The following is a 57246-nucleotide window of genomic DNA, read 5'->3' on the forward strand; positions in this document are numbered from 1 at the left end:
CCCTGCTCGACCCCGAGGCCCCCACCGGCATCCTGACCCGCCCGGACGCCTTCTACCTCACCGCCGTCACCGTCCACACCGCCCGCGCGACCGGCGCGCGGTAGTCGTGACACCGGCCCCGCTCCTTCGAACGAGGGAGCGGGGCCGGTCGGCATTTCGGCCCGTCGGCCGGTGGTCGGCCGGTGGCCGGCCGGTCAGTGGCCCGGCGGGGTCCAGTCGGCGGGCAGGCCGGACTGGGTCAGGACGTCGGCGAGGCTGTAGTGGTCCTGGTCGGAGGTGATCCGGCCGCGGCGGTCGACGTCGAGCAGGGTGGTCATCGGCACGGCGAAGGCCTTGGGCGCGCCCTTGAGACGGCCGGCGTAGACGGCCTCGACGGTGATGCGCCCGCCGTCGCGGTGGGCGGCGCGCACGGTGACGTGGACGTTGTCGATGAGGCTGTCCGCGCGGGCCTTCCACCCGGCGATCTCCCGGCGGCCGTGGAAGGCGACGCCCACGCCGAGGTCGGTGTAGACGCCGTCGGCGGTGAACAGGGCGCCGAGCGCCCGGGGGTCGGTGCCGTTCCAGGCACAGGCCCAGTCGGCGACGATCCTCGGCGGTCGCCGTCCGGCGTCGTGGGCGTCCTGGGCGGCGAAGGCGGTGGTGGCGGGCGCGGCGGACAGGGCCGCGGCGGCGATCAGGGTGGTCATGGCGCGGGGCAGACGGGACATCGTGGTGGGTCCTTCTTCGGAGGGGGCCGGGTGAGGTCTGGGTGAGGGGCCGGGCGAGGCCGGTTCACGGCGGTGCCCGGGGCGCGTGGGTCAGTCCCGGTCGGCGTCCGGGCCGCTGTCGGGGATCCAGGAACCGTGGAGTCCGGCGCTCACCCGGTGGGGCAGGTGGACGGTGGCGATGCGTTCGAGGCCGGCGGCGTCGAGGACCAGCAGCTGCGAGGCGTCCTGCTTGAGATCGGAGACGACGGTGAGCAGGTAGCCGTCGTCCTCACCGGTCGCCCCGGCGGCGGGGACGAAGACGGCTTCGCCGGGCATCCGGGCGTCGCCGACCTGCCGGATGCGGCGGGCACCGGTGACGCGGTCGTACTTGACCACCCCGTAGCCGCCGAAGCCCTTCTCGTCGGGGAAGGCGACGGCGTACTGGTAGCGGTTCTCGGCGCCCAGGTACGCCTCGTTGAGGGTCGGGAACTCCACGGGCAGGTCGTCGACGATGCGCTCGTCGACGCTGCCGGCCGCCAGGTCGATCACCCAACGGCGGGTGTAGGAACGGGAGACGGGCTCGCTGCCGCGTCCGGGAGCGCCGATCCACCAGTTCCAGGAGAGCCGGAATCCGTCCCGGTCCACGGTGGGGCCCTCCAGGACGATGCGGCCCTGGCCGTCCTCGTAGGCGTTGGCGACGTGCAGCATGTTGCCCGGTTCGACCGAGAACCAGCGGACCTGCCGGGCGCCGTCGTTTCCGCGCGGCATGACGCCGATCCGGGCGGGCTGCTGGTCGTCCCAGCCGTAGGGGATGCCGGAGTGGTCGGTGGGGTCGAAGGTGACGTTGCCCTCGACGAAGACCACGTGCCGGCGGGTGATGGCGAAGTCGTGCTTCAGCGCGCCGGTCGCGCCGGGGACCTCGGCGCTGTGGACGATCTCGCCCTTGGCGTCGGCGACGTAGTACGTCAGGAACGGCGGGAGGGGCGAGGACCCGAAGAAGTGGAGCTCGCCCGTCGCCGGGTCCTCCTTGGGGTGCGCGGTCATCGCGGTGCGCAGCTTGCCGCGGAAGTCGTAGGCGCCGACGGTGTCGAGCTCCCGGGTGAGTTCGAAGGGCAGGTTCGCCTCGCAGAGGGCGAGCAGCCGTCCGGCGTGCTCGATCACGTGGGTGCCGGCGGCGCTGGCGGTGAGGTCAGGCCCGCGTTCGGTCATGTAGGGCGCGCCGTCCAGGGCGGGGGTCCGGACCCAGCGGTTGCGGTACCACTCGGCGCGGCCCTCGCGCAGCCTGATGCCGTGGACCATGCCGCTGCCCTTGAACCAGTGGGTGGGGGTGACGCCGGGCTTGGGGTTGTGGCCGTTGCGCAGGAGCCGGCCGGTGAGCTCGGTGGGCAGGGTGCCCTCGACGGTGAGGCCGGTGACGGCGACCTCGTCGGTGACGGGGGTGAAGTGGCCGGTCAGGTACGGCTTCGCTGTGGTCATGGCAGGAGTCCTTCCGGTGAAGTGCGTTGCTTGTGAGGGGAGTTGTGAGAGGAGTTGGGTGGGAGAGAGGCTGAGCTGGGCGGGCGCGGGCCCCGGGGGAATCAGGCGGTTCGCGGGTCGGGCGCCGGGAGGGGAGCGGCGGTCACGGCCCTCCGGCCGACGGCCCGGGTGAGGAGCAGCGTGAGGAGTGCGGTGGCCGCCGCGACGGAGGCGGAGACGGCGAAGGCGGTCCGGTACCCGGCGGTGAGGGCCTCCAGGTGGGGCCGGTGGGTGGCCGCGTGGGCGGTCACGGATCCGGCCAGCGTGGTCAGGACGGCGAGGCCGATCGCGCCGCCGACCTGGCGGGTGGTGTTGACCAGTCCGCCGGCCAGTCCGGCGTCCCGGGGCGGGACGCCGTCCACGGCGAGAGCGGTGAGCTGGACGAAGGCGGTGCTCAGGCCCAGGCCGATCAGGATGCTCGGCCCGAGGACGTCGGTGAGGTAGCTGCCGTCGGCGTCGATCCGCGACAGCCACAGCAGGCCGGCGGCTTCGGTGAGCAGGGCGGCGATCACGGTGGTGGCCGCGCCGAGGCGCCGGGAGACGCGCGGCGCCAGGGCGGCGCCGAGCATGTTGGCTGCCGCGAGCGGTAGTTGGCCGGCTCCGGTGGCCAGCGGACCCGATCCGAGGACCTGTTGCTGGTAGAGCGGAAGGAAGAAGAACAGGGCGATCCACACGGAGCCCAGCAGCGCCATCAGCAGGTTGCCGGTGGCCACCCGGCCGGTGCCGAGCAGCCGGGGCGGTAGCAGTGCGTTCGGCCGGCGGAGCTCGATCACGGCGAAGACCGGGAGCAGGACGGCGGCGGCGCCCAGGGCGCCGACGACCCGGCCGTCGCTCCAGCCGGCGCCGCGTGCGGTGGTCAGGCCCCAGACCAGGCAGGTCAGGGCGAGGGTGACGGTGGCGGTGCCCAGCAGGTCGAACCGCGCCTCCTCCCGCCCGTCCTTCCGCCCCGACCCGCTCACCTGTCCGCTCACCTGCCCGCTCGCCTGCCGGGGCGCCGGCGGTACGAGGGCCGCCACGGCGGCCAGGACCAGCGCCGACCCGAGCGCGACCGCGTGGAAGATCCAGGGCCAGCCCCGTGCCTGGGTGAGCACACCCCCGAGCAGGACGCCGCTCGCTCCGCCTGCGCCGGAGACCGCGCCCCACACCCCCAGGACCCGGCCGCGCCCGGGGCCGGAGGGGAACTGCTCCATCGCCAGGGCGAGCGCGGCCGGGGCGATCGCCGCCGCGGCGAGGCCCTGGGCGGCGCGGGCGCCGATCAGCACGTCCGAGGTGGCGGCCAGTCCCGCCGCCAGCGAGGCCGCGGCGAACAGCGCGAGCCCGGCGAGCAGGACCCGGCGGCGGCCGAGCAGGTCGGCCGCCCGGCCGCCCGCCAGCAGCAGTGCCCCGAACGCCAGACCGTAGGCGTTGACCACCCAGGTGACCGCGCCGTCCGAGAGGCCGACCCCGGCGCGGATCTGCGGCAGCGCCACGTTCACGATCGAGGTGGCGAGCATGACGGTGAACTGGGCCGCGGCGAGCGCCGCGAGCGCCGCTCCCGGCCGGGGGGACCGGCCTGTCGCCGGCTCCGTCTGCGTGCGTGCAACGTTCATGACGCACAGACTCGGGCCGGTCGCCGTCCACCTTCCAGGCCCGGCGGGCGCGGGGACTGTCCACTCCTGTCCGCACCTGTCCACCGGATCCGGGCGGGGTGCGGGCGTCCTCAGCGGGGGCCGTGCAGCTCCTGCTGCCACAGGGCGTCGCAGAGCAGGTCCAGGCCCTGGCGCAGGTGGCGCCGGTAGGTGCCGTACGGGAGGCTCAGGCGCCGGGCGGCGGCCTCCTGGGTGGGGGCGCCGGAGAAGTACCCCGCCGTCAGGGCCTCGCGGGCGCGCACGCCGCGCGGGTCACGGGCGAGGTCGTCCACCGTCCGGCGCAGCAGGGCGCGCAGCTCCCCGACGGGGTCGGCGGAGTCGGCCGCCAGGCGGGCGCGCAGCAGGGCGCAGGCGGCGAAGGCGTCGGTGTCGCGCCAGTGCGCCAGGGCCTCGCGCACGTCCTGGTCGAACACGCCCCGCGAGACGCCCGACGGCCCGGCCCGGGTGGGCACGGCCGTGGCCGATATGAGGTGGCGGAGCCAGATCTCGACGGGCACCTGGCGCCAGTCGACGCCGAACAGGCCGTAGGTGTGCTCGCCGACCCGCGGCCGGGCGCCGGTGTCGGCGAGGCTGCCCTTGACGCGCGCGGCCCAGGTCTCGGCGTCCCGCCAGACGGCGAAGCCGTAGGCGCGGCCGCGGGCACGGGCCGACTCCGCCTGGGCGCGGGAGCTGCTCAGGTCGATGACGCGCGAGGGGACCTGGTACCGCTCCGGGTAGACCGAGAAGCGGCTGATGCCGATGTGCTCGCCGGGCCGCACCGGCGCGGTGGCGTCGGTGTACTCCCAGGCCGCCGCCACGACGGGGTCGGTGGCCAGGTCCTCGGGGTCGGCGGGGGCGGGCAGGGCGAGGCGGGCGGTGAACGCCACGACGCGGCCCGTGCTCACCAGGCGGTAGACGCTGAAGGACTGCGGCTGGCGTTCCGCCCAGTAGCGGACCAGCTCGGCGGAGGCCGGGCCCTCGGTCTGCTCGGCCATCCGCAGGACGACGTCGAGGTCGTCCGGGTGCAGGGGCCGGTCGTGCACCTCGTCCTCGCGGGACCAGGTGCGCAGCCGCGCCACGATCTCCCCCTCCCGGAAGAGGTGGAAGAGTTCGTCGGTGACGGTCCAGACCCGTTCCTCGGGCGCCTCGCGCAGCAGGCGCAGGTACTCCTCGGCCAGTCGCCGGCGCATCGCCACGAAGGCGTTGGGGGCGCGCCAGCGCAGGTCGGCGGCGAGGGTCTCGCGCGCGGCGTCGTGCGGGTGGAGCCCCCGGTGGGTGGACTCCATGAAGGGCAGGTCCCTGAGCCAGGTGAAGAGCGGGTGGGCGTCCTCGTCGGGCAGCACGGCGGCGAGCAGTTCCTCGGAGGTCGAGTAGGCCTGGGCCGCCACCTCCAGCGCGCGGCGGTGGGCCGCGGTCGGCACCTCGCCGATCAGGCCCGACAGCAGGGTGCGCAGGACGTCGGCCGACGGCGCCCAGACGTCCTCCCGGCTCCAGTCGGCGGCCCTCGCGGCAGCCGCGAGGGACAGGGCCAGTGGGTTGCCTCCGGCGAAGCGGAGGACCCGCTCCCGCAGTTGGGGCAGGACCTGCGCCGCGGTCAGCAGGCCGAGGGCCTGCTCCTCGGTGAACGGCTCCAGTTCGCAGACGTGCAGGAGTCCGGCCCAGGCGGGATCGGCGGTCCACTGGGGCTGCGGTGCGAGGCGGCCCGCCAGGACCACCAGGGTGTCGTCGGCGGCCCCGGGCAGGAACCGCTGCCAGAGCCAGCTCTCCAGCCACTGGCAGTGCTCGAAGGAGTCGACGACGAGGACCGTGCCGGGGACCTCCAGGAGGGGAGCGGCGGCGCGCCGGAAGTCGTCCGGGTCCCGGCTCGCGAAACGGCCGTCGAGTTCCAGCACCGGCCGCTCCGCCGCACGGGCGCGGTCGGCCATGCACCGCAGCAGTGTCGACTTGCCGATGCCGCCCGGCCCGGACACGTAGAACGCGAACGGCGCCGGCGGATCGCCGGCCAGGGCCTGGGCGAAGCGGCCGAGTTCCTCGTCCCGGCCGATGAAGGCCCGGACGCGCGCGTTGCTCAGTCGCTCTCCGACGGACGCCATGACGACTCCTCTCCGCGGGTGGTGGTCGTGGTTCGGGACGGCCTCGTGGTCCGGGATGGCCCCGACCGGTGGGGAGCCGGGAGCGGGAGGGGCGTTCGGCCGGGGACGGCGGCGCCTTCGTGCACGGGGGTGAAGTCCAGGGACAGGGCGGCGGGGCCGCGGGTGTACAGGCCGGTCTCCCGGTAGCGGGAACCGGGGCTGTGGCGGACCCGGTCGAGCAGCGGGAGCAGCAGCGCGGCCACGGTCTCGATCTCGGCGCGGGCGAAGGCCGCGCCGACGCACTGGTGGAGCCCGGTGCCGAAGGCCAGGTGCTGGGCGGCGGCGGTGAAGGAGCGGGCGGTGCCCAGGTCCGGGCGGTGGAGGTCGAAGGTGTCCGGGGCGTCGAACGCCTCGGGGTCGCGGTTGGCCGCGCCGATCAGGCAGAAGACGGTGGCGCCCGCCGGGACGACGGTGCCGGCGAACACGGCGTCCCGCTCCGCCTGGCGGGGGACGAGCTGGACGGGCGGGGTGTAGCGCAGGGTCTCGGCGATCGCGGCGGGCAGCAGGGCCGGGTCCCGGCGGACCTGCGCCATCTGCTCGGGGTGGTCGATCAGGTGCTTGAAGAGGTAGCCGAGGGTCTTGTCGGCGGGCTCGACGGCGGCCACCAGAACGTTGATGATCAACGCGGTGACGTCGCGGGTGCTCATGGTGATGCCGTCGAACTCGGCCGTGCAGAGCGTCGATATCAGGTCCTCGCCGGGGTGACGGCGGCGCTGCTCGATGACCGGGACGAGGTAGGCCTCCAGCTCCAGGGCGCGGTCCAGGCAGTGCCGGCGGCGTTCGTCGGTGAGGGTGACGGCGGTGACGAACTCCCCTATCCCGCCGAGCCAGGCGGCGACCTTTCGCCAGTCCTTCCGGTCCAGGCCGAGGATCTCCAGCGTCACCTGGACGGCGAAGGGCCTGCCGAAGTCGTTGACGAGGTCCATCCGCCCCCGGGGGAGGAAGGGTGCGACGAGCTCGGCGGCGTTGGCGCGGATGGTGCGCACCTGGTCCTGCAGGGCCTGTCCGGTGAAGCCCCGGACGACGATCTTTCGTTTGGCGGTGTGTTCCGCCCCGGTCATCTGGGCGAGCACCGGACCGCGCATCACCGGCTCGGCGCGGACCTGCAGCGTCTCGGTGGTGAACGCCTCATGGTCGGTCAGCACCCGCTTCACGTCCCGGTGGCGGGAGAGGAAGTAGCTGTCGACCGCCGGCTCGTAGTGCACCGGTGACCGGTCCCTCAGCCGTGCGAAGTGCCGGTGGGGCGCGGCGGCGAACTCCTCGGACAGGATGCTGAAGCGGGGATCGACCATGGCGGGGGCGGTCCTCTCGGGAAGCGGGTGCACGGGGAGCGCCGGGGCGGCAGGGCTCGAATGACGGGGGCCGGGTGACGTCGGCTCGGGTGACGGCGACGTGGGTGACGGTGACGTGGGTGACGGGGGCTCGAACGGCGGCGGCTCGGCGGTGGCTCGACAGCGGCTCGGCGGTGAGCATTCCGGCCGGGGCGGTCGGCGGCGTTCGGCCGGTGAGGATCCCGCCGGGGCTTTCAGGCGGGCGGGAGACCGCGCGTGGTTCTGCGGCGACCGGGGCCGGGGTCCGGGGGAGGAAGGGGAGCCCGGTCGGCAGGGGAGAGGCGTCGCGCCCGGCCCGCCGGTGCGTGCCGGGGGCGGTGTCCCGCGGCTCCGCGCACCGTGCCCGGACGACGGGGATCCAGTCCCTCGGTCGTGGCCGGGCGGGCAACTCGCGCTCTGGGCACCGTGGTCGGTTCCTACGTCGGGATCGGGGCGGCCGATGGGATCCACCGTCAGGATGGCTCGACGCCGACCCACCCTGAGATTGACGTGGGCACTATAACCCGAAGGCCGATCGGCCGGACGGCGCCCGATCCGGGGAGCGGACGGTTCGTCCTGGAAGGATGACGGGATCGTCGGTGTACGGTCGCGGGGCTCGTGGCGCCCGGCGTCGGTATCGCGGCGATGTGCCCGGTCCCCGGTCGTGCGCCGGGCCGGTGCGGCCCGGTGCGGCCCGGCGGGGCCCGGTCGGGCGGCGGCCCGGCGGGGCCCGGTCGTGCGGCGGGCCGGGCGCTACCGGTCCGGCTTCCGGTGGCGCCCGGTTCCCTTGCGCAGCAGTGGTACGGGGGTGTCCGCCTGGGGGAAGGCGGTGGCCGGCCCGGCCGCCTCGTCGGGCCGGACGATCAGCGGGTACGCCTCGGCGTAGCTCTCCGCCACCGCGACCGGCTGCCAGGCGAAGCCGTCCCACTCGACGACCAGTCTCGGCACGTCCCGGAACAGGTGCGCCCCGCGCCGCGGCCCGGGTGCCAGCGTGATCGCGTCGCGCGTCCCGGGGGCCCGTCGGCGGCGTGCCCGCCGCGCGTACCACTCGGCCAGCGGCTCGTCCTCGGCGTCCATCGCCGCCTCCCTCGGGGATCGGTCGGGGACGGCCAGTCTTCCCGATCCGGATCGGGCGGACGATTCCACGATCGGGTGAAATCGCCTGGGGGATCAGACTCCTGACGCCAGCTTCAGCGTGAGCACCCCCGCGATGATCGAGGCGAAGGAGAGCAGTTTGGGCAGTGTGATGCGCTCCTTGTAGATCAGCGCGCCGAGGACAACGGTGCCGATCGAACCCAGCCCCGTCCAGATCGTGTACCCGACGCCGACGTCGAGGGTGCGGAGGGCGAGGCTCAGCGTGTAGATCCCTCCCGCGGCGGCGGTCAGGGTGAGGACGGAGGGCCAGAACACGGTGAAGCCCTTGGTGGCGTTGGTGCCGAGGGCGAAGACGATCTCGAAGACGACGGCGATCGCGAGGAAGGCCCAGGCCATGACGGTGCAACTCTCTCTCGTGGGGCTGTGCGGGGTGTGGGGCGCGGAGCGCGGGGGCGGTGCGGGTGCCGGCGGGGCGGTCAGCCGGTGGCGACGGTGGCCGCCGGGGCCGGTGCGGCGGTCTGCTGCCCCGCCTGCCCGGCCTGCTTCTCCGCCGCTCCGGCGGCAGTGGCCGCCCGGCCCGGCCGGTCGGCCAGCTTGAGGCCCAGGACGCCGCCGATGATGAGCACGAAGGCGACGGCCTTTCCGGCGTTCATCTCCTCGTCGAAGATCAGGGTGCCGAGGAGGACGGTGCCGACCGAGCCGATTCCGGTCCACACGGTGTAGCCGACGCCGACGTCGAGGGTCTTGAGGGCCAGGCTGAGGAAGAAGATCCCGCCGGCCGCGGCGCCCGCGGTGAGCAGGGACGGGCCCAGCACGGTGAAGCCGTGGGTGGCGTTGGTGGCGAGGGCGAAGACCACCTCGAAGACCGAGGCGATGAGCAGGTAGATCCAGGCCATGGGAAGGACCTCTCAGGGCTTAGTTGTTGCATGTATGTGCAAGTACATCGACCTGGGCAAGAGCATGCATGTACAAGTAACATCGTGTCAACCCGTTTCGCCCCGCCCGCCAGACCCGCCCGCCAGACCCGCAAGGCCAGGGAGCGCCCGATGTCCACCCGACCCAGCCCAGCCGCCCCCGGTGCGGTCCCCGACGCCGCCGGGCCGACCGCCGACACCCGGATGTGGGGCCGCCTGACGGCCCTGCACGCTCAGGTCGAGGGCCGGCTCGCCACCGTCCTCCAGCGCCGGCACGGACTCGGCCTCTCGGAGTACCGCGCCCTCGGCCTGCTCGCCGAGGCGCCGAAGAGCGAACTGCGGATGCAGGACCTCGCGACCGGGCTCGGCCTCAACCAGAGCTCCGTCACCCGCCTGGTCGCCCGCCTCAACGCCGCCGACTTCACGTACCGGGACCTCTGTCCCGACGACAGGCGCGGCGTCTACACCGTCCTCACCGAGGCCGGCCGCGCCCGCCACGGCGAGGCGCGCACCACCTACGAGGAGAGCCTCACCGCCGCCCTCGACGAGGCCGCCACCGCCACCCCCGACCTCGTCCCGCTGCTCGCCGCCGCCCGCGCCTCCCTCGGCTGAGCGGGGCCGGGGCGGGGCCGGAGTCGGGGCCGGGGCCGCTACCGCACCGGGAGGCGGCGCGGCCGCCCGCCCCCGTCCGGGACGGAGTCGTGCGGCCGCGTCGTCCGGGTGCCCGCCACCCGGTGGCGCTCGGTCCGCGCCCCGCCCGCTTCCCGCCCGCTCCCCGCCTACTCGCCGCCGCCGAAGCGCTCGGCCCAGGCGGCCAGGTCCTCGTCCGTGATCTTCGCGAACAGTACCGGCGGCACCGTGAACGGCGTCCCGGCCGGCACCGCGTCCAGCGCCCGCGCCTCCTCCGCGCTCACCCAGCCGCGGGTCCGCGCGGGGGCGTCGGCCGGCAGCGCGAACGCCGCGCGCATGGCCTCCGCCGCCGTCGGGACGAACGGCTCCGAGACCACCGCGTACAGGTGGATCAGGTTCATCGCCGTCCGGAGCGTGAGGGCCGCCGCCTCCGGGTCGGTCTTCACCTGGAGCCAGGGGGCCTTCTCGTCGAGGTACGCGTTGCCGGCACTCCACAGCGCCCGCAGACTCTGCGTCGCCTTGCGGAAGTTGAGGGCCTCCAGCTGCGCCTCGTAGTCGGCCAGCAGCTCGGCGATCTGCGCCCCCAGCCGCTCCTCCGGCTCCGCCGCCGCGTGCCCGGCCGGCACGTCGTCGCCGAACCGCTTGCGGCTGAACGAGAGCACCCGGTTGACGAAGTTGCCGAGAGTGTCGGCGAGGTCCTTGTTGACGGTCGAGGCGAAGAGGTCCCAGGTGAAGCTGGAGTCGTCCGACTCGGGCGCGTGCGCCATCAGGAAGTAGCGCCAGTAGTCGGCCGGCAGCAGCTCCAGGGCGACGTCCGTGAAGATGCCGCGCTTCTGGCTGGTGGAGAACTTCCCGCCGTAGTACGTCAGCCAGTTGAAGGCCTTGACGTAGTCGACCTTCTTCCACGGCCGGCGCGAGCCGATGATCGTCGCCGGGAACATCACGGTGTGGAACGGCACGTTGTCCTTGGCCATGAACTCGGTGTACCGGACGGTGCCGTCCGCCTCGTACCACCAGGACCTCCAGTCCCGGGTCTCGCCGTCGGCGGCCGCGTCCGACCACTCCTTGGTGGCGCCGATGTACTCGATCGGCGCGTCGAACCAGACGTAGAAGACCTTGCCGGCGGCTGCCAGCTCCGGCCACACGTCGGCCGGCACCGGGACGCCCCACTCCAGGTCGCGGGTGATCGCCCGGTCCTGGAGGCCCTCGGCCAGCCACTTGCGGGCGATCGACGAGGCGAGCACCGGCCACTGGTCACCGTGCTCGTCGACCCACTGCTCCACCTGCTCGGTCAGCTTCGACTGGAGCAGGAACAGGTGCTTGGTCTCCCGCACCTCCAGGTCCGAGCTGCCGCTGATCGCCGACCGGGGCTCCAGCAGGTCCGTCGGGTCCAGGACGCGCGTGCAGTTCTCGCACTGGTCGCCGCGCGCCTTGTCGTAGCCGCAGTGCGGGCAGGTCCCGACGATGTACCGGTCCGGCAGGAAGCGCCCGTCGGTGACCGAGTACACCTGACGGATCGCCCGCTCCTCGACGAACCCGTTGGCGTGCAGCTCGCGGGCGATCTCCTGGGTGATCTCCCGGTTCTGCACCGAGGAACTGCGCCCGAAGTGGTCGAACGACAGCCGGAAGCCGTCGTACACCGCCTTCTGCCGGTCGTGCGCCCGTGCGCAGAACTCCGCCACCGGCAGCCCGGCTTCCTGGGCGGCCAGTTCGGCCGGCGTGCCGTGCTCGTCCGTCGCGCAGATGTACAGCACCTCGTGCCCGCGCTGCCGCAGGTACCGGGAGTAGACGTCCGCCGGCAGCATGGACCCGACCATGTTGCCCAGGTGCTTGATCCCGTTGATGTAGGGAAGGGCGCTGGTGATCAGGTGCCGAGCCATCCTCGGATGCTCCGATTTCTCCCGCACGGACCCCTACCCCGGAGTGCCGTGACAGGCGCAGGGTTCTGGGGCTGCGACGGGAGGCCGGCACGCACGCGGGCTCCCGGGCTGCCGCACAGAGCGAGTTCCACTGTGGGCGAGCCCAATCCTAGCGAAGCTCCTCGTCGTCCTTCGCTCGTATTTACCGCTGCCCCGCCCCCCGGACCTGGACCAGCGCGTGACGCCCGTCCGTCCGCCACGCCGTCCCGGAGCGGTCCAGCCGCGCGAGCGTTCCCGGGTCCACCCCCACCAGCACGTCCGACTTGAGCGTGCGCAGCGCCGCGACGGGCGAGGGGAAGTGGTCGACCGTGTCGGCGAACGGCGTCGTCGGCGGCCAGTGCCGGTCGCCCACCAGCCGGCGGTAGTTGAGGTCACCCTTGAGGACGGTGAGGGCCGCACCGCCGAACTCCGCCCGCAGGTCGGCGGGCATCGCGTCGTAGGGCAGCGGCGCGCAGAAGAACGGGTGCGTCCGGACGGCCAGCGTGCCGTCCTCCATCGCCCGCCGGATCCGCCGGCCCGCCGCCGTGCCGTGCAGGCGGCCGACCGCCGCGAGGACGTCGGCCATCGTCGCGTCCGACACGAAGTACGGCCGGGGCTTCACGTACAGGGCGACCCCGGCCGCGAGTCCGCTCGTCAGCAGGTGGTCGATCAGCGCGAGGTCGGGCAGCAGTTCGGGTCCGGCGTTGTCCGCCACCACGGCGACCCGCCCGCCCCGGCCCTTCTCCAGCCCGGTCCAGAACGCCGCCGAGTCGTCCACCACCAGCGCGTCCCGTACCGCGTCCCGGCCTTCGCCGGCGGTGATCCGGAACCCCAGGTCCGCCCGGTTCCCCCACAGGGAGGACACCAGCAGCTCCTGCGGTCCGTCGCCGAACCCGTCCACCGCCGCGTCCGCCAACTCGGGTGCCTTGAACGGTCCGAAGGGGTCGATCCCCTGCCAGACGCCGTCCCCGAAGTAGCCGGTGGCCTCCAGCAGCCGCCGGTAGAAGTAGCTCTCCGCCCACAGGAACGGTGCCTCGCCCCACGGCCGCCCCCAGAGCCCCTCGCCCCAGGCCAGCCACTCGGCGCGGTCGTGCGCGTCCGCCGGCGGCGGCTCCAGTACCCCGGTGGTGCTCTCCACCAGCAGCCGCTCCACTGCCGCCCGTTCCCGAGCCCCGTACGGCAGGGCCGCCAGCACCTGGCTCACCAGCCGCGGATGCCGTTCGTGGAACACCGCCCATGCGAACGACCCGGGTACGTCGCTACGAATCACCGCCACCTCAGCCACGCCGCGACCCTAACCGGCCCCGGCCCCTCCGGCGTCGGCGCCACCCGGTGCGGGGCCCGATCCGGGTGGCGGTCGACCGCTGCCCCGGCGGTCCGGGGTGTCGATCAGACGGTGAACTCGCCCTGCTTGACGGCGGCGACGAGGTCCTTCCACTCCTGGTGGGTGAGGACGGCGTGGGGCGCGTCGGGGGAGCGGCCGCTGCGGACGAGGACGGCGTCCGGGGTGATGGTGACCCGGGGGCGATCGCCCGGAGCCTGCGGGTCGTGGTCGTCCATGAGTACTCCCGGGAGGATCGGTGGTGAGGGGCGGCGTGGTTCCGGAGAGCGGAGTGGTCGAACTCGCCGTGCTCGACGCCTCGGCAGTGTGGCGCGCGAGGCGGGTTCGGCGCCACTCGTGGAGGGCGGCAGGCGGGATCCCCTGACGGGGCCGTCGGGGTGCCGAGGCGGTTGCTCCGGGATCTTCGTCGGGATCTGCCGGGATCTGCCGGGGCCGTGCGGGACCGGCACCGACGGGCCGGTCCGACCTCTCCGAGCCGGTGACCGGTGCCCTGGTCGGCGGCGGCGGCGCAACCGCCGCCGGGCTCGAACTGCGGTGCGGGCGGCCTCACATGGCCGTGAAGCGCGACGCTCCCCGCCGCCGGTCCGACCGGGACCGGAGGTGGCTCGAACGGGTGGGCGGGGGCTTGACCTCGTCGCCGCTTTGGCCGATGACTGGGGTGTGGAACTCATCGGGCTTTGTGGCAGGGCGGTTCGGGCCGTGGCGGCGGTCGATCGCTGATGGCTGTCGTGCTGCTGACGGGACTGCTGGTGTCGGTGCTCTTCGTCGGCGTGGTGGCGCAGATCATCGCGAGCCGTCAGCAGCGGGAGAGGCGCTCCGGCGGAGGGGACTCGGCCTCCGGCCGCTCCTCCACCGGCCGACAGGAGGAGGCGCTGTCGCGCCGACTTCCGTCGGGGCGGGGGCGTTCGCACCGGTAGCTCTCGGTGGAACGCCGCAGCGGGTCGTGAAACGGCCCACCATCGGCCGGTGTTGAGACCTTCTCGCCCCTTCGCCCCGCTCGCCCGCTCGCCCGGCGGGCCCCGGGCCTTGCGCGGTCAGCCCGCGGCCAGCCGCTCCTCCAGGCGCACACGGGCCGCGGGCCACTCCTCCCTCAGCATCGAGAAGTACGCGGTGTCGCGCCAGACCCCGGTGTCGCGCCGCTTGTCGCGGCGGTGGATGCCCTCGAACGTGGCGCCGAGGCGCAGGATCGCGTTGCGGGAGCGGTCGTTGAGCGCGTCCGTCTTCCAGAACACCCGGCCCATGCCGAGTTCCTCGAACGCGTACGTGAGCAGCAGCAGCTTGGACTCGGTGTTGAGGCCGGTCCGCCACGCCGACCGGGCGTTCCAGGTGCCGCCGATCTCGACCAGTTCGTTCTCCGTGCTGAAGTCGTAGAACCCGGTGATGCCGACGGCCCGCCCCGAGGCGAGGTCGACGGCGGCGAACTTCACGGCCGTCCCGGCGGCGACCTCCGCGAGCCGGAGGTCGAGGATCGCGCCGAGCTCCTCCTCGGTGGTCGGCGCGGCGAACGGGATCCAGCGCCAGACGTCCTGGTCCCGGCCGACGGACGACCACAGCTCGGTGAGGTGGCCGCGGCCGAGCGGCTCCAGGCGCACGTGGCGGCCGGTGAGCGTGACGGGGGCGGGAAGCTTCGCAGTCATGATCGAAAAATAGCGGGCGAATGCACTAGATGCAATGCCGCATTGCCCTAGTGCAAACTTGCAAGGGCAAAGGGGAGCCCTGCGGACACGAGGTCCGCAGGGCTCCCCCCAGCCGGTGGCGGGTGCTCAGACGAACGAGTTGATCTGGATCGTCTCGTACCGGCCCGGGCCGACGCCGATGGCGGAGATGGGGGCGCCCGACATCTCCTCCAGCGCCTTCACGTACGCCTGGGCGTTCTTCGGCAGGTCGCCGAAGGTCTTCGCCCCGCTGATGTCCTCGTTCCAGCCCGGCAGCGACTCGTAGATCGGCTTGGCGTGGTGGAAGTCCGACTGGTTGTACGGCAGCTCCTCGACCCGCTGCCCGTCGATCTCGTACGCGACGCAGACCGGGATCTGCTCCCAGCCGGTCAGCACGTCGAGCTTGGTGAGGAAGAAGTCGGTGAGGCCGTTGACCCGGGTCGCGTAGCGCGCGATGACCGCGTCGAACCAGCCGCAGCGGCGGTCACGGCCGGTGGTGACACCGCGCTCGCCGCCGATCCGCCGCAGGGCCTCGCCGTCCGCGTCGAGCAGCTCGGTCGGGAACGGGCCCGAGCCGACGCGGGTGGTGTACGCCTTCAGGATGCCGATGACCCGGTCGATCTTGGTGGGGCCGATGCCGGCGCCGGTGCAGGCGCCGCCCGCGGTCGGGTTCGACGAGGTCACGAAGGGGTACGTGCCGTGGTCGACGTCGAGCAGGGTGCCCTGGCCGCCCTCCAGCAGGACGACCTTGTTCGCCTTGAGCGCCTCGTCCAGCACCAGCGTGGTGTCGGCGAGGAACGGCTTGATCTTGTCCGCGTAGCCGAGGTACTCCTCCAGCACCAGCTCGGCCGGGATGGCGCGGCGGTTGTAGAGCTTGACCAGCAGCTGGTTCTTGTCGTGCAGCGCGGCTTCGATCTTCTGCTGCAGGATCGACTCGTCGAAGAGGTCCTGGACCCGGATGCCGACGCGGTTGATCTTGTCCGCGTAGGTCGGGCCGATGCCGCGGCCGGTGGTGCCGATCCGGCGCTTGCCGAGGAAGCGCTCGGTGACCTTGTCCAGGGTCCGGTGGTACGGCGTGATCAGGTGGGCGTTGCCCGAGATCAGCAGCTTGGAGGTGTCGATGCCGCGCTCGTTCAGGCCGCTGAGCTCGGAGAGCAGCACGCCCGGGTCGATGACGACACCGTTGCCGATCACCGGCGTCACGTTCGGGCTGAGGATGCCGGAAGGGAGCAGGTGCAGGGCATACTTCTGGTCGCCGATGACCACCGTGTGACCGGCGTTGTTGCCGCCCTGGTAGCGGACGACGTAGTCGACGGAGCCGCCGAGGAGGTCCGTCGCCTTCCCCTTGCCCTCGTCTCCCCACTGAGCGCCAACGAGCACGAGTGCCGGCACAGGCGTACACCCCTTCCGGTTGGGGCATCCTGCGTAGGCCGCAGTCTGCCCCGAGATAGACGAAGCCCCTGGCGCAATAGCGCAAGGGGCTCTTGCACCGAGAGATTACCTGAGGAAGGACCGGTTGTGTCGTCCCTGTCCACGCCCGCAACCGGCGGCCCCGAGCCGCTCCTGCTCCTCCTCGACCCGGCGGCCCGGCAGACCGACGGCGAGTCGGTGCGGATCGCGAAGGACGTTCTCTCCGGTGGGGCGGACGTCAAGGTGGCGTGCCCGGAGAGCCCGTCCGAGCTCGACCGGGTGCTTTCGCACCGCGGCCGGAGGCGACCGGTGGTGATCGGTTCCGACCTCGCGTTGCAGCGTGTGCTCCAGGCCCTGCACCGCCAGCGTGAGCTGGGGGCCGACGCGGTGGGCATGGTCCCGGTGGGCCGGGCGGACGGACTGGCGGCGGCGCGGGCGCTGGGTGTGCCGGGGGCTCCGGTGGCGGCGGCGCGGGCGGTGCTCGCGGGGGCGCCGCGCAAGCTCGACCTGCTGGTGGACGACGGCGGCGGGGTGGCGCTCGGCGGGGTGCGGATCCCGGGGGGCGGAACCCGTCGCCCGGTCGGCCGTTCGAGCGGCTGGCGTTCGCTATGGGCGAAACTGGCTGCGGCCGAGCAGGGGACCGTACTCACGCCCGAGGCCGGGGCCGAGAGCAGGGGCGAGCAGGGCGCCCGGGTGCGGGTCGAGGCGGACGGCCGGCTGCTCGCCGACGTCCACCACCCGGTCCGGGCGGTCCAGGTGACGCTGCCGTCCGGCGAGGCGCTCGGCGAGGGCGTCATGGAGATCGTGGTCCGCACGCCCGGCGCCCTGGTGCGGGTGCGGGCGGCCAGTGTCTCGGTGGTCGGACGCGGCTTCGGGTACGAGGCGGACGGCCATCCGGTCGGCCCCGTCCGGGCGCGCACCTGGACGGTCCACCCCGGCTGCTGGGGCCTGCTGCTGCCGGCTGCGTAGTCGCCGCGGAGCGCAGCGCTACCCGGAGGACACCCGGCGTCATCGAACGGCCCGGGTGAGCAGGCTCACGTTGGGCGAACGGCGGCCGAACGCGCGGCGAAGGGTCGTCCGTGCACGGAATGCGCCAACGGGCGCGAACCGCAAGGCCAACCGGGTGCGCGGGGAATGCGGGGCCGCCGAAATCCACCGCGGGTAAGGGGTTTTGTCTACGCGCGTTACCAGCCGACCGCCCGACAATCCCGTCCTCCCGGGTTCCGGAAGCCTGTGCCAACTGCCCTAGACTCGAAGGCGTGCCACGTGGTGACGGAAGACTCAACCACGATCTTCTTCCCGGCGAGAAAGGCCCCCAGGACGCTTGCGGCGTCTTCGGTGTCTGGGCTCCCGGCGAGGAGGTCGCCAAGCTCACGTTCTTCGGCCTTTACGCCCTGCAGCACCGCGGTCAGGAATCCGCGGGCATCGCAGTGAGCAATGGCTCCCAGATTCTCGTCTTCAAGGACATGGGACTCGTCTCCCAGGTCTTCGACGAGGCCTCGCTGGGGTCGTTGCACGGGCATATCGCCGTCGGACACGCCCGCTACTCGACCACCGGTTCCTCGGTCTGGGAGAACGCCCAGCCGACCTTCCGGGCGACCGTCCACGGTTCGCTGGCCCTCGGGCACAACGGAAACCTGGTGAACACCGCCGAACTGGCGGCCATGGTCGCCGAACTCCCCGGTGAGGAGCACGTCTCCCGCTCCGGACGCTCGGCGGCGACCAACGACACCGACCTGGTGACCGCGCTGCTCGCCGGTCACCCGGACCTCTCCATCGAGGAGACGGCCAAGCTCGTCCTGCCCAAGGTCAAGGGCGCCTTCTCGCTCGTCTTCATGGACGAGCACACGCTCTACGCCGCCCGCGACCCGCAGGGCATCCGCCCGCTGGTGCTGGGCCGGCTGGAGCGCGGATGGGTGGTCGCCTCCGAAACGGCGGCACTGGACATCTGCGGCGCCTCCTTCATCCGCGAGGTCGAGCCGGGCGAGCTCATCGCCATCGACGAGAACGGCATGCGCACCTCGCGGTTCGCCGAGGCCCGGCCCAAGGGCTGCGTCTTCGAGTACGTCTACCTGGCCCGCCCGGACACCTCCATCGCCGGCCGCAACGTGCACCTCTCCCGCGTGGAGATGGGGCGCAAGCTGGCCGCCGAGGCTCCGGCCGACGCCGACCTGGTGATAGCGACGCCCGAGTCCGGCACCCCCGCCGCGATCGGCTACGCCGAGGCCAGCGGCATCCCGTACGGCTCCGGCCTGGTGAAGAACGCCTACGTCGGCCGCACCTTCATCCAGCCCAGCCAGACCATCCGCCAGCTCGGCATCCGGCTCAAGCTGAACCCGCTGCGCGAGGTCATCCAGGGCAAGCGCCTCGTCGTGGTCGACGACTCGATCGTCCGCGGCAACACCCAGCGCGCCCTGGTGAAGATGCTCCGCGAAGCGGGCGCCGCCGAGGTCCACATCCGGATCTCGTCGCCGCCGGTGAAGTGGCCCTGCTTCTTCGGCATCGACTTCGCCACCCGTGCGGAGCTGATCGCCAACGGCATGACGATCGAGGAGATCGGCCGCACGCTCGGCGCGGACTCGCTCTCCTACATCTCGATCGACGGCATGATCGAGGCCACCAAGCAGCCGAAGGACCGGCTCTGCCGGGCCTGTTTCGACGGCGAGTACCCGATGGAGCTGCCGGATCCGGCGCTGCTCGGCAAGCTCCTGCTGGAGGCCGAGATCAAGGGCGGCCAGCAGCAGCCGGCGGTCCGCGGCAAGCCGACCAGCGGCAGCGACCTGGACGGCGTCCAGTCGCTGCTCGGCGGGGCGGGCGCGGCCGACGCGCTGCGCCGCCCGTAACGACCCGACGGTGGGGTCCCGGAACCCCGGGGCCCCACCGCTGTTCCGACCCCCACTGACCCGAGAGGGCCGCACCGCAGTGACCACGAACCAGAACGGCGCCACCTACGCCGCCGCCGGCGTCGACATCGAGGCGGGCGACCGCGCCGTCGAGCTCATGAAGCAGTGGGTGAAGAAGGCGAGCCGGCCCGAGGTGGTCGGCGGCATCGGCGGCTTCGCCGGGCTCTTCGACGCGTCCGCCTTCAAGCGCTACGAGCGGCCGCTGCTGGCCTCGGCCACCGACGGCGTGGGCACCAAGGTGGCGATCGCCGCCGCCATGGACAAGCACGACACGATCGGCCACGACCTGGTCGGCATGGTCGTCGACGACCTGGTGGTCTGCGGTGCCGAGCCGCTCTTCATGACCGACTACATCTGCGTCGGCAAGGTCGTCCCGGAGCGGGTCGCGGCGATCGTCAAGGGCATCGCGGAGGGCTGCGCCCTGGCCGGCTGCGCCCTGGTCGGCGGCGAGACCGCCGAGCACCCGGGCCTGCTCGGGCCGGACGAGTACGACGTCGCGGGCGCCGGCACCGGCGTGGTCGAGGCGGACGCGCTGCTGGGCGCCGAGCGCGTCCGGGCCGGCGACGTGGTGATCGCGATGGCCGCCTCGGGCCTGCACTCCAACGGCTACTCGCTGGTCCGTCACGTGCTGCTGAACGAGGCCGGCTGGAAGCTGGACCGCAAGGTCGAGGAGTTCGGCCGGACCCTCGGCGAGGAGCTGCTGGAGCCGACCCGGATCTACTCGCTGGACTGCCTGGCGCTGACCCGGGCCACCGAGGTCCACGCCTTCTCGCACGTCACCGGCGGCGGTCTCGCGGCCAACCTGGCCCGGGTCGTCCCGGACGGCCTGCACGCCCGCCTGGACCGCGGCACCTGGACCCCGCTGCCGGTGTTCCAGACCGTCGCCCGGGTCGGCGGGGTGGCCACCCTGGAGATCGAGAAGACGCTCAACATGGGCATCGGCATGGTGGCGGTCGTCCCGCCGCACTCGGTGGACGTGGTGCTGTCGATCCTGGAGGACCGCGGCGTCGAGTCCTGGCTGCTGGGCGACATCGTCGAGCGGACCGACGAGCACGACGGCGGCGCGGCGCTCTACAACGCCTACGAGGGCTTCACCGCGGGCTGAGCACGGAACCGGGCGAAGGGCCCCGCCGGGCGGCACGCCGGCGGGGCCCCTTCGCGTACCGGTGCCCGTGCGCCGGGGTGCGCGAAGGCCCGGGCGGGTGCCCCACGAGCCCCGGGGTGCGCCGGGAGCACGCGGGAACGCCGAAAACCGGCCCGGTGCACTGGGCACCGAGGCCGGTCTGGTCAGACTGGGAGACTACGCGCGCCGACGGGCCTGGGAAGGCCCGGTACCCGACTCGGTGTCGTCGTCCTCGCCGTCATCGGCGTAACGAGCCGCGTACTCCGCGTAGGGGTCGTCGTCCTCGTCCTCTTCGATCGGCTCCGGCTCGATCGGGGAGGTGGAGGGCGATACGCCCAGCTCGCTGGAGAGACGATTGGCGTCGAACCCGCCGCTGTTGTACTTCAGCTCGCGGGCGACCTTCGTCTGCTTGGCCTTGGCCCGGCCGCGCCCCATGGGTCGACCCCCTCAACGATGGGGCTCACGGCCCCGAGTCTGACACGTGTTCATGATCAAGAGCGGCCTGCCCGAATGGGGAGAACCGTCCCTTGGAGCATTAACGGTACCTGTTTCTGCCGCTGGACGGTACGTCGTCGGTGTGACGTGGCGCGCACCGGCCGCACCCGCGACCGGGTCGTCCCAGGTCAGGGGAGGTTTTGCGGCTTTCTGCACGCTGTCCGGAGGTGTCTCGGGTCCGTTGTTCCCGGATCGATTATCCCCCCAAGGGGGACGTTGGATCACCCGATCGGGCGCAGAAGTGAGAATCCGGTTCCACATTGTGATGCGCGGGGGACGGAAGTGGACGCCCCCCGCGCACCGCGGGTCGACCCGGTCCGGCCGGGGGCCCGGGATCAGCCCCGGCGGGCGGCCGGCAGCAGCACCGAGCGCAGCGCGCTGATCTCGCGCATCCGCTTCTCGGCCAGGCGGTCGGCGGCGACGGCCGGCGGCACGCCGTCGGAGGCGGCCCGGGTGAAGATCTCCAGGGTGGTGTCGAAGATCTTCGTCGCCTTGTTCTTGGCGCGGTCGAAGTTGAAGCCCTCGATCTCGTCGGCGACCTGGATGACGCCGCCGGAGTTCACGAGGTAGTCCGGGGCGTAGAGGATGCCGCGGTCGGCGAGGTCCTTCTCGACGCCCGGGTGGGCCAGCTGGTTGTTCGCGGCGCCGCAGACGACGACGGTGCCGAACTCGCCCAGCGCCGCCACCGAGTCGTCGGTGAGCGCGCCGCCGAGGGCGCAGGGGGCGTAGACGTCCAGCTTGGCCTGGAGGAGCGCGGCGGTGTCGGCGACGACCTCCACCTCCGGGTGGGCCGCCCGCACGCGGTTGACGGCGGTCTCCGAGACGTCGGTGACGACGACGGTGGCGCCGTCCGCGACCAGGTGGCCGACCAGGTAGTGGCCGACCTTGCCGACGCCCGCGACGCCGACGCGCTTGCCGCGCAGGGTCGGCTGGCCCCAGCGGGCCTGGGCCGAGGCGCGCATGCCCTGGAAGACGCCGAACGCGGTGAGGATGGACGAGTCGCCCGCGCCGCCGTTCTCGGGCGAGCGGCCGGTCACGAAGCCGGTCTCGCGCGCGACGACGTCCATGTCCTGGACGTAGGTGCCGACGTCGCAGGCGGTGATGTAGCGGCCGCGCAGCGACTCGACGAACCGGCCGTAGGCGCGGAGCATCGCCTCGTTCTTGTCCTTGTTCGGGTCGCCGATGATGACGGCCTTGCCGCCGCCGAGGTCGAGCCCGGCCAGCGCGTTCTTGTAGGACATGCCGCGCGAGAGGTTGAGGGCGTCCTCCAGCGCCGCCTCCTCGGAGGCGTACGGGAAGAAGCGGGTGCCGCCGAGGGCGGGGCCCAGCGCGGTGGAGTGGACGGCGATGATCGCCTTGAGTCCGGAGGAGCGGTCGTGGCAGAGCACGACCTGCTCGTGGCCGTCGCCGTTGGCGCCGTCCTGGGAGGTGCCGAAGATCCTGCTGAGCACGCCGGGTGCGGGGTGCGTGGCGGATGCGGTCTGTACGTCGGTCACTGTGGTGACTCCAGTAATTCCGAGGCCCGCTGCTGTGGTGCGGGCGCGTAGGGCGAAGCGTAGCCGCGGGAAAGCCGCCGATCCGCCCCCTTGGCGAAGCTCGGGCCGGTTGTCCGATGGGTGAGACGGGCCGGGTGGGAGGGGCTCCGCCGGTCCGACCGGCGGGCGGTCCGGACCAGGCCCGCCCGTGGCCCGCCCGCGGCCCGGACCAGGCCCGGAGCCGTTCCGGAGCCGCTCCCGGGGGCCGTCCGCGAACGGTTCGGGGACGGTTCGGCGGCGACGCGGGAGTGCGTCCGCGAACCGCACCCTCCCGGCCGGCGGGGCCGCGTGGGACCATGCAGGACGTGACCGTCGTACGCACCTCCGTGCTGCCGCCCTACGCCGCGCACCTGCGGGTCTACGAACCGCTGGCCGCGTACCCGGAACCCGAGCGGGCACGCTGGCAGGCCTACGCGGCGGAGCACGGGCCGGACGCGGCGGAGGCCGGCCGGTCGGTCGCGGCGGCGGTCCTGGACGAGCAGCGCTCGGCGCTGGCCGAGGTGGTCGGCCGGACGCCGCGGGCGCTGCCGGAGCGGGAGAGCGAGCGGGCGTTCGTCCGCGCCGTGGACGGGGTGCTGTACGTCTGCCCGTGGGCGACCAGGCTGCGGAGCTGGCAGGCGCTGGAGGAGCTGCGGGCGGGGGCCCCGGTGGCGCTGGTGGACACCGCGCTGCCGCAGGCGACCCGGGAGGCGGCGGAGGCGGACCGGGAGCGCTGGCGGGCCGAGCACCCGGACGCCCGGCCGTGGATCCTCACCAGCCGGTGGGAGGTGCCGGTGCGGTGGTTCCTGCCGTTCGGGGAGGAGGACCGGTGCTTCGTCCCCGCAGGAGTGGGAGAGGGGGAAACGGGGGAACGTGACGGGGAGGGGATCCGGGGGGACACGGCGGCGCTCTTCTACCTGACGCCGATGGCGCAGGCGCGCCGGCGGGTGGCCCGGGCGTACCGGGCGCTGCGCGAGGCGGTGCCGGAGGGGGAACTGGTGCGGGGGGCGGAACAGGTGGGGCGGTGGCTGGAGGAGTTCCATCCGCGGTCGTTGGTGGAACTGGACTACGGGGGGCTGGTGCACCTGCTGGGGCCGGAGCGGCTGTCGGCGGACCGTTCGGCGGGGGAGCTGGAGGACGGGCTGCGGGCGCTGCGGGCCGGGGAGGCCGCGGAGGCCATGAGGGCGTACGAGGAGCTCACGGTGCGCTGGCGGCGGGTGCTGGCGCTGCGGTACGCGAACTAGGCGGGCCCGTCCGGCTGAGGGGCCGTCACGGCAGGGCCCTCGGGGTGTCGGTGGTACTTGTAAGACTGTAAGAGTCCTACGGCCCGTCCTGCATGACCAAGGTCCTGGTTCGGGTCAATACCTGTCGAACGTGACACTACTCACCGTTGACGCGAACTAACCCCTATGTGCAAAAATGGGACAACCAGCCCAACTTCACGTGAGCGTGCCCACTTTTGGGTGGTTCTGGAGTCGATGCGCGCTTTGCGGGAAAACGGGGGGTCTGGTCCCCTCGTAACCGAATGTCACTATTACGTGACTGCCCGTTATGGGGTGGTCCATCGCCATCCGTCGGCCTTGAACCCGTGAGGGGTCAATTTTGGCGGTTTGGTCGATAGGGCTGGACGGATGGTGTAGTTGTAGACACCAGGACAAGCCGTTCGTCCTATTACCGACTCGGCCCGTCTATGCCATTTCGGGCATCGCGGGCCAAGGTGCAGAATTTGAAGGATAGAACCGCCCTGGTTCGGTTCTCCCGAGGAGGCCGCTCATGACCGCTCGTACCCCTGATGCCGAACCTCTGCTGACGCCGGCAGAGGTCGCCACCATGTTCCGCGTGGACCCGAAGACCGTGACGCGCTGGGCCAAGGCCGGCAAGCTCACGTCCATTCGCACGCTCGGCGGTCACCGCCGCTATCGCGAGGCGGAGGTGCGCGCCCTGCTGGCCGGTATTCCGGCTCAGCGCACCGAGGCCTGACGGGCCGAAGACGCAAGGCTCTTCGAAAGGGGCCGCTTACCGGACTCCGCCGGGTCCGGTAAGCGGTCCCTTTCTTTGTTTCTACACGTCTGTCGTGGTGGCGCCACCGCCCGGAATGTTGAACTCCGGATAACGATTTGAGGTGGATGGGGTGGGGGGGATTTACTGTTAATGGCAGTACAATTTTACATATTAAATTAGCGCCCTCCCGGAGAGGCGTTCGAACGGCCGGTTCCCGGAGGGGGTGGGTGACGACCATCACACACACGGTCACTTGTGGTCTAGACCTGGACCGGGTAATGGGGCGTCAGACAAAAACGAGAGGCCCGGAACCAAACGGTTCCGGGCCTCTCGACTACGGCGATCCCGACGGGACTTGAACCCGCGACCTCCACCTTGACAGGGTGGCGAGCTAACCAACTGCTCCACGGGACCAGAGTGTTCTGATCTCGTTCACTCGCTTGCTGCGCTGCGAACAAGACAGACTGTAGCCCATGGTGGGCCCCCAGGTCGAACTGGCTCCTGGGGACCCCGGCCCGCTGAGCTGGGGCGGGCTCAGAGCGACGCCCGGGCGGCCTCCATCGCCTTCATGATCCGCTTCTCGGAGACCGGTGACGGCGTGCCCAGCGACTGGGCGAAGAAACTGACCCGCAGCTCCTCGATCATCCAGCGGATCGCCCGCACCTCCTCGGAGGGCTGCTGCCCGGCCGGTACGGCCGCCAGCAGCTCCCCGTACGCCTGCTGCACCTGCTGGACCTTCAGCAGCTGCTGGGAGTCCCGCTGGGGGTGGTTGGGCAGCGCCTCCAGCCGGCGGTCCACCGCCAGCAGGTACCGCTTGAGGTCGGGCAGCCGCTGCCAGCCGGTCGCGGTCACGAAGCCCGGGTGCACCAGCGAGGCCAGGTGCAGCCGGATGTCGTTCACCGCGCCCAGCAGCACCGGACTGCTCACCGACTTCAGCCGGTTCGACGCCTTGTGGAAGGCGATCAGCGCGGTGGCCGACTTCAGGGTGGTGTCCGCCGACAGGTCGTACAGGTCGGCCCGGACCTTGTCGTGCAGCGAGCCGAACGCCGCCTCGTCCCAGGCCGGTCCGCCGGCCCGGGCCATCAGCCGGTCGGTCGCGCAGGCCACCACGTCCTCGAAGAGGGCCGGGATCGAGCCGTGCGGGTTGTAGGACAGCGCGAGCTTGGCCTGGTTGCCCAGCCGGCCCTGGATCGACTTGGCCGGCGAGGTGGTGGTCAGCGCCAGGAGCCGCCGGGTGCCCGCCCACATCGCCTGCGCCTGCGCCTGCGGGGTGTCGAACAGCTTGATGCCGACCGTGTCGCCCTCGTCCACCAGCGCCGGGTAGGCGCGCAGCGAATGGCCCCGGGAGCGCTGCTCGAAGGTGCGCTGGAGCACCGGCAGGGCGGACGGCCAGGCGGTCAGCCCGGACTGCTCGATGCCCTGCCCGGAGGCCGCCGAGGAGAGGGTCTCCTTCAGCTTCGGCTTGAGGCTCAGCCGCAGCTCCTCCAGGTCCTTGGACTCGGCGAGCTTCTTGCGGCCGTCCACCACCCGGAAGGTCACCTTGAGGTGCTCCGGGACGCGCTCCTCGTCCCAGGCCTCCGGCGGGACCGTGATCGCCGTCATCCGCTTGAGCACGTGCTCCAGGGTCGGCAGCAGGGGCTCCTGCCGTTCCCTCAGCTCGCGCAGCGCCGCCTTGGCGAAGTCCGGGGCGGGCACGAAGTTGCGGCGGACCGCCTTGGGCAGGGACTTGATCCAGGCGGTGACCAGCTCCTCGCGCAGGCCCGGGATCTGCCAGTCGAAGCCCTCGGCGGTGACCTGGTTCAGCACCGGCAGCGGGATGTGGACGGTCACGCCGTCCGCGTCGCTGCCCGGTTCGAACTGGTAGGTCAGCTTGAAGCGGAGCTTGCCCTGCTGCCAGTAGTCCGGGTAGTCGTCCTCGGTGACGCCGTCCGCGGCGTCGTTGATCAGCATCGACTTCTCGAAGTTGAGCAGGTCCGGCTGCTCGTGCCGGGTCTGCTTCCACCAGGAGTCGAAGTGCCGGGTGGAGACGATCCCGTCCGGCAGCCGGCTGTCGTAGAAGTCGAACAGGGTCTGGTCGTCGACCATGATGTCCCGGCGACGGGCCCGGTTCTCCAGCTCCTCGACCTCGCTGAGCAGCTTCCGGTTCTCCGCGAAGAACCGGTGGTGGGTCTCCCAGTCGCCCTCGACGAGCGCGTTGCGGATGAACAGCTCGCGGCAGAGCTCCGGGTCGATCCGGCCGTAGTTGACCTTCCGCTGGGCGACCACCGGGACCCCGTAGAGGGTGACCCGCTCGTACGCCAGCACCGCGCCGGACTTCTTCTCCCAGTGCGGCTCGCTGTAGTTGCGCTTCACCAGGTGGGCGGCCAGCGGCTCCACCCACTCCGGCTCGATCTTGGCGTTGATCCGGGCCCAGAGCCGGGAGGTCTCCACCAGCTCGGCGGACATCACCCAGCGCGGGGGCTTCTTGAACAGGCCGGAGCCGGGGAAGACCGCGAACCGGGCGCCGCGGGCGCCGCCGTACTCGCGCTTCTCCACGTCGTACAGGCCGATGTGGGAGAGCAGGCCGGCCAGCAGCGACTGGTGGATCCGGTCGGCGTCCGGCTCGGCGTCGTCGTGCGGCTCCTCGATGGTGACGCCGAGCTGCTTGGCGACCGTGCGCAGCTGGGAGTAGATGTCCTGCCACTCCCGTATCCGCAGGTAGTTGAGGAACTCGGCCTTGCACATCCGGCGGAAGGCCGAGGAGGACAGCTCCCGCTGCTGCTCGCGCACGTACCGCCACATGGCGAGGAAGGCGAGGAAGTCGGAGGTCTCCGAGTTGAACCGGCGGTGCCGTTCGTCGGCGGCCTGGCGCTTCTCGGCGGGACGCTCGCGCGGGTCCTGGATGGAGAGCGCGGCGGCGATGACCATGACGTCCCGGACGCAGCCGTTGCGGTCGGCCTCCAGGACCATCCGCGCCATCCGCGGGTCCACCGGGAGCTGGGCCAGCTTGCGGCCGAGCGGGGTGAGCCGCTTGCGGACGTCCTTCTCCTCCGGGTCGAGCGCGCCCAGCTCGTGCAGGAGGCTGACGCCGTCCTTGATGTTGCGGGAGTCCGGCGGGTCCAGGAACGGGAAGGCGGCGATGTCGCCGAGGCCGGCGGCGGTCATCTGGAGGATGACCGAGGCCAGGTTGGTGCGCAGGATCTCGGGGTCGGTGAACTCGGGGCGGGAGAGGAAGTCCTCCTCCGAGTAGAGCCGGATGCAGATGCCGTCCGAGGTGCGGCCGCAGCGGCCCTTGCGCTGGTTGGCGCTGGCCTGGCTGATCGCCTCGATCGGGAGGCGCTGGACCTTGGTGCGGTGGCTGTAGCGGGAGATCCGGGCGGTGCCCGGGTCGATCACGTACTTGATGCCGGGGACGGTGAGGCTGGTCTCGGCGACGTTGGTGGCCAGGACGATCCGGCGGGAGCCGGAGCGCTGGAAGACCTTGTGCTGCTCGGCGGAGCTCAGCCGGGCGTAGAGCGGCAGGATCTCGGTGGACCTCAGTTTGAGCTTGTCGAGCGCGTCGGCGGTGTCGCGGATCTCGCGCTCGCCGGAGAGGAAGACCAGGATGTCGCCCGGACCCTCCGCCTGCAGCTCCCGGGCCGCCTCGCAGATCGCCTGGATCTGGTCGCGGTCGCGGTCCACCTCGTCGCCGTCGCCGTCCGGGTCGGACTCGTCGGTGACCGGCTGGTAGCGGACCTCGACCGGGTAGGTGCGGCCGGAGACCTCGACGATCGGGGCCTCGCCGAAGTGCCGGGCGAAGCGCTCCGGGTCGATCGTCGCCGAGGTGATGACCACCTTGAGGTCGGGGCGGCGGGGGAGCAGCTGCTTGAGGTACCCGAGCAGGAAGTCGATGTTGAGGCTGCGCTCGTGGGCCTCGTCGATGATCAGGGTGTCGTACTGGCGCAGCTCGCGGTCGGTCTGGATCTCCGCGAGCAGGATGCCGTCGGTCATCAGCTTGACCAGCGTGTCCGGGCCGACCTGGTCGGTGAACCGGACCTTCCAGCCGACGGCCTCGCCCAGCGGGGTCCGCATCTCCTCCGCGACCCGCTCGGCCACCGTGCGGGCGGCGATCCGGCGGGGCTGGGTGTGGCCGATCAGGCCGCGTACGCCGCGGCCGAGCTCCAGGCAGATCTTCGGGATCTGGGTGGTCTTGCCGGAGCCGGTCTCACCCGCCACGATCACCACCTGGTGGTCGCGGAGGGCTTCGAGGATCTCGTCCTTCTTCTGGCTGACCGGCAGCTCGGCGGGATAGTCGATCGCGGGGACGGCGGCACGGCGGCGCTCGACCAGCAGCTCGGCGCGCTCGATGTCGCCGGCGATCTCGGTGGCGATCTGCCGGCGGGCCTCGGGCTTGCGGACCTTGCGGGCACCCTCCAGCCGGCGGCCGATGCGCACCTGGTCGCGCAGGGTCAGCTCGGGCAGGCGCGCGGCCAGCTCGCCGATCCCGGGCCCCTGGTCCTCGGTGGGGGCGTCGGCGGGCTGGACTGCGGGAGAACTCACGGCGGGCATCCCTCTAGGTTCGCAAGGAGATGCGGTGGAGCGCACCTCGGTTTTCGAGCGACTCCAGTGTCACAGGGGACGGCGGTCCGCTGCCAACGACGGCCCGGAAGCGGAACAGGGCACGGGGCCGGGGAGGGCTCCTGGGACGGCTCCGAGGACGGTTCCGGGGACGGCCGTGGGGCCCGTCCGGACTGCTCGGACGGGCCCCACGGTGCGACGGGCGGTGCGGTGCGCCGGGCGGCGCGGGTCAGTCCTGCGCGATGAAGTCGCTGACCAGCCGGACCCACTCGGCCGGCTTCTCGTAGACCACCACGTGGCCGCTCTCGATCTCGGCGTAGGTGCTGCCGGGGATCGCCTCGGCCAGCTCGCGGGTCAGCTCGACCGGGACGGTGGCGTCCTTGGCGCAGCCGATCACCAGCGTGCGGGCGGTGATCCGGGGCAGCAGCTCGCGGATGTCGGCCCGGAGGTTGAGGTCGATGTGGCGCAGCGCGCCGTCGGTGGGCTGGTTGCCCTTGATGATGCCCTCGACGACGCCGTGGTCGAGGCTGTTGAGGTGGTCGCGGCTGAACGCGGTCAGCGTGCCGAACCGGCCGAAGGCGTCGGTGTCGGCCCTGGTGCCGAGCCAGGTGGTCATGTGGTTGCGCAGGTACGCGTCGTCCGGGCGGGTCCAGCCGGCCGTCAGCACCAGGCTGCGGACCAGGTCGGGCCGGGTGGCGGCGACGGCGGCGGCGACCACGGAGCCGAGCGAGAAGCCGACCAGGTCGACCGGGCCGTTGCCGGCCTCCTCGATCACGCCGATGATCTGCTCGGCGAGCAGCTCGACGGTCAGCTCGCCGCCGTCGTCCTCGGTGTCGCCGCAGCCGGCGTAGTCCGGCAGGACCACGGTGCGGGAGCCGGTGAAGTCGCCGGCGAGGTGGCCGAAGGTGCCCGCGGCGCCGAAGCCGGTGCCGTGCACGAAGACCAGACCCGGGCCGGAGCCGTCCACCTCGTAGGAGACGCGGGCGCTGGGAGTGGAGACGATGGGCATGGTGGCGGTTCTCCTCGGAGTACGAGTGGGACAGGTGGGTGGGCGGGAGGTACGGGTGCGGGCGGGCGGGGTCAGGCCAGGCTCTCGGCCGGGGTCTCCTTGACGGCCGCCGCCCGCGGGGCGCGTTCGAAGCCGAGTGCGACCAGGATCAGGGCGACGATCCCTCCGGTGGCGACCAGCACGGCGGTGCGCAGACCGTCCGTGGTGGCGGTGCGGAACGCCTCGCCGGTCAGCCCGGAGGTGCCGGCGTTGGCGATCGCGACCAGGACGCCCAGTCCGACCGCGCTGCCGACCTGCTGGCCGGTGGAGACGATGCCGGAGGCGATGCCCTGCTCGTAGGGGTGCACCCCGGTCGCGGAGGCGGAGAACATCGTGGTGAAGATGACGCCCTGGCACAGGCTGAGCACGACCAGACCGGGCAGCAGCGAGACGTAGGAGCCGTCCGGTTCCATCGCGAACGCCATCACGGTGGTGCCGAGCGCGCCGAGGACGAAGGACGCGACCAGGGTGGTGCGGGCGCCGAACCGGGTGGCGAGCCGGCCGCCCAGCATGGAGCCGAGGAAGCCGCAGGCCATCGGGATCAGGAAGGCCACGCCGGTCCGCAGCGCGCTGTACTCGTGCACGGTCTGGAAGTAGACGGTCAGGAAGTACAGCAGGGTGCCGAAGGAGGCCATGAAGAGGAAGGTCGTGACCACGCCGGTGGAGAGGTTGCGGTTGCGGAAGAGCCGCAGCGGCATCAGCGGGTCGGTGGTGCGGGCCTCGATCGCCAGGAACGCGGCGACCAGGGCGAGGCCCAGGACGGCGGTGGTCAGCACCAGCGGCGAGGTCCAGCCGGAGGCGGGTGCCTGGACGAGGGTGAAGACGACCAGGGTGGCGCCGGTGGTGGCGGTCAGCGCGCCGGGCAGGTCGAAGGAGCGGCCGTGCTCGCGGGGCCCGTCGGCGCGGATCAGCCGGGGGGCGAGCAGGGCGGCGCCGCCGGCGAGCGGCACGTTGACGTAGAAGACCGCCTCCCAGCCGAAGGCGGAGGTCAGCACGCCGCCGGCCAGCGAGCCGATGATCATGCCGCTGGCGCCGGCCGCGGCCCAGACCGAGAGTGCCCGGTTGCGTTCGCGGCCCTCGGCGAAGCTGGTGACCACCAGGGCGAGGGTGGCGGGGAAGAGGAAGGCGCCGCCGAGCCCCTGGAGGGCGCGGGCCGCGATCAGCAGCCCCTGGGTCGTGGCCAGTCCGCCGATCAGCGAGGAGCCGGCGTACAGCAGCAGCCCGAGGACGAACATCCGGCGGCGTCCGAACAGGTCGGAGGCGCGGCCGCCGAAGAGCAGGAAGCCGCCGAAGGCGACCGCGTAGGCGCTGACCACCCACTGGAGGTTCTGGGCGGAGAAGCCGAGGCCGCTGCCGATCTCGGGGAGTGCCACGTAGACGATGTTGTAGTCGACCGAGACGATCAACTGGGCGAACGCCAGCAGGGCCAGGAGGAGACCCGAATGACGCGGCCCGGACGCATGGTCGGCGCCGGCGGACGGGGGCATGGGGGGCGGCCTTTCGGGGACGGGGGCGCGGCGGACTGGGCGTCACGGACCGTGCCGGGGAGCTGTCTTGGGTACGGCTGTGGACGGGGCTGTGGTCGGGGCTGTCGTGGGCGGGGCGTCACAGGTCGGGTCGCAAAACGACCCGGCGGCCGTTCAGCCCGCCCTTCTCCAGCCGCCGGTGGGTCTCGGCGGCGGCGTCGAGCGGGAGGTTCTCCAGGGCGCGCGCTCGCAGCCGACCGGCGGCGAGCAGGCGGTTGATGGTGCCGGCGGCTTCGGCGAGCTCGTCGGTGCGGGCGTGCGAGATGACGAACCCGCGGATCGAGCCGTCCTTCATGTACAGCTGTCCGGCGGGCAGTTCGGGGCGTGAGCGGGCGCCGGCGAGCAGCACGATCCGGCCGCGCGGGGCGAGCAGGTCGACGGCGGTGGCGAGGTCGTTGGTGCCGGAGGTGTCGAGGTGGACGTCGACGCCGCCCGGGCAGGCGGCGCGGATCCGGTCGGTCAGGTCGGGTGCGCGGTAGTCGAGGACCTCGGTGGCGCCGAGGTCCCGGCAGTGGTCGGCGTCGGCCGCGCTCGCGGTGGCGACCACCCGGGCGCCGGCCTCGGCGGCCAGGACGACCAGGGCGCCGCCCACGTTGCCGCCCCCACCGGCCACCAGGACGGTTTCGCCGGCCCGGAGCCCGCCGTGGGCGAACAGCGCGAGGTGGGCGGTGGCGGCCGGGTGGACCACGGCGACGGCGCCGGGCCCGTCCACGCCCGGGGGCAGGTGGTAGAGCCGGTCGGCGGGGACGACGGCCTGTTCGGCCGTCGGGCCCTGCCGGCCGCCGTGCCCGAGGCTGTTGGACCAGACCCGGTCACCGGGGGCGAAGCCGGGGGCTCCCGGGCCCGCCTCCGCGACGGTGCCCACGAGGTCCCGCCCGATCACGAAGGGGAAGGGTAGCGGGGTGCGGAAGAGCCCCGAGCGGACGAAGGTGTCGACCGGGTTGACCGAGACCGCGGCCACGTCGACCAGGACATCGGTGGGCCCGGGGACCGGCCGGGGCACCTCGCCGTAGCGGATGTCCGTGGCCGGTCCGTGCTGGGTGATGAACGCTGCGTACATGGGGCCGATCCTCCGGGAGGGACGGCCGGGCTGCGGCGGATCGCGGCATCGTTCGTCAACTCCTCTGGCTCGGAAGGAAAGGCGGAGCGGACCGGAGTGTCCCCCGACCTGACATAGATGCTACACCGATCGGTGCAATCTCTCATCTGCACCGAGTAGTTTACTTGGGTCTCGGGTCGGACCGGCGCCATCGGTCCGCTCCACAGGCTCGACACCCTCAAGGACGGAACCATGGCCACCGACCGACTCCTCGCCCAGCCGGGACCGACACCGGACGGCGGGAGCGGACAGCAGTCGCAGCGCCCCTTCACCAGCCGTCTGCCGTCGCTGACCGGCCTGCGCTTCCCCGCCGCCCTTGCGGTCTTCGCGTACCACGCGGCCCTGCCCATCCCCACCCTGCGGCTCTTCGCCGACGACAGCACCGAGTTCCGCTTCGTCGACATCGCCGACCAGGCGGGCGGTCTCGGCGTCGCGTTCTTCTTCGTGCTCAGCGGCTTCGTGCTCACCTGGTCGGCCCGCGCCGACGACACGGTCACCGGGTTCTGGCGGCGAAGACTGGTCAAGATCGTCCCGAACTACGTGGTCGCCTGGGCGCTGGCCATGGTGCTGTTCGCGAGCACCTACACCCCGGCCCGGACCGCGATCGTCAACCTGTTGATGCTCCAGGTCTGGATACCCGACTTCAACACCTACTTCAGCGTCGACCCGCCGAGCTGGTCGCTGGGCGCCGAGGCGTTCTTCTACCTCTCGTTCCCCTTCCTGCACCGGGTGTTCCGGGCCATCCGCCCCGAGCGGCTGGTGTTCTGGATCACCGGGGCGGTCGCCGCCGTCGTCGCCACCCCCGCCGTCGCCTACCTGCTGCTGCCCGACACCCCGGGTGTCCCCGGCGGGTACGAGGGCTCGGTCTCGCAGTACTGGTTCAGCTACGTGCTGCCGCCGGTGCGGATGCTGGACTTCGCGCTCGGCATGCTGGTCGCCCACGCGGTGCGCAGCGGTCGCTGGCGCAACATCGGGATGGTCTGGTCCGGCCTGCTGCTGGTGGCCGGCTACGTCGCCACCCACTACGTGCCCTACCTGTACGCGCAGCGGGCCGTCCTGGTCGTCCCGATCGCGCTGCTCATCGCGGCCGCCGCGATCGCCGACAACGAGGGGCGGTTCACGATCTTCCGCAACCGGGCGATGACCTGGCTGGGGGAGATCTCCTTCGCCTTCTACCTGCTGCACTTCATCGTGCTGACCGAGCTGCGCGACCTGCTCGGCACCCGGATGTACTCCACCGTGGAGGGTGTCGGCCTGCTCCTCTTCGCCATCGCGGCGACCGTCCTGGTCTCCTGGGTGCTGTACCGGCTGGTCGAGGCCCCGATCACCCGGCGCTTCTCCTCCCCGCGCCGCGACCGACCCGCCGTCCGGAACGACTGACAGGCCGCCCGTCGCCCGTCCGTCGACCCGTCAGACCGTCCGTTCGTCCGTTCGTCAGACCGTCAGTCCGTCAGTCCGTCAGTCCGTCAGTCCGTCAAGAAAGCGAGCCGTTCCCATGGGCAAGATCCTCGTCACCGGGGCGACCGGCCAGGTCGGCGCCGAGGTGCTGGCGCAGCTGCTGGCCGCCGGCGCCGACGTCCGGGCCGGTGCCCGGACCCCGGAGAAGCTGGCGTCGACCACCACGGCCGAGACCGCCGTGCTCGACCTGACCGACCCGGAGACCTACGGACCGGCGCTGGCCGGCGTCGAGAAGGTCTTCCTCTACGCGGTGCCGCAGGGCACCGAGGGCTTCCTCGCGGCGGCGAAGGAGGCCGGCGTCCGGCACGTCGTGGTGCTCTCCTCGCAGACCGTGGTGGACGCCTTCCCGGTGCAGCGGCCGATCGTCGAGATGCACCGGACGGTCGAGGCGGCCGTGGTCGCCTCGGGCATCCCCCACACCTTCCTGCGGCCGCACAACTTCGCCACCAACATCCTGATGTGGGGGTGGCCGGAGTCGATCCGGGCCGAGGGGCGGATCCGCTTCCCGTACCCCGAGTCGCACAGCGACGCGATCCACGAGAAGGACATCGCCGCGGTCGCCGTGGTCGCGCTGACCCAGCCCGGCCACGAGAACCAGGCCCACTTCCTCAGCGGTCCGGCGTCGGTCACCCAGCGGGAGCAGCTGGCGACCCTCGCCGAGGTGCTCGGCCGGCCGCTGGAGTTCGAGGAGCTGACCGACGCCGAGGCGCGCGAGGCGCTCTCCCCGATCGTGCCGGTCTGGGTGATGGACGCGGTCGTCGGCTACTGGGCCGGCTCCGACGGCGTCCCCACCGAGCTGTCCGACACGGTGGAGAAGCTCACCGGCCGACCCGCCCGGACCTTCGCCGACTGGGCCCGGGACCACGCCTCGGACTTCACCGCCTGACCCCGTCCGGCCGGGTGGCGCCCTCGCGGGCGCACCCGGCCGGTGCCGGTCCGGCGCGCCGGATTCCGCTCCCGCCGCACCGGTGGGACGGACCCCGGTGGCCGGGCCACCACCGAGAGCGCCGGACGGGTGGGCAGCGCACCTTAGCGGGAGGGAGCGCGGCGCCTAGCGTGAGGACGGCGCAGCCATCCGCGCATTCGAGGGGGATCAATGAGCGGTCTCGCCCTGGGCGCCGTGGGCGCCCCAGCCCACAGCGTTCCACTGCACAGCGTTCCACTGCACGGTGTTCCACTGCACGGCCTTCCGGCCCACGGCGTTCCGGTACAGGGGGTACCGGCCCGCAGTACCGCGGCCCACGGCGTTCCGGCGGTGCGGGAGCTGCCGGGCCTCGACGCCTCGCACGACGTCCTGCTCCGGGAGCTGTGCGCCGTGCTGTTCGCCTCCCTGCCCCGCAGCGACCAGCGGCAGAAGGGCGCCCAGTACCTCCGCGGCCTGCTCGGCGCGCGCGGACGCAAGTCGATCCGGAACATCGCCACCGTCGTCGGCGGCCAGGCCGCCGAACAGAGCCTGCACCACTTCATCACCAGCTCCACCTGGGACTGGGGACCGGTCCGTCAGGCACTGGCCCAGCACCTGGCCCGGATCGCCCCGCCGCAGGCGTACGTGCTGCGGCCGATGGTGATCCCGAAGGCCGGTGACCACTCGGTGGGCGTGGACCGCCGGTTCATCCCGGCGCTCGGCCAGGTCCTCAACGCCCAGCAGGCGGTGGGGGTATGGGCCGCCTCGGACAGCTTCAGCGGCCCGCTCAACTGGCGCCTGCACCTGCCGCAGGCCTGGCTGGACAACGAGCCGCGGCGCAGCCAGGCGCTGATCCCGGACGAGGTGGACGCGGAGACCCTCGGCGACTGCGCGCTGGAGGCGGTGATCGGCCTGCCGGCCCGCTGGGGCCTGCCCGTCCGCCCGGTGGTGGCGGACGCCCGGGACGCGGACGGGATGCGGATGGTGCGCCGGCTGCGGGCCGAGCGGCTGCCGATGCTGGTCCGGGTCGGCGGCTCGTTCCCGCTGCTGCCGGTGGGGCCGGTGCTGACCGGCCTCCCGGCCGGCCCGGGCCCCGCCCACCGGTTGATGTCGGCGGCCCGGGAGCTGCGCCGGCCGGTGGTCTGGTCGGGTCCGGCCGGCGGGCTGCGCAACGGTCTGGTGGCCACGGTCCCGGTCCGGCTGCCCGGGCGCGGTGCCCGGTCGGGCGGGCGGGACCGGCGGGGCGGCGGGGAACTGCTGCTGCTCGGGGTGGGCGCGGCCGGGCGGCGCTGGCCGGCCGAGCTCTGGCTCACCGATCTGGTGGACCTGCCGACCGCGGCGCTGGTCCGGCTGGCCCGGCTGACCGACCGGGTGGGCCGGGACTTCGCCCGGACCGCCGACCGGGTCGGGGTGCGGGACTTCGCGGGGCGGTCGTTCAGCGGATGGCACCGGCACATCACCCTGGCCTCGGCGGCCCACGCGGTGGCGGTGCTGGCCCGGGGGGACGACCGGCGGGCGTGACGGAGCCCCGGGTGGACGGTGTCGGGGCCGTCCGTGCGCGCGGAGCGTCAGGACGGTGGTCCGGGGCGGTCCTTGCGGGCCGCGCGGTCCAGCAGGACGCGCCGCACCCGGCAGAGCTTGAGCGCCAGCTGGATCTCGAAGGCCCGCTCGGGTTTCTGCCAGTCCGGGCCGAGCAGTTCGCCGATCCGGTCCAGCCGCCGGGCCACCGTGTTGGGGTGGACGTGCAGCTGCTGCGCGGCGTGGGTCGGGCTGTTGCCGGTCTCGAAGTACGCCTGGAGCGTGCGGGTCAGCTCGGTGAGCCGCTGCCGGTCGTAGTCGAGGACCGGCCCGACGGCGGACTCGATGAATCCCTCGATGTCATGGTTGTCTGCCAACAGTACGCCCACGAAGCCGAGTTCACGCACAGAGGCGGCGCGGCCGACTGCGCCGAGCGAGGTCATCGCGTCCAGGCAGCGCAGCGCCTCCTGGTAGCCGTGGAACACCGAGGTCGGATCGGAGACCGGACCGGCCGCGCTGACCGTCACCGGGATGCCGAGCAGCGGGGTCAGCTCGTCGGAGACGGCGCGGGCGGCCGTCCCCGGGTCGCTGCCCGGCAGCAGCAGGACGGCCCGGCCGTTGTGGACGCGTTTCAGCCCGCTCATCCGGTGGGCGTACAGGTTGGCCCAGGTGGCGGCCTTGCCCTGGGCCTCGCCCTCGGGCCGGGCGACCACCAGGACGTGCGCGGTGGAGAGGTCGATGCCCAGGCGGCGCGCGCGCAGCGCGAGCTGCTGCGGCGGTCGCTGCGGGCTGGCCAGCAGCTCGTCGAGGAGCTCGTCCCGGACCTGGCCGGCCGGGCCGGTGTGCCCGGCCGCCCGGCCGCTCTCCAGCAGCAGTGCGACCGCCACCGCCTGCGCCAGGCCCTGGCAGGACTCCGCGGCCAGGTCGGCCCGTCCGTCGGCCGGCCGGGCGAGCAGGGTGCCCAGGTCGGTCGAGCCGGCGCAGACCGGGGCGGCCCAGAGCGGACCGGCGAGCCGGACCGGCCGGCCGGCGGCGTGGGTGTCCAGTGCGGCGGCGACCACGGTGGGCTCGTCCAGCTCGGGCAGGTCGCCGAACGAGGCGACCACCGTGCCGTCGGTGGCGTACACCCGCAGGCCGAGGTCCAGACGGCGCCCGGCGTCCCGGACCAGGGCGTGCGGGTCGCCGCCCGAGAGCGCGAGGTCGACCAGGGCGCGGTGCACCGCGGCGAGTTCGCCGGCGGTGCGGTCCGGTTCCGGGACGGGGGCCGGGCGGGCGGCCTCCTTCAGCAGCCGGGCCTTCTCGACCGCCACCCCGGCGAGGTCGCCGAGCGCGGCCATGAGGGAGATCTCGTCGGCGGTGAAGCGGCGGACCGTGCGTTCGGCGACGTACAGCACACCGAACGGGTGGGCGCGGTGGCCGAGCGGGACGGCCATCACGGCGTGCAGGCCCTCGGCGCGGATCGTCTCGTCGATCGCGGGGCTGTGCCGGATCCGCTCGTCGAGCAGGTAGTCCGGGGTCCAGAAGGGCGCCGGGTCGGCCAGGACACCGGCGCCCAGGCCGAAGCCGTCGGGCAGGGGCAGGCCGACCGCGAGCGCCCCGGTCGGGCCGTCGGTGGTGCGGATCCTGACCTGTCCGTGCTCCTCGTCGGTGGTGGTCAGGCAGGCCACGTCGGCGCCCAGCAGCAGCCGGGCCCGGCGTGTGATCACCGCCAGCAGGCCGTCCAGGTCGTACGGAAGCGCCAGGTCGCGGGCGGTGTCGGCGAGCGCGGCCAGCCCGGCCTCGCGCCGGCGGCGGCGCTGTGACTGTGTGCGTATGGAGAGGCCGAGCTGTTCGATCCGGCCCAGCGCCTCCCGTTCACGGGGCGACTCGCAACTCTTCCGGGCCTGCTCGACCAGCTCCGCCAGCTGGGCGGCGGGCGCCTCGCTGGCCAGCAACTCCAGGACGTTGAACGCGATTGAGTCGGCCGACCGTCGCGTCATGACCTTCCCTCCCCCCAGGCCCTCCTGAGCAGAAGGAGTGCGTGACGGCCTGCAAATCGGAAGGTATGCGGGGGCGGATGTTCCCGTCAAGCACAGGTCCGGGCCGGTCGCCGGGCCACCGGTGCGGGTTCGGGCGCTCCCGGCGCCGACAGGGTGATGGTTCGTCAAAGATCCTCAACTGCCACGGAGTCGGGCAGGTTCGCTGTCTCCCGGCAGGTCGGCCGGGCGGGCCAGCCGGGTGGCGGCCGAGGCGTGCAGGCGGAGCCAGTGGTCGACCAGCCGCGGGACGCTCTCCTCCTCCAGCCGTCGCACCACCGCGCAGTAGTCGATGCCGAGCCGTCCCAGCCGGTCGAGCACCGCCTGGGCCGCCTCGTGCCGGCCCATCAGGGTGTCGCCGTCGAGGCGGAGCTTGCGGACGGCCTCGTCCAGCACCGGGCGGGTCATCGCGTGCGCGGTGCCCCAGGAGACCAGGCCGGCCACGTACCGGGCCTGCGCGGCGGCGGCGCCGGCCAGTGCGGCGTCGGTCCACAGCAGGCGCTGCGGCCGGGCGCCGGAGGCGCGCAGGGTGCGCCAGCGGCCGTCGCCGAGCCGCTCCTCGTACGCCCGGTACATCAGTCGGGCCGCCGCCTGGGCGGTCAGGCCGCGCAGGGCGAGGGCGTCCTGGGTGCCGATCGCGGTCAGCCTGCGGTCGATCTCCAGGTCGACCCGGCCGACCGGCAGCGAGGCCACCGAGGCGATCGCCGCCAGCGGCCGGCCGGCCGCCAGCGCCTGCTCCAGCCCGTCGAAGTAGGCGTCCACGACCTGCCCGTAGCGGTGCACCGAGAACAGCCCGGTCGCGTGCACGCCGAGGCCGAGACCGACGCAGTCGCGGATCGCGCCCAGGCCCTCGGGGGTGGCCGGGATCTTCACCAGCAGATTGGGCCGGTCCACCGCGCGGGCCAGCTCGACGGCCTCGGCGGTGGTCGCCGCCGGATCGTGCGCCAGCCTCGGGTCGAGGTCCGCCGAGACCAGGCCGTCGTGACCGTGGGCGGTGCGGAAGACGTCCAGGAACTGGTCGCAGACCAGCCGCAGGTCCTGCACCGACGCGGCCCACACCGAGCCCTCCGGGGACACGTCGTGCCCGGCCAGCCGGGCCAACTGCTCGCCGTAGACCGGGTCCCGGCGCAGTCGTCCGGCCAGCAGCGCGGGGTTGGTGGTGGCGCCGCGCAGTCCGGTCTCGTCGATCAGCCGGCCGAGCAGGCCCGAGGTGGCCAGGCCGCGGTGGATCCCGTCCAGCCAGGGGGAGACGCCTTCGGCGATCAGCGGCCGCAGGTCTCGTCGACGGGGTGGGGCGGCCGGCGGTTTCTTCACTGCGGGATCACTGCTCCTCGGCTCTGCGGCGGCCCGAAAACGGTGCCGGGCACCGAGGATAGGGAGCAATTCGTGCCCGGAAAAGTGACTGCTCCGGTCAATGTCAGGTCGGGTCGAACGGGACATCTGATGAGTATTCGACGGAGTGCGACGCCACCTGACGAAGTGCCGGTAACTCCGTTGGCCGACCTGCTGTCCACCGTCAAGGATCAGCTGAACGCGTCCCCGTCCCTGAGGAGTTCGCCGTCATGACCACCATTGCCGTCGTCTACTACTCGTCGACCGGAAATGTCGCCAGGCTGGCCGAGGCGGCGGCCTCCGCCGCCGAGAAGGCCGGTGCCGAGGTGCGGCTGCGCCGGATCGCGGACCTGCCCGACGACACCTACGTGCCCGGGACCGAGGACGCCGCGCGGGAGCTGCGGGAACGCACCGCGGACGTCCCCGTGGTCGACCTCGCGGACCTGGCGTGGGCGGACGGCATCCTGATCGGGAGCCCGGTGCGGTTCGGCCTGCCGGCCGCGCCGGTCCTGCGGTTCATCGACTCCACCGCGCCGCTGTCGATCCCGGGCGGGCTGGCCGACAAGGCCGTCTCGGCGTTCACCTCGGGCTCGGCGCCGCGCGGCGGCCACGAGACCACGATCCTCGCGCTGCACAACGCGTTCTGCCACTGGGGCTCGCTGATCCTGGCCACCGGATCCACCGACCCGGTGCTGTTCCGGCCCAACAACGGCAACCCCTACGGCGCCAGCGCGGTCTCCCGGAACGTGCCCGGACAGGTCCACGAGGAGAACATCGCCGCGGTCGAGTACCAGGCCCGGCGCGTGGTCCGGGTCGCCGGTGTGGTCCGGGGCCTCGACACGCCCTAGGGCCGAGGGCCTGCCGCAGTCGCCTGCCGCAGGCCGGCCCCCAACCCGTGATGGAGATGTCAGTGGACAACCTGCTCGTGGGCCAGCTCGCCGGCCGCCCCGCAAGACAGCAGCCGGACTGGCCGAATTCCGTCGAACTCGATTCTGTCAAAAAGGAGTTGGCCGAAAGGCCCGCCCTCGTGTCGGCCGCCGACGTGCACCGGCTGCGTGCCCTGCTCGGCCAGGTCGCCGAGGGCCGTGCACAGGTGCTCCAGGCCGGGGACTGCGCCGAGGACCCCCAGGAGTGCACCGCGGGGGACGTCGCCCGCAAGGCCGGCCTGCTGGACGCGCTGGCCGGCCTCCTGAAGATCACCACCCACCGTCCGGTGGTCCGGATCGGCCGGATCGCGGGCCAGTTCGCCAAGCCCCGCTCGCACCCCACCGAACTCTGCGACGGCGTCGAACTACCCGTCTACCGGGGCCACATGGTCAACGGCCCGGAGCCCGACCCGGCCCAGCGCACCCCGGACCCGCGCCGCCTGCTGACCGGCTACGACGCCGCCCGGCAGACCATGGTCCACCTCGGCCGGCTCGCCCCCGGCGAACCCTCCGCGGCCTGCCCGCCGGTGTGGACCAGCCACGAGGCGCTGCTGCTCGACTACGAACTGCCGCTGCTCCGCCGGGACGACGAGGGCCGGCCGCTGCTCGCCTCCACGCACTTCCCGTGGATCGGCGAACGCACGCGCCAGCCCGACGGCGCCCACGTCGCGCTGCTCGCCCGGGTGGTCAACCCGGTCGGCTGCAAGGTCGGCCCGACCACGACCCCGGACGAGCTGCTCCGGCTCTGCGCCCTGCTCGACCCCGGCCGCGAACCCGGCCGGCTCACCCTGATCGCCCGGCTGGGCGCCGACCGCGTCGCCGGGGTCCTCCCCGGGCTGGTCCGGGCCGTGCGGGCCGCCGGCCACCCGGTGGTCTGGCTGACCGACCCGATGCACGGCAACACCGTCAGCCGGCCCGACGGCCTCAAGACCCGTCTGGTGGAGACCGTCGTCCGCGAGGTCGAGGCCTTCCAGCAGGCGGTCCGTGCCGAGGGCGGCACCGCCGGGGGCCTGCACCTGGAGACCACGCCCGACGACGTCACCGAGTGCGCCGACGACGAGACCGGGCTCGGCCGGGTCGGTGACAAGTACACGAGCTTCTGCGATCCGCGGCTCAACCCCGGCCAGGCCATCGCCGTGGTGTCCGCCTGGCGGGCCTGACCCGGGCACGGCAACGGGCCCCGCCCCGTTCCGTCCGGCCCGCCCCGCACCACTGTCCGGCACCACCTGTCCCGAACGACCTGCCCCGCAGCTGTTCCGCAGCAGCTGTCCCGCACCACCCGATCCGGTGCGGACCCGACCCGGGTCCGTCCCGTCCGACCGTGCACAACCCCCAACCCACACTGCCGGCCCGCACCCCCGGGCCGACCCCAGGGAGGTCTGGCACATGCAGAACAAGGTGGCACTCATCACCGGCGCGGCCGGCGGCATCGGCGCCGCCGTGGCCCGGGCCCTGGCCGCTCGCGGCGTCCTCGTCGCCGCCGTCGACCGGGACGCCGGTCGACTCGCCGAGCTGGCCGGCAAACTGACCGCCGAGGGCCTCAGCGTCGTGGCGATCCCCGCCGACGTCACCGACAGCGCCTCCGTCGAGGAGGCCGTCGACACCGCCGAACGGCGGCTCGGCCCGCTCGACTACCTGGTCAACACCGCCGGTGTGCTCCGGCTCGGCGAGGTCCGCGACTTCACCGACGAGGACTGGCACAGCACCTTCTCGGTCAACGCCGACGGCGTCTTCCGCGTCTCCCGCGCCGTGGTCAACCGGATGATCCCGCGCCGGAGCGGCGCGATCGTCACGGTGGCCTCCAACGCCGCCACCACCCCGCGCAGCGAGATGGCCGCCTACGCGGCCTCCAAGGCCGCGGCGACCCTCTTCACCAAGAGCCTCGGCCTGGAGGTCGCCCGGTACGGCATCCGCTGCAACCTGGTGGCGCCGGGCTCCACCGACACCCCGATGCTCAGCTCCATGTGGCACGACGAGAGCGGCCGTGCCGGCACCCTGGAGGGCCGGCCGGACGCGTACCGGGTCGGCATCCCGCTCGGCAAGCTCGCCGAGCCGGAGGACGTCGCGCACGCCGTCGTCTTCCTGCTCTCCGACGAGGCCGGCCACATCACCCTGCACGACCTCACGGTGGACGGGGGTGCCGGGCTCGGTGCGTAATGGCCTCCCCACTCCGGCGCGGCGGCCGGGCCTCCCGGCGATCGCCCCCTACCCGCTGCCCACCGCGGCCGACCTGCCCGCCAACACGGCCGGCTGGACGCTCGATCCGGACCGCGCGGTCCTGCTCGTGCACGACATGCAGCGCTACTTCCTCGCGCCGTTCGGCGAGGACGGCCCGCTGCTCGCCAACGCCGTCCGGCTCCGGGACTGGGCCCGTGCGCACGACGTGCCGGTGGCCTACACCGCGCAGCCGGGCGGCATGACCCCCGAACAGCGCGGCCTGCTGGCCGACTTCTGGGGCCCGGGGATGCAGGCCGCCCCCGCGGACCGGGAGATCGTCGACCGGCTCGCCCCGGGACCGGCCGACTGGCTGGTCACCAAGTGGCGGTACAGCGCCTTCTTCAACAACGACCTGCTGGCGCGGCTGCGGGCCGCCGGCCGGGACCAGCTGGTGCTCTGCGGCGTGTACGCGCACGTCGGGGTGCTGATGACGGCCGTCGAGGCGTTCACCAACGACATCCAGACCTTCCTGGTGGCCGACGCGGTGGCCGACTTCACGGCCGAGGACCACCGGATGGCCCTGGAGTACGCGGCCCGGCGCTGCGCCGTGGTGCTGACCGCGGACGCGGTGACCGGGGACTCGGTGACGGGTGGCCCGTCGTCCGCGGACCGGGCCTCCGCGGACCCGTCGAGCCCGGACCCGTCGAGCCCGGACCCGTCGAGCCCGGACCCGTCGACGGCCGGGGCGGTGACCCGATGAGCGAGCTGCTGGACCGGGTGCTGGCCGAGCACCCGCCGGCCTTCGCGCTGCTGCACCGCCCGGAGGCGACCGGGCCGGGCCTGGTCGACCTGCTGGTCGGCGAGGTCTCCGAACCGGCCACCCTGGCGGACCTCCCGCTGCCCGCCGACCCCGCCGACCCCGCCCACCGCGCCGGACCGGGCGGGGCCGGGGCCGGGGAGACTGCGGGGAAGCGCCACGAAGTGCTGGCGCTGGTCCCCTACCGGCAGATCGCCGAGCGCGGCTTCGAGGCGCCCGACGACGGCACCCCACTGCTCGCGCTGACCGTCACCGAGCAGGCCGTCCTGCCGCTCGCCGAACTGTTCGCCCGCCTCCCCGACGTGCCGATCACGCTGGCCGGCGGTCGTTTCGACGCCGACGACGAGGAGTACGCGGAGACCGTCCGCCGGGTGATCGGCGAGGAGATCGGCGAGGGGACGGGCGCCAACTTCGTGGTCAAGCGCTCGTTCGTCGCCGAGATCACCGGCTACACCCCGGCCGCCGCACTCACCCTGTTCCGCCGGCTGCTCCAGCGGGAGACCGGCGCCTACTGGACCTTCGCGGTGCACACCGGGGAGCGGACGCTGGTCGGCGCCACCCCCGAGCGACACATCAGCGTGCACGGCGGGCGGGCGGTGATGAACCCGATCAGCGGCACCTACCGGTACCCGGAGCGGGGCCCCGACCTCGACGGCCTGATGGACTTCCTGGCCGACCGCAAGGAGGCCGAGGAGCTCTTCATGGTGGTCGACGAGGAGCTCAAGATGATGGCCCGGATCTGCACGACGGGCGGCCGGGTGGTCGGCCCGTACCTGAAGGAGATGGCCCGGCTCGCGCACACCGAGTACTTCATCGAGGGCCGGACCGACCGGGACCCGCGCGAGGTGCTGCGCGAGACGCTGTTCGCGCCGACGGTGACCGGGAGCCCGCTGGAGTCCGCCGCCCGGGTGATCGCCAAGTACGAACCGGGGGGCCGGGGTTACTACAGCGGAGTGGTCGCCCTGATCGGCCGTGACGCGGAGGGCGCGCGGGCGTTGGACTCGGGCATCCTGATCCGCACCGCCGACATCGACGCGGCCGGCCGGCTGCGGATCGGCGTCGGCGCGACACTGGTCCGCCACTCCGACCCGGACTCCGAGGTGGCCGAGACCAGGGCCAAGGCGGCCGGGCTGCTCGCCGCGCTGGAGGACGGCGGCCGGGGCCGGTTCGGCGCGCATCCGAGCGTCCGGCAGGCGCTGGCCGGGCGTAACCGCACGCTGGCCGGGTTCTGGCTCGCCGACGACGGAGAGGGGTCCTTCGAGCGCTCCGTCGAGCGGTCCTTCGCCCGCGCCGAGCTGGCCGGCCGCCGGGTGCTGGTGGTGGACGCCGAGGACACCTTCACCGCGATGATCGACCACCAGTTGCGGGCGCTCGGCCTCGACGTCGACGTCCGGCGGTTCGACCGGCCGTACGCGCCGGACGGGGTCGACCTGGTGGTGCTGGGCCCCGGGCCCGGCGACCCGCGGGACACCGCCCACCCGAAGATCGCCCATCTCCGCTCCCGGGTGAAGGAGTTCCTCGCCGAGCGGCGGCCGTTCCTGGCGGTCTGCCTGAGCCACCAGGTGCTCTGCGCGGAACTCGGGCTGCCGCTGGTCCGCCGGGAGACGCCCAACCAGGGCGTCCAGCGGGAGATCGACCTCTTCGGCGCCGGTGAGCGGGTCGGCTTCTACAACACCTTCGCCGCCTCCTGGACCGGGGGAACGGGGCCGGAGGGGGCGTTCACCGTGCCCGGCGGCGCCGTCCGGGTCGCCCGGGACGCCGCCACCGGGGAGGTGCACGCGCTGCGCGGCCCGCACTTCGCCTCGGTGCAGTTCCACGCCGAGTCGGTGCTCACCCGCGACGGCGTGCGGATCATCGGCGACCTGATCGCCCACGTGCTGGGCGGCCCGGCCGCCCCGTCCGCCCCGGCCGATCCGGGGTCCGTCCTGCGGGCCGGTACCGGCTCCTACGGCCCGTCCGTTCCCGGCGCCTGACGATGCGTCGGAGCCCGGTGTCCGATCCGATCGAGGGGACAAGGATGATAACGACGGGAATTCCCGGGAAGGGTCGCACGCACACGGGAGTCGCCGTCCTGGGAACCGGCTCGTACCTACCGGCCCGGGTGGTGAGCAATTCCGAGGCCGCCGCCCCGGCCGGTGTCACCGGGGAATGGATCGCCCGGAAGACCGGAATCGTCCGGCGCCGCCGCGCCGGGCCCGACCAGGCCGCCAGCGACCTCGCGGTGGCGGCCGGCCGGGCGGCGCTGGCGGACGCCGGGGTGGACCCGGCCGACCTCGCGCTGATCATGGTCGCCACCTCCACCCCCGACTCCCCGCAGCCGCCGACCGCCAGCGTGGTCGCCGACCGGCTCGGCGCCGCCCCCGGCACCGCGGCCTTCGACGTCAACGCGGTCTGCAGCGGCTTCGTCTTCGCCCTCACCGCCGCCGAACGGATGCTCGGCGACGCCGCCCCCGGGTACGCGCTGGTGGTCGGGACCGACGTCTACTCGCGGATCCTCGACCCCACCGACCGCCGGACCGCGGTGCTGTTCGGCGACGGCGCCGGCGCGGTGGTGCTCGGCCCGGCCCCGGCACCCGGCCGGGGCCTGCTCGCCGGGCGGCTGGCCGGGTTCGGCGCCGACCGCGGACTCATCGGCGTCCCGGCCGGGGGCAGCCGGCTGCCCGCCAGCGCCGACACCCTCGCCCAGGGCCTGCACTGGTTCCGGATGGACGGCCGCGGCGTGCGCGAGTTCGTCGAGACCCGGCTCCCGGAGGCGGTCCGGTCCTTCCTGGCCGACGCCGGGGTCACCCCCGGGGACCTGGCGGGCTTCGTCCCGCACCAGGCCAACGGGCTGCTGCTCGCCGACCTGGCCGACCGGCTCGGCATCCCCGTCGGACGGACGTGCACCACGGTCGAGGAGTACGGCAACACCGGCTCGGCCTCGATCGCCGTCACCCTCGACCGGGCCGCCCGGGCCGGCCGGTTCGCCCCCGGGGACCTGGTGCTGCTGGCCGGCTTCGGCGGCGGCATGGCGATCGGCCTCGCCCTGCTGCGCTGGTGACGGCCCCGGCCCGGGCCGGCCCCTGCTCTCCCCCCTCAGCACCCCCCGTCCGTACCGCCCGCACCTTCCCACCCGGTTCGACCGAACGACCGACAAGGAGATCACCGTGCTGGACGACGCCATGGTGGACGCGTACCTCGCCCGGATCGGCGCCGAACGGCCCGAGCGGGCCGACCTCGACGCGCTCACCCGCATCCAGGAGCGGCACGTGCTGTCCGTGCCGTTCGAGAACCTCGGCTACCACCTCGACGAGCCGATCCACATGGACGAGCAGGTCCTCGACAAGATCGTCCGCCAGCGCCGCGGCGGCGGCTGCTACGAGGTCAACCCGGCCCTCTCGTTCCTGCTCACCGCCCTCGGCTACCAGGTCGAGATCCTCCCCGGCCGGGTCCACCGGCCCGGCGGCACGCTCGGCGCGGCCCTGTGCCACCTGGCCCTGCGGGTCACCGTCGACGGCGAGCAGTGGCTCGTCGACACCGGCTTCGGCCGCAACAGCCGGCGCCCGCTCCGGCTGGCCTCCCGCGAGGTCCAGCACGACCCGGACGGCGACTTCCAGCTCGCCGACGTCGAGGGCGGCGGCTTCGACGTCCTGCTCAACGGCAAGCCGCTGTACCGCCTGGAGGACCGCCCGGTCCGCATCGAGGACTTCCGGCCGACCCTCTGGTGGTACCGCACCGCGCCCGAATCCCCCTTCCTGCAGGACGTGTTCTGCTCGCTGCGGACCGAGGACGGCCGGATCACCCTCAAGGGCAACCAGCTCTCCACGGTCGCCGGCAGCGACCGCTCCACCGAGGAGTTCGTCGGCGACGCCGCCGTCCTGGAGGCGTACAAGACCCACTTCGGGTTCAGCCTGGACCGGCTGCCCGACCAGCCGGGCGGCGGCGTCACCGCCGGCGTCCAGACGGGATGACCGCCATGACCACCAGCGAACCCCGCACCGCGACCGGGCGACCGGCGCAGCCGGTGCACCCGGCGCCCACCGATCCGGCGCGGTTGCCGGCCGCCTTCGTCGCGGCCTTCAACACCGGCGACCGGGCGGCCGTCGAGGAGCTCTTCGAGCCCGGCGCGGTCCTCGTCGACCGGCCCGGCACCCCGCTGACCGGCGACGACCGGCGCGCCGCGACCGGCCGCTTCCTCGCCCTCGGCCTGCCGATCCGGATCACCCTCCGGCACTGCTACGAGAACGGCGACCTCGCCCTGCTGATCGGCGACTACCTGATCGAGGGCGAGGGGCCGGACGGGCCGTTCCGGTCCGAGGGCACCGCCACCGACGTCGCCCGGCGCGGCGCCGACGGCCGCTGGCGCTACGCCATCGACAACCCGCCCGGCACCGACCGCTGAACCCCACCCCTGGAAGGACCGCTGTGTCTCCTGTCGACGATCCCGCCGCCGACCCGGTGCTGGACCTCCCGTTCGACGCCGTGCCCGACCCCGAGGAGTACCTGCGCGCCGCCATGCGCTGGCACTTCTCGCCCGCGACCGGCTCCCCGTTCTGGCTGTCCAGGGCCGGCTCCCTCGGCTTCGACCCGCTCACCGAGGTCCGCACCCACGCCGACCTCGCGAAGTTCCCCAACCTCGCCAACGAACTGCGCACCGCCCGTGTCGAGGACCTCGTCCCGCGCGGCTACGGCGACCGCCCCGACGTGCTCGGCGTCTACGAGAGCGGCGGCACCACCGGCGCGCCCAAGCGGATCGTGCTGCTGCGCGACTGGCTGGACCGGCTGCTCGGCTGGTCCAGCGCCCAGCTCGACGGCCACGGCGTGCCGCAGGGCGTCAACTGGCTGGTCGTCGCGCCCACCGGCCCGCACATGGTCGGTGACGTCATCAAGGCCCAGACCGCCTACCGGGGCGGCCTCTCGTTCACCGTCGACCTCGACCCGCGCTGGGTGAAGAAGCTGATCTCCGACGGCAGGGCCGCCGAGGCCGGCGCGTACGCCGAGCACATCGTCGACCAGGTCGCCTACCTGCTGGAGACCCAGGACGTCGGGGTGCTGATGTGCACCCCGCCCGTCCTGGAGCGGATCGCCCGCAGGGACGGCCTCGCCAAGCTCGTGGGCGAGAAGGTCCGGGCGATCAACTGGGTCGGCACCCAGATGGACCCGGACACCCGCCACCTGTACCGCACCGAGATCTTCCCCGACGCCGTGCTCTACAGCGGCTACGGCTCGACCATGATCCTCGGCAACGCCAGCGAGCGGCACGGGCTGACCGACGACGACCCCTGCGTCTACGACCCGTACTCGCCGTACATGAGCTTCGGCGTGATCGACCCGGAGACCGGCCGGACGGTCGACTTCGGCGAACGCGGCCAGGTGGTCATGCACCACGTCTCCAAGAGCCTGCTGATGCCCAACAACCTGGAGCGTGACCTCGGCACCAGGATCGCCCCGCTGCCCGGGCAGCTCGGCGACTCGGTGGCGGACATCGCCCCGGTCCGGGAGTTCGACAACGAGACCGTGATCGAGGGGGTCTACTGATGGCCGGACCGCTGCAGCCCGCCGGGTCCCGGGAGCCGGGGCCCCACGGGGCGGACGTGCCCCCGGAGCCCGCCGGGCTCCTGCAACTGGACGCGCTCGGCCCCGGCGAGCCCTTCCGGGCCCGCCGGCGGACCGTCGTCGCCGACGTCACCGGTGCGCCGTTCGCCGAACTCAGCCTCGTACCGAGGCTGTTCGTCACCCGGGCGATGCGGGCGCTGCACGCCGCCGAGTCCCTGCCGGCCGCCGAGCGGTTCGCCGCGCTGGCCCGGGCCGGGCGGATCTTCACCGAGGCGACCATCGACGGCCTCGACCTCCCCGGCTACCAGCGGGCCGTGGCCCGGGTCTCCGGGGTGCCGATCGGCGTCGTGCGCGACGCCGTCCGGTCCATCGCCGACTCGGCCGGGAAGGCCGGCTGGGCCGCCCACCGGGCCCAGCCGGTCGGCTCGGTGAGCGACTGGCGGGACGGCGCCACCCTCGACGGCAGCGCCGTCTGGACCAGGCGCGGCGACGTCTTCGCCGTCCACGCGGCCGGCAACCACCCCGGCCCGCACGGACTCTGGCTGGAGGCACTGGCACTCGGCTACCGGGTCGCCGTCCGGCCCTCCCGGCGCGAGCCGCTCACCCCGCACCGGCTGGTCACCGCCCTGCGGCTGGCCGGCTTCGGCGCCGACCAGGTGATGCTGCTGCCCACCGACCACGAGGCGGCCGACGAGATCCTGAACGGCGCCGACCTCGGCATGGTCTACGGCGGCGACGAGGTGGTCCGCAAGTACGCGGGCAGCACCGTCCTGCCGCAGGGCCCCGGCCGTTCCAAGATCCTGGTCACCGCGGACACCGACTGGCGCGCGCACCTGGACACCATCGTCGACTCGATCAGCCACCAGGGCGGCGTCGCCTGCATCAACGCCACCGCCGTCCTGATCGAGGGCGACCCGGCGCCGCTCGCCCGGGCGATCGCCGAGCGGCTGGCCGTCATCCCCAGCCTGCCGCCGGAGGACGAGAAGGCGGTGCTCTCCGTGCAGCCGGTGGCGGAGGCCCGGGCGATCGAGGCGTTCCTGCTGCGCCGCGCGGCCGGCACCCGGGCCTGGCTCGGCGGGGACGGCGTGGTCGCCGAACTCGGCGACGGCAGCGCGGTGCTGCGGCCCGCCGTGCACCAGCTGGACCGGCCCGACGCCGAGCAGGCGGGCATCGAGCTCGCCTTCCCCTGCGTCTGGGTGGCGCCGTGGAGCCAGGAGGCGGGCGTCACGCCGCTGCGCAACTCCCTGGTGCTCACCGCGATCACCCGGGACGACGCGCTGTTCGACCGGCTGCTCCGGGAGCCGAGCATCAGCAACGTCTACCGGGGTGACCACCCGACGTACTGGCTCCGGCCGGGGGTGCCGCACGACGGCTACCTGGGGGAGTTCCTGATGCGGACCAAGACCGTCATCCGGGACTGAGCCCGGCGGACGCGGTACCGGGCAGTCGCGGTACCGGGCAGTCACGGCACCGGGCGGTCGCGGTACCGGGCGGTCGGGGTGCCGGGCGGCCGCGGGACGACGCGGACGCGGGCACGGGAAGGCCCCCCGGGAGCGGGGGGCCTTCCCGTGCGGTCGCGGGAGGTCAGGAACCGACCGCCCGGTCGACCAGCGCGCCGGCCGCGCCGGTGTAGCCGGCCGGGTCGCACAGCTCGGCGATCTCCGCCGGGGTGAACCTGCCTGCCAGTTCGGTCTGTTCGACGAGGACGTCGGCCAGCGCACGGCCCTCCCGGTCCGCCGTCAGGGAGACCTCGGTGAGCAGTTGCTTGGCCACCGCCTTGCCGAGCTTCGGCGCCAGCCGGGCCGCGATCCGCTCGGAGACCAGCTGCCCGCCGGTGAGCCCGAGGTTGGCCCGCATCCGCTCCGGCCGGACGAGCAGCCCCTCGGCCAGCTCCACCGAGGTGTGCGCGGCCCCGCCGGCCAGCCGCAGGCACTCGCGCAGCAGGAGCCACTCGGCGTGCCAGGCGCCGCCGGAGCGCTCGTCCTCGGTCACCAGGCACTGGGTCAGCCCGGCGGCCAGCACCGGCACCTGGAGCGCGGCGCTGCGCAGCAGGGTGGCCAGTACCGGGTTGCGCTTGTGCGGCATCGCGGAGGAGGCTCCGCGGCCTGCCGCGGCCGGCTCGACCACCTCGCCGACCTCGGTCCGGGTCAGCGACTGCACGTCCACCGCGATCTTGCCCAGCGCGCCGGCGGTGAAGGCCAGGGCGGCGGCCAGGTCGGCCATCGGGGTGCGCAGCGCGTGCCAGGGCAGCACCGGGCGGGCCAGCCCGGTCTCCGCGGCGAACGCGTCCACCAGCCGGTCGAGGTACGCACCGGCGTCGACGTCCGGGTCCGGGCCGTCCAGCCGGGCGTACTCCAGGTAGCCGGCCAGCGTGCCGGCGGCGCCGCCGAGGGAGACGGGCAGACCGTCCGCCAGGACGGCCGCCAGCCGCCGGTCGGCGTCCAGCACCAGCTGGCGCCAGCCGGCAGCCTTGAGGCCGAAGGTGGTCGGCACCGCCTGGAGGGCCAGGGTGCGTCCGGCCAGCACGGTGTCCCGGTGCTCGGCGGCCAGCGCGGCGAGCGCCCGGGCGGTGCGGTCCAGGTCGGCCCGGACCAGCCGCAGCGCCCGGGCCGCCACCAGCATCGCGCCGGTGTCGAAGATGTCCTGGCTGGTCGAACCGCGGTGCACGTACTCGGCGGCGGCCGGGTCCTCGGCGGCGACCACCCGGGTCAGCGCCTGGACCAGCCCGACGACGGGGTTGGCGGTCTCCCGGGAGGCCAGGGCCAGCGCCCTGAGGTCGAACCGTTCGGCCCGGGCGGCCGCGGTGATCGCGGCGGCGGCCGGGACGGGGACGGTGCCGAGCCCCGCCTGGGCGCGGGCCAGCGCGGCCTCGGCGTCCAGCATGGCCTGGAGCCAGGCCCGGTCGCCGACGGCCCGCTCGACCGGGGTGCCGGCGCGGACGGGGGAGAGCAGTCCGGAGTCCTGGTCGGCCTCCGCTCCGGTCCCGTGCGGTCCGCTCCCCTGCGCTCCGGTCTCCTGCGGTCCGGTCCCGTTCGCCGCGGATTCCTGCGGCGGAAGGTGGCTGTCCGTCATATCACGACGCCTCTCAGGTCGGTCTCGGCCGGTTGGGGCCGCACCTCGGCCGGCACCTCGGACACCAGCGGCAGGGCCAGCACCGCGCGGGCGATCGCGTCCGAGTCGCCGAGGGTCACCGAGTCGACGCCGGGGCGGATGCCCGCGGCGGTCACCCAGTGCACCGACTCGGTCGGTATGCCGTACGCGAACCGGCGCGGGTGCGCCCGTCCGCGGGCGTCCAGCAGCCGGTAGGGCCGCTCGGTGACGGCGAGGCCGCCGGTCTCGTAGCCGTTCCCGTGCTCCCCGTCGATCCGGTACGTGGTGCACTGCTCGGTCTCCAGCAGGTGCCGCAGCAGCGGATCGTCGGTGCGCCGCAGGTCGGGTTCGGGCAGCCGGGCCTCGATCAGCACGGAGGCCCGGACCGGCTCCCCCGGCACGGTGGCGGAGTGCGCCGTGAAGGCCGGGTCCACCGGGTCGATGCGGATCTCGGTGCCCGGGCCGAGCAGTTCCAGCACCCCGGCCTCGACCAGGGCGATCAGCTGCTCGATCCGCTCGGTCGGCGGGCCGATCGAGAGGAAGGCGTTCAGCGGGGTGTACCAGCCCTCCAGGTCGTCGCGGTGCGAGCTGCCCTCCAGGCCGCTGTGGTCGACCGCGAGCCGGACCTCGTTGCGCAGGTCGCGCAGCACGTCCAGGGCGGCCTTGAGCGGGCCGCTCAGGTTGCCGGCCCGGGCCTCGGCGACGTCCTGGCGCAGGTAGTCGAGCAGCCAGTCGCGGAACTCCGCGCGGTCGGCGAACTCGCGTCCGGCGTAGGGCCGGGAGAGGCGCTCCCAGCTCCACCGCCCGGACTCCTCGACACCGTGGGCGTCGAGCAGCCCGGCCGGGTCGTCGGTGGTCAGGAACCGGTCGGTGAACTCCTCGCGCTCGGCGCCGCGCCCCCTCGCGGTGAGCAGGGCGCCGTAGTAGACGGACTCCACCTCGCGCGAGATCAGCGGCCACAGGTCGGTGGCGAACCGGGCGGGCTCGCCCCGGCGGGCGCGCCCGCGGAGCTCGGCGATCACCTCGGGGGTGAGCAGCCGGGGCAGGTAGCGGCCGTACGCGCCCTTCTCGTTCTCGCCGCGCGCGTGGTACGGGATGCCGCGCCGGGAGGTGGCGTAGAGCCGGGGCTCGGTGCCGGACGCCCGGTACACCAGCCTGCCTTCCGGCTGCCCGTCGCCCGGCCGGCGTTCGTCGGCGGGGCCGGTGCCGACCCGTTCGAAGCGGCCGCCCCGGCCGAGGGTGAAGAGCGCCATGTGGTCGAAGAAGTTGAGGCCCAGGCCGCGCAGCAGCACGGTCTGACCGGGCCGGACGGCCACCTGGACGTCGGCCGGGTTGGTGGGGGTGACGTAGGTCAGGTGGTGGATCCGCGCGAGGCTGGCGGTGCGGGCCTCGCGGGGCGTGAGCCGGGCCGACACGTGCCCCTGGGCGAGCACGATGGCGTCCAGCTTGTTGAGCCGGGTGCCGTCCTCCAGCCGGACGCCCTGCGGCCCGCCGGGAACGCCGTGCGCGTCGGCCATCGCGACCGCCCGGGAGCGGTGGACGCGGATGGTCATGGACGGCGGGGCGCCGGCCACCACGGCGAGGAAGGCGTCGTTCAGGTACTGCCCGTAGAAGGCCCGGGTGGGGTAGGTGTTGGGGCCGAGGTCGGCGGCCTCGGCCAGGGTCCGCTCGTCGTACCCGCCCGGATGCTCGCCCTTGGAGAGGGACGTGGCCCACTCGTAGAGGCTCGGACCGGGTTCGATCGGCCCCTCCACCCGGACGCTGTCGTCCGTGTAGACGGTGATCTGCGAGGCGACCGTGTTCATCAGCAGGTGCCGGGACTGGTCGGTGCGCCAGACCCGGCCCGCCCCCGGCGCCGCAGGGTCGACGACGTGCACGGTGACGGCGCACCCGGCCGGTGACTTCCGTTCGTTGGCGCAGAGCCTCTCCAGTACCGAGAGGCCGCGCGGACCTGCGCCGATGACGCAGATCTGGAGATGGCGATCGATCATGCCCACGGCTCGCCATCGTAGTTGTGATGATCCATTGATGGAAAGGGCCGGATGTCGTGCATCCAGGCCACGTGCTCGTGCAGTTCGTCCTCGGAGAGGCCGCCGAGCAGCTTGTTGCGGGCCGTCGCGTCCTCCCCGGCCGGGTGCCAGAGCCGGACCGATTCGCGGGCCGCGCGCTGGATCGCCGCCGTGCGGGCGTGCCGTTCGGCGGCGAACCGTTCGAGCGTGTCCGTGAGTTCGGTGGTCTGGACCATCAACTCGCCGAGCAGGACGGCATCCTCCAGCGCCTGGCAGGCGCCCTGCGCCGCGTAGTGCAGCATCGGGTGGGCGGCGTCGCCGAGCAGCGCGACCCGCCCGTCGGTCCAGCCGTCCACCGGGTCGCGGTCCACCAGCACCCAGGAGCGCCAGCCCTCGCCGAGGGCCAGCAGCCGGCGGGCGGCCGGCGCGGTGAGACCGGCCAGCTGGGCGTGGACCAGCTCCTCGCCGACCGCCACGCCGGCGATCGCCTCGGTCGCGCCGTTGTCCCGGGAGGCGGCGAGGTTGAGGAAGGCGCCGCCCGCGATCGGGTAGTGGACGAAGTGGCAGTGCGGACCGGCCCACCAGGTCACCGAGGTGGGCAGCCGCAGCTCCTCGGGCACCCGCTCCATCGGGACGATCGCCCGGTAGACGGTGATCCCGGAGATCCTCGGCTCGCCGTCGCCGACCAGCTGGGCACGGACCGCCGAGTGGATGCCGTCCGCCCCGATCAGCGCGTCCCCGGCGACCGTCCCGCCGCCGGCCAGCAGGGCCGTGGCGCCGCGCCCGTCCTGCCGGTAGCCGGTGACGGCGGTCGCGGCGCGCAGGTCGATCCGCGCGTCGGCCAGGCACGCCTTCAGCAGCAGCCCGTGCAGTTCGGCGCGGTGCACCACCACGTACGGGTTGCCGAACCGCCGTCGGTAGCGCTCGGTGAGCGTCAGGCTGGTGACGTGCTCGCCGGTCACGCCGTCCATGAAGCGGAGTTCGGCCATGTGGACACCGGCCGCCCGGACGGCGTCGCCGAGGCCGAGCCGCTCCAGCGCGAGGATGCCGTTGGGGGCGATCTGGATGCCGGCCCCGATCTCGGCGAACTCGGGGGCCCGTTCCAGGACGACGGCCCGGTGGCCGGCCCGGCTGACCGCCAGGGCGGTGGCCAGGCCGCCGATCCCGCCGCCGACCACGACGACGGTCGCCGGGGCGCCGGGGAGCGTGTCGGGGGGCGCGGCCGGGGGCCGCCCGTCCCGCTCGGGGAGCGCGCTCATCGGCCCGCCCCGCCGTCCTCGGCGGCTGCCAGCCGGCGGGCCAGCTCCAGCCGCTTGATCTTGGTCGTGGCGGTGGCGGGCAGCTCGCCGAGCTTCCACTGCACCGGGTCGGCCATCGGCGGCAGGCCCGCCGCCGCGGCCCGCCAGGCGGTGCGGTCGAGCGGGCGGTCGTCCTTGGTGCAGACGACCGGGACCGGCCGCCCGTCCGGCCCGGGGATGATGACCACCTCGGCCAGGTCGGCCAGCCGGGCGAAGAGGGTGTCCTCGGCCGCCAGCGTGGAGCCGAAGCCCTCGATCACGTCGACCTCGCGGTCCAGCAGGTGCACACAGCCCCACCGGGTGCGGTAGCCGACGTCACCCATCCGCCACCAGCCGTCGTTGACCTGCTTGTCGTACCGCTCCTGCTCACCGAGGTAGGTGACGATCCGGCCGTCGCTGCGCACCTCGATGAACCCCGGGTTCTCGGCCGACGGCGGCGCGCCGTTCCGGCTGACCACCCGGACGTCGGTGAAGCCCGGGAACGGCATGCCCACGCACCGGCCGTCCGCGTCCGGGCCGCGCCGCTTCGAGAAGGACCGGACCACCGCGGGACCGACCTCGCTCTGCCCGTACAGCTGGCCGAACACCGGGGCACGGCGCGCCGAGGCGTTCAGCATGGTCTGCACGGTGCGCGGGTGGATGGCGTCGAAGGTGGAGGAGAACAGCTTGACGTTGGCCAGCGGGCGGCGCGGGTCCTCGGCCAGCTCCTCCCACTCCATGAAGGAGTTGGGGTGCGCCTCCAGGATCCCCGGCCGCAGCCGGGCGAACAGGTCGCCGACGTGCCGGGGGTCCGAGTCGGCCAGCACCAGGATCGGGAAGCCGCGGAACAGCGAGATCGCCAGGGCGGTGATCAGCCGCGAGTGGACGAAGGAGACGTGCATCGCGATCGTCTCGCGGCCGGGGACCAGCGGCCGGACGACGGTCGCCTGCGGGCGGTACCGGGCCTCCAGGGTCCGGCCGGTGTGGACGGCCAGCTTGGGCGTACCGGTGGTGCCGGAGGTGTGGGTGATCAGCGTCGGGTGCTCCGGCGGCATGGTCACCGGCGCGATCCGGGGCGAGCCGGCCAGCCCGGCCAGCCCGATCCCGTCGGGGTGGCCGCCCTTGGTCAGCAGGACGGTGTGCGCCAGTCCGAACACCTCGGCGGGCAGCTCCTGTTCGAGCTTCTCCTGGTCGGTGACGAGGAACGGCTCGTCGGTGCGGCGGATCAGTTCGGCGACGGTCTCGCCGTCCAGCTTCGGGGACAGCAGCACCGGGACGCCGCCGGTCCGTGCCACCGCGCAGGCGAGCAGGGTGATGTCGAAGCTGTTCGACTTGTAGACCACCACCCGGCGGCCCGGGCGGACCCCGGCGGCCCAGAGCCGGGACGCGAAGTCGTCGACCAGGTCGGCGATCTCGGCGACGGTGGCCCGCCGCCCCAGGTCGGGGGCGATGTCGAGGTCGTGGTCGAGGATCACCACGTTCGCGCCGTTCCGGACGGCGGCCCGCTCGAAGAGCGTGCCCAGCCGGATGCCCCGGTTGGCAATGCGCTGAAGTAGCACCGTTCCGCCCTCTCGTGGGTTTCGGGTTTTCTTTCAGGGGGGGATCGAAAGGCATTTCAAGCGCTGTTCAGAGGTGTGCACAGACACACGGAGGCCGGAGACGGCCGGGAAGGCGGCCGGGAGGGGTGTGGGGAGGCGGCCGGGAAGGCTGCCGTGAGCGACCGGGCGGGGTGTCGGGGACGGGCGGTCGGGTCGGCGGCCGGGATGTGC

44 protein-coding genes, 1 tRNA gene and 1 pseudogene are annotated in these 57246 nt (G+C 73.4%); 20 read left to right on the forward strand and 26 right to left on the reverse strand.

The window, feature by feature from the left end:
• Nucleotides 1-194: 194 nt before the first annotated feature.
• The 8 genes from ACFWOG_RS06065 to ACFWOG_RS06100 form a co-directional block, all read right to left on the reverse strand.
• Entirely contained in the window at nt 195-707 is a 513-nt protein-coding gene (locus tag ACFWOG_RS06065) for a nuclear transport factor 2 family protein (protein ID WP_329949082.1), read from the reverse strand.
• Nucleotides 708-797: 90 nt separating this feature from the next.
• Entirely contained in the window at nt 798-2162 is a 1365-nt protein-coding gene (locus ACFWOG_RS06070; RefSeq protein WP_355400493.1) for a carotenoid oxygenase family protein, read from the reverse strand.
• Between the two features lie 101 nt (nt 2163-2263).
• Complete coding sequence (locus tag ACFWOG_RS06075) at nt 2264-3790, reverse strand: MFS transporter (protein WP_380355282.1); 1527 nt, start codon at nt 3788-3790, stop codon at nt 2264-2266.
• Between the two features lie 110 nt (nt 3791-3900).
• Nucleotides 3901-5901: an ATP-binding protein gene (locus tag ACFWOG_RS06080; protein WP_380355285.1), complete on the reverse strand. Its 2001-nt coding sequence runs from the start codon at nt 5899-5901 to the stop codon at nt 3901-3903.
• Nucleotides 5877-7232: a cytochrome P450 gene (locus ACFWOG_RS06085; protein ID WP_380355288.1), complete on the reverse strand. Its 1356-nt coding sequence runs from the start codon at nt 7230-7232 to the stop codon at nt 5877-5879. Before ACFWOG_RS06085 ends, ACFWOG_RS06080 begins: the two co-directional genes overlap by 25 nt.
• A 771-nt stretch (nt 7233-8003) precedes the next feature.
• Nucleotides 8004-8327, reverse strand: a complete 324-nt coding sequence (locus tag ACFWOG_RS06090; RefSeq protein WP_380355291.1) for a DUF6087 family protein — start codon at nt 8325-8327, stop codon at nt 8004-8006.
• Between the two features lie 93 nt (nt 8328-8420).
• Complete coding sequence (locus tag ACFWOG_RS06095) at nt 8421-8741, reverse strand: multidrug efflux SMR transporter (protein WP_355400501.1); 321 nt, start codon at nt 8739-8741, stop codon at nt 8421-8423.
• 80 nt (nt 8742-8821) lie between these two features.
• Nucleotides 8822-9241, reverse strand: a complete 420-nt coding sequence (locus ACFWOG_RS06100) for a DMT family transporter (protein ID WP_380355294.1) — start codon at nt 9239-9241, stop codon at nt 8822-8824.
• A gap of 150 nt (nt 9242-9391) precedes the next feature.
• On the opposite strand from ACFWOG_RS06100, the gene ACFWOG_RS06105 reads away from it, so the two are divergent.
• Nucleotides 9392-9871, forward strand: a complete 480-nt coding sequence (locus ACFWOG_RS06105) for a MarR family transcriptional regulator (RefSeq protein WP_329949089.1) — start codon at nt 9392-9394, stop codon at nt 9869-9871.
• 167 nt (nt 9872-10038) lie between these two features.
• On the opposite strand, the gene metG is transcribed toward ACFWOG_RS06105, so the two are convergent.
• The 3 genes from metG to ACFWOG_RS06120 all read right to left on the reverse strand — a co-directional run bounded on the left by metG (nt 10039) and on the right by ACFWOG_RS06120 (nt 13347).
• The gene (gene metG, locus ACFWOG_RS06110; RefSeq protein ID WP_380355297.1) at nt 10039-11769 is read right to left on the reverse strand and encodes a methionine--tRNA ligase; all 1731 of its coding nucleotides are present in this window, start codon (nt 11767-11769) and stop codon (nt 10039-10041) included.
• A gap of 181 nt (nt 11770-11950) precedes the next feature.
• On the reverse strand, nt 11951-13072 hold the full coding sequence (locus ACFWOG_RS06115) for a damage-control phosphatase ARMT1 family protein (protein ID WP_380355300.1): 1122 nt from the start codon (nt 13070-13072) through the stop codon (nt 11951-11953).
• 104 nt (nt 13073-13176) lie between these two features.
• Nucleotides 13177-13347: a DUF397 domain-containing protein gene (locus tag ACFWOG_RS06120; protein ID WP_329884610.1), complete on the reverse strand. Its 171-nt coding sequence runs from the start codon at nt 13345-13347 to the stop codon at nt 13177-13179.
• A gap of 501 nt (nt 13348-13848) precedes the next feature.
• Between ACFWOG_RS06120 and ACFWOG_RS06125 the strand changes: the two genes are divergently transcribed.
• On the forward strand, nt 13849-14046 hold the full coding sequence (locus ACFWOG_RS06125) for a hypothetical protein (protein WP_329949092.1): 198 nt from the start codon (nt 13849-13851) through the stop codon (nt 14044-14046).
• Between the two features lie 117 nt (nt 14047-14163).
• Here ACFWOG_RS06125 and ACFWOG_RS06130 read toward each other — a convergent pair whose 3' ends face one another.
• Both ACFWOG_RS06130 and ACFWOG_RS06135 read right to left on the reverse strand, forming a co-directional pair.
• Entirely contained in the window at nt 14164-14766 is a 603-nt protein-coding gene (locus ACFWOG_RS06130) for a GNAT family N-acetyltransferase (protein WP_380355305.1), read from the reverse strand.
• A 126-nt stretch (nt 14767-14892) separates the two neighbouring features.
• Nucleotides 14893-16176 (reverse strand): adenylosuccinate synthase, encoded by a 1284-nt coding sequence (locus ACFWOG_RS06135; protein WP_329884604.1) that lies wholly within the window; start codon nt 16174-16176, stop codon nt 14893-14895.
• Nucleotides 16177-16302: 126 nt separating this feature from the next.
• On the opposite strand from ACFWOG_RS06135, the gene ACFWOG_RS06140 reads away from it, so the two are divergent.
• The 3 genes from ACFWOG_RS06140 (at nt 16303) to purM (ending at nt 20202) form a co-directional block, all read left to right on the forward strand.
• On the forward strand, nt 16303-17163 hold the full coding sequence (locus ACFWOG_RS06140; RefSeq protein ID WP_329884602.1) for a diacylglycerol kinase: 861 nt from the start codon (nt 16303-16305) through the stop codon (nt 17161-17163).
• Nucleotides 17164-17453: 290 nt separating this feature from the next.
• Entirely contained in the window at nt 17454-19037 is a 1584-nt protein-coding gene (gene purF, locus ACFWOG_RS06145; RefSeq protein WP_329884600.1) for an amidophosphoribosyltransferase, read from the forward strand.
• A gap of 79 nt (nt 19038-19116) precedes the next feature.
• Nucleotides 19117-20202, forward strand: coding sequence for a phosphoribosylformylglycinamidine cyclo-ligase (gene purM / locus ACFWOG_RS06150; protein ID WP_329884598.1), 1086 nt, complete (start codon nt 19117-19119; stop codon nt 20200-20202).
• Nucleotides 20203-20397: 195 nt separating this feature from the next.
• Here the strand turns inward: purM and ACFWOG_RS06155 are convergent, their stop codons facing one another.
• Both ACFWOG_RS06155 and ACFWOG_RS06160 read right to left on the reverse strand, forming a co-directional pair.
• Nucleotides 20398-20655, reverse strand: a complete 258-nt coding sequence (locus ACFWOG_RS06155; protein ID WP_327679361.1) for a DUF3073 domain-containing protein — start codon at nt 20653-20655, stop codon at nt 20398-20400.
• 395 nt (nt 20656-21050) lie between these two features.
• Nucleotides 21051-22211, reverse strand: coding sequence for a Glu/Leu/Phe/Val dehydrogenase dimerization domain-containing protein (locus ACFWOG_RS06160; RefSeq protein ID WP_380355309.1), 1161 nt, complete (start codon nt 22209-22211; stop codon nt 21051-21053).
• Nucleotides 22212-22546: 335 nt separating this feature from the next.
• Between ACFWOG_RS06160 and ACFWOG_RS06165 the strand changes: the two genes are divergently transcribed.
• Both ACFWOG_RS06165 and bldC read left to right on the forward strand, forming a co-directional pair.
• Nucleotides 22547-23473, forward strand: a complete 927-nt coding sequence (locus ACFWOG_RS06165; RefSeq protein WP_329949094.1) for a hypothetical protein — start codon at nt 22547-22549, stop codon at nt 23471-23473.
• 529 nt (nt 23474-24002) lie between these two features.
• Entirely contained in the window at nt 24003-24209 is a 207-nt protein-coding gene (gene bldC / locus ACFWOG_RS06170) for a developmental transcriptional regulator BldC (RefSeq protein WP_014137253.1), read from the forward strand.
• Between the two features lie 361 nt (nt 24210-24570).
• Here bldC and ACFWOG_RS06175 read toward each other — a convergent pair.
• The 5 genes from ACFWOG_RS06175 to ACFWOG_RS06195 all read right to left on the reverse strand — a co-directional run bounded on the left by ACFWOG_RS06175 (nt 24571) and on the right by ACFWOG_RS06195 (nt 32400).
• Nucleotides 24571-24644 (reverse strand) — tRNA-Asp (locus ACFWOG_RS06175).
• 120 nt (nt 24645-24764) lie between these two features.
• Nucleotides 24765-28757, reverse strand: a complete 3993-nt coding sequence (hrpA, locus tag ACFWOG_RS06180) for an ATP-dependent RNA helicase HrpA (protein WP_380355312.1) — start codon at nt 28755-28757, stop codon at nt 24765-24767.
• 238 nt (nt 28758-28995) lie between these two features.
• Nucleotides 28996-29775, reverse strand: a complete 780-nt coding sequence (locus tag ACFWOG_RS06185) for an alpha/beta hydrolase (RefSeq protein ID WP_329884568.1) — start codon at nt 29773-29775, stop codon at nt 28996-28998.
• Between the two features lie 71 nt (nt 29776-29846).
• Nucleotides 29847-31301 (reverse strand): MFS transporter, encoded by a 1455-nt coding sequence (locus ACFWOG_RS06190; RefSeq protein ID WP_380355315.1) that lies wholly within the window; start codon nt 31299-31301, stop codon nt 29847-29849.
• 118 nt (nt 31302-31419) lie between these two features.
• Nucleotides 31420-32400 (reverse strand): NADPH:quinone reductase, encoded by a 981-nt coding sequence (locus ACFWOG_RS06195; protein WP_355400520.1) that lies wholly within the window; start codon nt 32398-32400, stop codon nt 31420-31422.
• Nucleotides 32401-32631: 231 nt separating this feature from the next.
• On the opposite strand from ACFWOG_RS06195, the gene ACFWOG_RS06200 reads away from it, so the two are divergent.
• From ACFWOG_RS06200 to ACFWOG_RS06210, 3 genes are all read left to right on the forward strand, one after another.
• The gene (locus ACFWOG_RS06200) at nt 32632-33819 is read left to right on the forward strand and encodes an acyltransferase family protein (RefSeq protein WP_380355318.1); all 1188 of its coding nucleotides are present in this window, start codon (nt 32632-32634) and stop codon (nt 33817-33819) included.
• Nucleotides 33820-33934: 115 nt separating this feature from the next.
• A complete protein-coding gene (locus tag ACFWOG_RS06205; RefSeq protein WP_329884562.1) occupies nt 33935-34783 on the forward strand; it encodes an NAD(P)H-binding protein in 849 nt (282 codons plus the stop codon).
• A gap of 369 nt (nt 34784-35152) precedes the next feature.
• Nucleotides 35153-36322 (forward strand): transposase, encoded by a 1170-nt coding sequence (locus ACFWOG_RS06210; protein ID WP_329949098.1) that lies wholly within the window; start codon nt 35153-35155, stop codon nt 36320-36322.
• Between the two features lie 47 nt (nt 36323-36369).
• Here the strand turns inward: ACFWOG_RS06210 and ACFWOG_RS06215 are convergent, their stop codons facing one another.
• Together ACFWOG_RS06215 and ACFWOG_RS06220 are read right to left on the reverse strand one after the other, a co-directional pair.
• Nucleotides 36370-38298, reverse strand: coding sequence for a helix-turn-helix domain-containing protein (locus ACFWOG_RS06215; protein ID WP_380355322.1), 1929 nt, complete (start codon nt 38296-38298; stop codon nt 36370-36372).
• A gap of 174 nt (nt 38299-38472) precedes the next feature.
• Nucleotides 38473-39648, reverse strand: a complete 1176-nt coding sequence (locus ACFWOG_RS06220) for a transaldolase family protein (RefSeq protein ID WP_329884557.1) — start codon at nt 39646-39648, stop codon at nt 38473-38475.
• 248 nt (nt 39649-39896) lie between these two features.
• On the opposite strand from ACFWOG_RS06220, the gene ACFWOG_RS06225 reads away from it, so the two are divergent.
• From ACFWOG_RS06225 to ACFWOG_RS06270, 10 genes and pseudogenes are all read left to right on the forward strand, one after another.
• Nucleotides 39897-40514, forward strand: coding sequence for an NAD(P)H-dependent oxidoreductase (locus ACFWOG_RS06225; protein ID WP_329949100.1), 618 nt, complete (start codon nt 39897-39899; stop codon nt 40512-40514).
• Between the two features lie 56 nt (nt 40515-40570).
• Nucleotides 40571-41752 carry a 3-deoxy-7-phosphoheptulonate synthase gene (locus ACFWOG_RS06230; RefSeq protein WP_380355327.1) on the forward strand — a complete coding sequence of 394 codons (1182 nt, stop codon included), beginning with the start codon at nt 40571-40573 and terminating at the stop codon, nt 41750-41752.
• A gap of 226 nt (nt 41753-41978) precedes the next feature.
• Nucleotides 41979-42749 (forward strand): 2,3-dihydro-2,3-dihydroxybenzoate dehydrogenase, encoded by a 771-nt coding sequence (locus tag ACFWOG_RS06235; RefSeq protein ID WP_380355330.1) that lies wholly within the window; start codon nt 41979-41981, stop codon nt 42747-42749.
• A pseudogene (locus ACFWOG_RS06240) lies at nt 42742-43386 on the forward strand (isochorismatase family protein); the annotation flags it as partial. The gene ACFWOG_RS06235 and the pseudogene ACFWOG_RS06240, both read left to right, overlap by 8 nt.
• A gap of 119 nt (nt 43387-43505) precedes the next feature.
• The gene (locus tag ACFWOG_RS06245) at nt 43506-45539 is read left to right on the forward strand and encodes an anthranilate synthase family protein (protein ID WP_380355333.1); all 2034 of its coding nucleotides are present in this window, start codon (nt 43506-43508) and stop codon (nt 45537-45539) included.
• A 44-nt stretch (nt 45540-45583) separates the two neighbouring features.
• The gene (locus tag ACFWOG_RS06250) at nt 45584-46606 is read left to right on the forward strand and encodes a 3-oxoacyl-ACP synthase III family protein (RefSeq protein WP_380355336.1); all 1023 of its coding nucleotides are present in this window, start codon (nt 45584-45586) and stop codon (nt 46604-46606) included.
• Between the two features lie 106 nt (nt 46607-46712).
• Nucleotides 46713-47516, forward strand: coding sequence for an arylamine N-acetyltransferase (locus ACFWOG_RS06255; RefSeq protein ID WP_329949105.1), 804 nt, complete (start codon nt 46713-46715; stop codon nt 47514-47516).
• Between the two features lie 5 nt (nt 47517-47521).
• Nucleotides 47522-47947: a DUF4440 domain-containing protein gene (locus ACFWOG_RS06260; protein ID WP_329949106.1), complete on the forward strand. Its 426-nt coding sequence runs from the start codon at nt 47522-47524 to the stop codon at nt 47945-47947.
• 23 nt (nt 47948-47970) lie between these two features.
• Nucleotides 47971-49083: a phenazine antibiotic biosynthesis protein gene (locus ACFWOG_RS06265; RefSeq protein ID WP_329884539.1), complete on the forward strand. Its 1113-nt coding sequence runs from the start codon at nt 47971-47973 to the stop codon at nt 49081-49083.
• On the forward strand, nt 49083-50522 hold the full coding sequence (locus tag ACFWOG_RS06270; protein WP_380355340.1) for an aldehyde dehydrogenase family protein: 1440 nt from the start codon (nt 49083-49085) through the stop codon (nt 50520-50522). Before ACFWOG_RS06265 ends, ACFWOG_RS06270 begins: the two co-directional genes overlap by 1 nt.
• Before the next feature lie 163 nt (nt 50523-50685).
• Here ACFWOG_RS06270 and pcaB read toward each other — a convergent pair whose 3' ends face one another.
• From pcaB to ACFWOG_RS06290, 4 genes are read right to left on the reverse strand one after another with little or no spacing between them, the layout of a single operon-like run.
• Nucleotides 50686-52173, reverse strand: coding sequence for a 3-carboxy-cis,cis-muconate cycloisomerase (pcaB, locus tag ACFWOG_RS06275; RefSeq protein WP_380355343.1), 1488 nt, complete (start codon nt 52171-52173; stop codon nt 50686-50688).
• Complete coding sequence (locus tag ACFWOG_RS06280; RefSeq protein WP_380355352.1) at nt 52170-54182, reverse strand: FAD/NAD(P)-binding protein; 2013 nt, start codon at nt 54180-54182, stop codon at nt 52170-52172. Before ACFWOG_RS06280 ends, pcaB begins: the two co-directional genes overlap by 4 nt.
• Entirely contained in the window at nt 54179-55459 is a 1281-nt protein-coding gene (locus tag ACFWOG_RS06285) for an FAD-dependent monooxygenase (RefSeq protein WP_380355345.1), read from the reverse strand. The genes ACFWOG_RS06280 and ACFWOG_RS06285 overlap by 4 nt, the downstream gene beginning before the upstream one ends.
• Complete coding sequence (locus ACFWOG_RS06290; protein ID WP_329949110.1) at nt 55456-57036, reverse strand: class I adenylate-forming enzyme family protein; 1581 nt, start codon at nt 57034-57036, stop codon at nt 55456-55458. The genes ACFWOG_RS06285 and ACFWOG_RS06290 overlap by 4 nt, the downstream gene beginning before the upstream one ends.
• Between the last annotated feature and the right edge of the window lie 210 nt (nt 57037-57246).

Source organism: Kitasatospora sp. NPDC058406 (assembly GCF_042722765.1).
GTDB lineage: Bacteria > Actinomycetota > Actinomycetes > Streptomycetales > Streptomycetaceae > Kitasatospora.

Excerpts from the sequence above, each read along its gene's own strand:
- ACFWOG_RS06065 (WP_329949082.1), bottom strand. The coding sequence starts at position 707 with ATGTCCCGTCTGCCCCGCGCCATGACCACCCTGATCGCCGCCGCGGCC.
- ACFWOG_RS06070 (WP_355400493.1), bottom strand. The coding sequence starts at position 2,162 with ATGACCACAGCGAAGCCGTACCTGACCGGCCACTTCACCCCCGTCACC.
- ACFWOG_RS06075 (WP_380355282.1), bottom strand. The coding sequence starts at position 3,790 with ATGAACGTTGCACGCACGCAGACGGAGCCGGCGACAGGCCGGTCCCCC.
- ACFWOG_RS06080 (WP_380355285.1), bottom strand. The coding sequence starts at position 5,901 with ATGGCGTCCGTCGGAGAGCGACTGAGCAACGCGCGCGTCCGGGCCTTC.
- ACFWOG_RS06085 (WP_380355288.1), bottom strand. The coding sequence starts at position 7,232 with ATGGTCGATCCCCGCTTCAGCATCCTGTCCGAGGAGTTCGCCGCCGCG.
- ACFWOG_RS06090 (WP_380355291.1), bottom strand. The coding sequence starts at position 8,327 with ATGGACGCCGAGGACGAGCCGCTGGCCGAGTGGTACGCGCGGCGGGCA.
- ACFWOG_RS06095 (WP_355400501.1), bottom strand. The coding sequence starts at position 8,741 with ATGGCCTGGGCCTTCCTCGCGATCGCCGTCGTCTTCGAGATCGTCTTC.
- ACFWOG_RS06100 (WP_380355294.1), bottom strand. The coding sequence starts at position 9,241 with ATGGCCTGGATCTACCTGCTCATCGCCTCGGTCTTCGAGGTGGTCTTC.
- ACFWOG_RS06105 (WP_329949089.1), top strand. The coding sequence starts at position 9,392 with ATGTCCACCCGACCCAGCCCAGCCGCCCCCGGTGCGGTCCCCGACGCC.
- metG (WP_380355297.1), bottom strand. The coding sequence starts at position 11,769 with ATGGCTCGGCACCTGATCACCAGCGCCCTTCCCTACATCAACGGGATC.
- ACFWOG_RS06120 (WP_329884610.1), bottom strand. The coding sequence starts at position 13,347 with ATGGACGACCACGACCCGCAGGCTCCGGGCGATCGCCCCCGGGTCACC.
- ACFWOG_RS06125 (WP_329949092.1), top strand. The coding sequence starts at position 13,849 with ATGGCTGTCGTGCTGCTGACGGGACTGCTGGTGTCGGTGCTCTTCGTC.
- ACFWOG_RS06130 (WP_380355305.1), bottom strand. The coding sequence starts at position 14,766 with ATGACTGCGAAGCTTCCCGCCCCCGTCACGCTCACCGGCCGCCACGTG.
- ACFWOG_RS06155 (WP_327679361.1), bottom strand. The coding sequence starts at position 20,655 with ATGGGGCGCGGCCGGGCCAAGGCCAAGCAGACGAAGGTCGCCCGCGAG.
- ACFWOG_RS06165 (WP_329949094.1), top strand. The coding sequence starts at position 22,547 with ATGCAGGACGTGACCGTCGTACGCACCTCCGTGCTGCCGCCCTACGCC.
- bldC (WP_014137253.1), top strand. The coding sequence starts at position 24,003 with ATGACCGCTCGTACCCCTGATGCCGAACCTCTGCTGACGCCGGCAGAG.
- hrpA (WP_380355312.1), bottom strand. The coding sequence starts at position 28,757 with ATGCCCGCCGTGAGTTCTCCCGCAGTCCAGCCCGCCGACGCCCCCACC.
- ACFWOG_RS06185 (WP_329884568.1), bottom strand. The coding sequence starts at position 29,775 with ATGCCCATCGTCTCCACTCCCAGCGCCCGCGTCTCCTACGAGGTGGAC.
- ACFWOG_RS06190 (WP_380355315.1), bottom strand. The coding sequence starts at position 31,301 with ATGCCCCCGTCCGCCGGCGCCGACCATGCGTCCGGGCCGCGTCATTCG.
- ACFWOG_RS06195 (WP_355400520.1), bottom strand. The coding sequence starts at position 32,400 with ATGTACGCAGCGTTCATCACCCAGCACGGACCGGCCACGGACATCCGC.
- ACFWOG_RS06200 (WP_380355318.1), top strand. The coding sequence starts at position 32,632 with ATGGCCACCGACCGACTCCTCGCCCAGCCGGGACCGACACCGGACGGC.
- ACFWOG_RS06205 (WP_329884562.1), top strand. The coding sequence starts at position 33,935 with ATGGGCAAGATCCTCGTCACCGGGGCGACCGGCCAGGTCGGCGCCGAG.
- ACFWOG_RS06215 (WP_380355322.1), bottom strand. The coding sequence starts at position 38,298 with ATGACGCGACGGTCGGCCGACTCAATCGCGTTCAACGTCCTGGAGTTG.
- ACFWOG_RS06225 (WP_329949100.1), top strand. The coding sequence starts at position 39,897 with ATGACCACCATTGCCGTCGTCTACTACTCGTCGACCGGAAATGTCGCC.
- ACFWOG_RS06230 (WP_380355327.1), top strand. The coding sequence starts at position 40,571 with ATGTCAGTGGACAACCTGCTCGTGGGCCAGCTCGCCGGCCGCCCCGCA.
- ACFWOG_RS06235 (WP_380355330.1), top strand. The coding sequence starts at position 41,979 with ATGCAGAACAAGGTGGCACTCATCACCGGCGCGGCCGGCGGCATCGGC.
- ACFWOG_RS06245 (WP_380355333.1), top strand. The coding sequence starts at position 43,506 with ATGAGCGAGCTGCTGGACCGGGTGCTGGCCGAGCACCCGCCGGCCTTC.
- ACFWOG_RS06250 (WP_380355336.1), top strand. The coding sequence starts at position 45,584 with ATGATAACGACGGGAATTCCCGGGAAGGGTCGCACGCACACGGGAGTC.
- ACFWOG_RS06260 (WP_329949106.1), top strand. The coding sequence starts at position 47,522 with ATGACCACCAGCGAACCCCGCACCGCGACCGGGCGACCGGCGCAGCCG.
- ACFWOG_RS06270 (WP_380355340.1), top strand. The coding sequence starts at position 49,083 with ATGGCCGGACCGCTGCAGCCCGCCGGGTCCCGGGAGCCGGGGCCCCAC.
- pcaB (WP_380355343.1), bottom strand. The coding sequence starts at position 52,173 with ATGACGGACAGCCACCTTCCGCCGCAGGAATCCGCGGCGAACGGGACC.
- ACFWOG_RS06280 (WP_380355352.1), bottom strand. The coding sequence starts at position 54,182 with ATGATCGATCGCCATCTCCAGATCTGCGTCATCGGCGCAGGTCCGCGC.
- ACFWOG_RS06285 (WP_380355345.1), bottom strand. The coding sequence starts at position 55,459 with ATGAGCGCGCTCCCCGAGCGGGACGGGCGGCCCCCGGCCGCGCCCCCC.